50 protein-coding genes, 4 tRNA genes and 1 riboswitch (1 of these 55 running past the window's edge) are annotated in these 57671 nt (G+C 39.8%); of the genes, 24 read left to right on the forward strand and 30 right to left on the reverse strand.

The features are described from left to right. Positions 1–241: 241 nt before the first annotated feature. Genes mmsB through Q4575_RS16675 form a run of 5 tightly spaced genes read right to left on the reverse strand, consistent with a single transcriptional unit; the run spans position 242 to position 5751 of the window. Positions 242–1129, reverse strand: coding sequence for a 3-hydroxyisobutyrate dehydrogenase (mmsB, locus tag Q4575_RS16655; RefSeq protein ID WP_215961993.1), 888 nt, complete (start codon positions 1127–1129; stop codon positions 242–244). An 11-nt stretch (positions 1130–1140) separates the two neighbouring features. Further along, the gene (locus tag Q4575_RS16660) at positions 1141–2268 is read right to left on the reverse strand and encodes an enoyl-CoA hydratase/isomerase family protein (RefSeq protein WP_303523566.1); all 1128 of its coding nucleotides are present in this window, start codon (positions 2266–2268) and stop codon (positions 1141–1143) included. Positions 2269–2285: 17 nt separating this feature from the next. After that, the gene (locus Q4575_RS16665) at positions 2286–3062 is read right to left on the reverse strand and encodes an enoyl-CoA hydratase (protein ID WP_215961995.1); all 777 of its coding nucleotides are present in this window, start codon (positions 3060–3062) and stop codon (positions 2286–2288) included. 9 nt (positions 3063–3071) lie between these two features. Continuing rightward, positions 3072–4229: an acyl-CoA dehydrogenase family protein gene (locus Q4575_RS16670; RefSeq protein WP_215961996.1), complete on the reverse strand. Its 1158-nt coding sequence runs from the start codon at positions 4227–4229 to the stop codon at positions 3072–3074. A gap of 28 nt (positions 4230–4257) precedes the next feature. Then, the gene (locus Q4575_RS16675; protein WP_215961997.1) at positions 4258–5751 is read right to left on the reverse strand and encodes a CoA-acylating methylmalonate-semialdehyde dehydrogenase; all 1494 of its coding nucleotides are present in this window, start codon (positions 5749–5751) and stop codon (positions 4258–4260) included. Positions 5752–5880: 129 nt separating this feature from the next. Between Q4575_RS16675 and Q4575_RS16680 the strand changes: the two genes are divergently transcribed. The 3 genes from Q4575_RS16680 to phoR all read left to right on the forward strand — a co-directional run bounded on the left by Q4575_RS16680 (position 5881) and on the right by phoR (position 8896). Further along, positions 5881–6792 carry an AraC family transcriptional regulator gene (locus Q4575_RS16680; RefSeq protein ID WP_215961998.1) on the forward strand — a complete coding sequence of 304 codons (912 nt, stop codon included), beginning with the start codon at positions 5881–5883 and terminating at the stop codon, positions 6790–6792. Between the two features lie 89 nt (positions 6793–6881). Next, on the forward strand, positions 6882–7568 hold the full coding sequence (gene phoB, locus Q4575_RS16685) for a phosphate regulon transcriptional regulator PhoB (protein ID WP_215961999.1): 687 nt from the start codon (positions 6882–6884) through the stop codon (positions 7566–7568). A gap of 5 nt (positions 7569–7573) precedes the next feature. Further along, the gene (gene phoR, locus Q4575_RS16690) at positions 7574–8896 is read left to right on the forward strand and encodes a phosphate regulon sensor histidine kinase PhoR (RefSeq protein ID WP_303523567.1); all 1323 of its coding nucleotides are present in this window, start codon (positions 7574–7576) and stop codon (positions 8894–8896) included. Positions 8897–9014: 118 nt separating this feature from the next. On the opposite strand, the gene Q4575_RS16695 is transcribed toward phoR, so the two are convergent. Continuing rightward, a complete protein-coding gene (locus Q4575_RS16695) occupies positions 9015–9614 on the reverse strand; it encodes a GNAT family N-acetyltransferase (RefSeq protein WP_303523568.1) in 600 nt (199 codons plus the stop codon). Positions 9615–9842: 228 nt separating this feature from the next. Here Q4575_RS16695 and Q4575_RS16700 point away from each other — a divergent pair, with 228 nt between their 5' ends. Further along, positions 9843–10691 (forward strand): tryptophan 2,3-dioxygenase, encoded by an 849-nt coding sequence (locus Q4575_RS16700; protein ID WP_215962002.1) that lies wholly within the window; start codon positions 9843–9845, stop codon positions 10689–10691. A 55-nt stretch (positions 10692–10746) separates the two neighbouring features. On the opposite strand, the gene Q4575_RS16705 is transcribed toward Q4575_RS16700, so the two are convergent. The 8 genes from Q4575_RS16705 to xylB form a co-directional block, all read right to left on the reverse strand. Then, a complete protein-coding gene (locus Q4575_RS16705; protein ID WP_303523569.1) occupies positions 10747–13341 on the reverse strand; it encodes a hybrid sensor histidine kinase/response regulator in 2595 nt (864 codons plus the stop codon). A 243-nt stretch (positions 13342–13584) separates the two neighbouring features. Beyond that, positions 13585–14394 carry a crotonase/enoyl-CoA hydratase family protein gene (locus tag Q4575_RS16710; RefSeq protein ID WP_215962004.1) on the reverse strand — a complete coding sequence of 270 codons (810 nt, stop codon included), beginning with the start codon at positions 14392–14394 and terminating at the stop codon, positions 13585–13587. A 135-nt stretch (positions 14395–14529) separates the two neighbouring features. Beyond that, positions 14530–14895 carry a hypothetical protein gene (locus Q4575_RS16715; protein WP_303523570.1) on the reverse strand — a complete coding sequence of 122 codons (366 nt, stop codon included), beginning with the start codon at positions 14893–14895 and terminating at the stop codon, positions 14530–14532. A gap of 120 nt (positions 14896–15015) precedes the next feature. Continuing rightward, positions 15016–15207 carry a helix-turn-helix transcriptional regulator gene (locus Q4575_RS16720; RefSeq protein WP_272179855.1) on the reverse strand — a complete coding sequence of 64 codons (192 nt, stop codon included), beginning with the start codon at positions 15205–15207 and terminating at the stop codon, positions 15016–15018. After that, complete coding sequence (locus Q4575_RS16725; RefSeq protein WP_215962007.1) at positions 15204–15617, reverse strand: hypothetical protein; 414 nt, start codon at positions 15615–15617, stop codon at positions 15204–15206. Before Q4575_RS16725 ends, Q4575_RS16720 begins: the two co-directional genes overlap by 4 nt. Positions 15618–15994: 377 nt before the next feature. After that, entirely contained in the window at positions 15995–17575 is a 1581-nt protein-coding gene (locus Q4575_RS16730; RefSeq protein ID WP_303523571.1) for a sugar porter family MFS transporter, read from the reverse strand. Between the two features lie 209 nt (positions 17576–17784). After that, complete coding sequence (gene xylA, locus Q4575_RS16735; protein ID WP_215962009.1) at positions 17785–19104, reverse strand: xylose isomerase; 1320 nt, start codon at positions 19102–19104, stop codon at positions 17785–17787. A gap of 241 nt (positions 19105–19345) precedes the next feature. After that, on the reverse strand, positions 19346–20800 hold the full coding sequence (xylB, locus tag Q4575_RS16740) for a xylulokinase (RefSeq protein ID WP_303523572.1): 1455 nt from the start codon (positions 20798–20800) through the stop codon (positions 19346–19348). Between the two features lie 238 nt (positions 20801–21038). Here xylB and Q4575_RS16745 point away from each other — a divergent pair, with 238 nt between their 5' ends. Beyond that, positions 21039–22244, forward strand: coding sequence for a DNA-binding transcriptional regulator (locus tag Q4575_RS16745; protein ID WP_272179860.1), 1206 nt, complete (start codon positions 21039–21041; stop codon positions 22242–22244). A 61-nt stretch (positions 22245–22305) separates the two neighbouring features. Here the strand turns inward: Q4575_RS16745 and Q4575_RS16750 are convergent, their stop codons facing one another. Beyond that, positions 22306–23196 (reverse strand): alpha/beta hydrolase, encoded by an 891-nt coding sequence (locus Q4575_RS16750; RefSeq protein ID WP_303523573.1) that lies wholly within the window; start codon positions 23194–23196, stop codon positions 22306–22308. A gap of 333 nt (positions 23197–23529) precedes the next feature. Between Q4575_RS16750 and Q4575_RS16755 the strand changes: the two genes are divergently transcribed. Then, entirely contained in the window at positions 23530–24255 is a 726-nt protein-coding gene (locus Q4575_RS16755; protein WP_303523574.1) for an RNA methyltransferase, read from the forward strand. A 180-nt stretch (positions 24256–24435) separates the two neighbouring features. On the opposite strand, the gene Q4575_RS16760 is transcribed toward Q4575_RS16755, so the two are convergent. Then, positions 24436–25308 carry an NAD(P)-dependent oxidoreductase gene (locus Q4575_RS16760; RefSeq protein ID WP_303523575.1) on the reverse strand — a complete coding sequence of 291 codons (873 nt, stop codon included), beginning with the start codon at positions 25306–25308 and terminating at the stop codon, positions 24436–24438. A 118-nt stretch (positions 25309–25426) separates the two neighbouring features. On the opposite strand from Q4575_RS16760, the gene Q4575_RS16765 reads away from it, so the two are divergent. Both Q4575_RS16765 and Q4575_RS16770 read left to right on the forward strand, forming a co-directional pair. Beyond that, a complete protein-coding gene (locus Q4575_RS16765; RefSeq protein WP_215962015.1) occupies positions 25427–26419 on the forward strand; it encodes a 2-hydroxyacid dehydrogenase in 993 nt (330 codons plus the stop codon). A gap of 157 nt (positions 26420–26576) precedes the next feature. Continuing rightward, on the forward strand, positions 26577–27263 hold the full coding sequence (locus tag Q4575_RS16770) for an SDR family oxidoreductase (protein WP_303523576.1): 687 nt from the start codon (positions 26577–26579) through the stop codon (positions 27261–27263). Between the two features lie 76 nt (positions 27264–27339). Here the strand turns inward: Q4575_RS16770 and Q4575_RS16775 are convergent, their stop codons facing one another. The 12 genes from Q4575_RS16775 to hemA form a co-directional block, all read right to left on the reverse strand. Continuing rightward, positions 27340–28131 (reverse strand): PhzF family phenazine biosynthesis protein, encoded by a 792-nt coding sequence (locus Q4575_RS16775; protein ID WP_303523577.1) that lies wholly within the window; start codon positions 28129–28131, stop codon positions 27340–27342. A gap of 107 nt (positions 28132–28238) precedes the next feature. Next, positions 28239–29381: a succinylglutamate desuccinylase/aspartoacylase family protein gene (locus Q4575_RS16780; protein ID WP_303523578.1), complete on the reverse strand. Its 1143-nt coding sequence runs from the start codon at positions 29379–29381 to the stop codon at positions 28239–28241. A gap of 26 nt (positions 29382–29407) precedes the next feature. After that, positions 29408–30784, reverse strand: coding sequence for a lysine-sensitive aspartokinase 3 (gene lysC, locus Q4575_RS16785; protein WP_272179867.1), 1377 nt, complete (start codon positions 30782–30784; stop codon positions 29408–29410). An 89-nt stretch (positions 30785–30873) separates the two neighbouring features. Beyond that, positions 30874–31068: riboswitch (Lysine riboswitch) on the reverse strand. Positions 31069–31213: 145 nt separating this feature from the next. Continuing rightward, the gene (locus Q4575_RS16790; RefSeq protein ID WP_215962020.1) at positions 31214–32332 is read right to left on the reverse strand and encodes a beta-ketoacyl-ACP synthase III; all 1119 of its coding nucleotides are present in this window, start codon (positions 32330–32332) and stop codon (positions 31214–31216) included. A gap of 347 nt (positions 32333–32679) precedes the next feature. Next, positions 32680–33531 (reverse strand): 3-deoxy-8-phosphooctulonate synthase, encoded by an 852-nt coding sequence (gene kdsA / locus Q4575_RS16795; RefSeq protein ID WP_215962284.1) that lies wholly within the window; start codon positions 33529–33531, stop codon positions 32680–32682. 38 nt (positions 33532–33569) lie between these two features. After that, positions 33570–34826, reverse strand: coding sequence for a DUF819 domain-containing protein (locus tag Q4575_RS16800; RefSeq protein WP_215962021.1), 1257 nt, complete (start codon positions 34824–34826; stop codon positions 33570–33572). A 287-nt stretch (positions 34827–35113) separates the two neighbouring features. Continuing rightward, on the reverse strand, positions 35114–35917 hold the full coding sequence (locus Q4575_RS16805; RefSeq protein ID WP_215962022.1) for a tetratricopeptide repeat protein: 804 nt from the start codon (positions 35915–35917) through the stop codon (positions 35114–35116). Positions 35918–36066: 149 nt separating this feature from the next. Beyond that, positions 36067–36429 (reverse strand): SirB2 family protein, encoded by a 363-nt coding sequence (locus Q4575_RS16810; RefSeq protein ID WP_215962023.1) that lies wholly within the window; start codon positions 36427–36429, stop codon positions 36067–36069. 51 nt (positions 36430–36480) lie between these two features. Beyond that, entirely contained in the window at positions 36481–38031 is a 1551-nt protein-coding gene (locus tag Q4575_RS16815) for a DUF3369 domain-containing protein (protein WP_215962024.1), read from the reverse strand. A 66-nt stretch (positions 38032–38097) separates the two neighbouring features. Beyond that, a complete protein-coding gene (gene prmC / locus Q4575_RS16820) occupies positions 38098–38958 on the reverse strand; it encodes a peptide chain release factor N(5)-glutamine methyltransferase (protein WP_303523579.1) in 861 nt (286 codons plus the stop codon). Next, entirely contained in the window at positions 38951–40036 is a 1086-nt protein-coding gene (gene prfA, locus Q4575_RS16825) for a peptide chain release factor 1 (RefSeq protein WP_215962026.1), read from the reverse strand. Before prfA ends, prmC begins: the two co-directional genes overlap by 8 nt. Then, positions 40033–41283 (reverse strand): glutamyl-tRNA reductase, encoded by a 1251-nt coding sequence (hemA, locus tag Q4575_RS16830; protein WP_303523580.1) that lies wholly within the window; start codon positions 41281–41283, stop codon positions 40033–40035. Before hemA ends, prfA begins: the two co-directional genes overlap by 4 nt. A gap of 130 nt (positions 41284–41413) precedes the next feature. On the opposite strand from hemA, the gene lolB reads away from it, so the two are divergent. From lolB to Q4575_RS16845, 3 genes are all read left to right on the forward strand, one after another. Then, a complete protein-coding gene (lolB, locus tag Q4575_RS16835; protein WP_215962028.1) occupies positions 41414–42070 on the forward strand; it encodes a lipoprotein insertase outer membrane protein LolB in 657 nt (218 codons plus the stop codon). A gap of 3 nt (positions 42071–42073) precedes the next feature. Beyond that, positions 42074–42937 carry a 4-(cytidine 5'-diphospho)-2-C-methyl-D-erythritol kinase gene (gene ispE, locus Q4575_RS16840; RefSeq protein WP_303523582.1) on the forward strand — a complete coding sequence of 288 codons (864 nt, stop codon included), beginning with the start codon at positions 42074–42076 and terminating at the stop codon, positions 42935–42937. A gap of 71 nt (positions 42938–43008) precedes the next feature. Next, positions 43009–43965, forward strand: a complete 957-nt coding sequence (locus tag Q4575_RS16845; RefSeq protein ID WP_215962030.1) for a ribose-phosphate pyrophosphokinase — start codon at positions 43009–43011, stop codon at positions 43963–43965. A gap of 147 nt (positions 43966–44112) precedes the next feature. Here the strand turns inward: Q4575_RS16845 and Q4575_RS16850 are convergent, their stop codons facing one another. Then, a complete protein-coding gene (locus tag Q4575_RS16850) occupies positions 44113–46014 on the reverse strand; it encodes a choice-of-anchor I family protein (RefSeq protein ID WP_215962031.1) in 1902 nt (633 codons plus the stop codon). Between the two features lie 287 nt (positions 46015–46301). On the opposite strand from Q4575_RS16850, the gene Q4575_RS16855 reads away from it, so the two are divergent. The 8 genes from Q4575_RS16855 (at position 46302) to Q4575_RS16890 (ending at position 51008) form a co-directional block, all read left to right on the forward strand. Then, positions 46302–46925: a 50S ribosomal protein L25/general stress protein Ctc gene (locus Q4575_RS16855; RefSeq protein WP_303523583.1), complete on the forward strand. Its 624-nt coding sequence runs from the start codon at positions 46302–46304 to the stop codon at positions 46923–46925. 27 nt (positions 46926–46952) lie between these two features. After that, positions 46953–47543, forward strand: a complete 591-nt coding sequence (gene pth, locus Q4575_RS16860) for an aminoacyl-tRNA hydrolase (protein WP_215962033.1) — start codon at positions 46953–46955, stop codon at positions 47541–47543. Positions 47544–47586: 43 nt separating this feature from the next. Further along, entirely contained in the window at positions 47587–48678 is a 1092-nt protein-coding gene (gene ychF / locus Q4575_RS16865) for a redox-regulated ATPase YchF (RefSeq protein WP_215962034.1), read from the forward strand. 471 nt (positions 48679–49149) lie between these two features. Beyond that, positions 49150–49226, forward strand: a tRNA-Met gene (locus Q4575_RS16870). Between the two features lie 39 nt (positions 49227–49265). Continuing rightward, positions 49266–49350: transfer RNA gene (locus Q4575_RS16875), tRNA-Leu, on the forward strand. Between the two features lie 38 nt (positions 49351–49388). Then, positions 49389–49463: transfer RNA gene (locus Q4575_RS16880), tRNA-Gln, on the forward strand. Between the two features lie 9 nt (positions 49464–49472). Beyond that, positions 49473–49547: transfer RNA gene (locus Q4575_RS16885), tRNA-Gln, on the forward strand. 120 nt (positions 49548–49667) lie between these two features. Further along, positions 49668–51008, forward strand: a complete 1341-nt coding sequence (locus Q4575_RS16890) for an OmpP1/FadL family transporter (protein ID WP_215962035.1) — start codon at positions 49668–49670, stop codon at positions 51006–51008. Positions 51009–51040: 32 nt separating this feature from the next. Here the strand turns inward: Q4575_RS16890 and Q4575_RS16895 are convergent, their stop codons facing one another. Then, positions 51041–52249, reverse strand: a complete 1209-nt coding sequence (locus Q4575_RS16895; protein WP_303523586.1) for an FAD-dependent monooxygenase — start codon at positions 52247–52249, stop codon at positions 51041–51043. A gap of 221 nt (positions 52250–52470) precedes the next feature. Here Q4575_RS16895 and miaB point away from each other — a divergent pair, with 221 nt between their 5' ends. The 5 genes from miaB to lnt form a co-directional block, all read left to right on the forward strand. Further along, positions 52471–53901: a tRNA (N6-isopentenyl adenosine(37)-C2)-methylthiotransferase MiaB gene (gene miaB / locus Q4575_RS16900; RefSeq protein WP_215962037.1), complete on the forward strand. Its 1431-nt coding sequence runs from the start codon at positions 52471–52473 to the stop codon at positions 53899–53901. A gap of 35 nt (positions 53902–53936) precedes the next feature. After that, on the forward strand, positions 53937–55013 hold the full coding sequence (locus Q4575_RS16905; protein WP_215962038.1) for a PhoH family protein: 1077 nt from the start codon (positions 53937–53939) through the stop codon (positions 55011–55013). Next, positions 55006–55470 (forward strand): rRNA maturation RNase YbeY, encoded by a 465-nt coding sequence (ybeY, locus tag Q4575_RS16910; RefSeq protein ID WP_215962285.1) that lies wholly within the window; start codon positions 55006–55008, stop codon positions 55468–55470. Before Q4575_RS16905 ends, ybeY begins: the two co-directional genes overlap by 8 nt. Before the next feature lie 71 nt (positions 55471–55541). Beyond that, positions 55542–56417: an HlyC/CorC family transporter gene (locus Q4575_RS16915; RefSeq protein ID WP_215962039.1), complete on the forward strand. Its 876-nt coding sequence runs from the start codon at positions 55542–55544 to the stop codon at positions 56415–56417. Between the two features lie 3 nt (positions 56418–56420). Then, positions 56421–57671, forward strand: partial view of an apolipoprotein N-acyltransferase gene (gene lnt / locus Q4575_RS16920; RefSeq protein ID WP_303523590.1) — the 5' portion only. The gene runs 381 nt beyond the window's last position; 1251 of the gene's 1632 nt are visible here — the first part of the coding sequence; it begins with the start codon at positions 56421–56423; the stop codon falls past the right edge of the window.

Here is a 57671-nt window from a genome sequence, read left to right on the forward strand (position 1 = left end):
GAAACCAAAAAATTGTGCAACCCCTAATTTCAATTAAATTCACTTTTTTTGTTTGTTCGGTTAAATATCAATCAAAACGATTGTAATACGTACTAAATAGGTACAAAAAGCTTGGGTCACACCTTTAGAGAGTCGTAATTCAATAATGGATAGGAGTCCAAAAGTCCGGAAATTAACTATAGTAAACTTCCGGTTTAGTGCAAATTAGAATGTAAAATTTTCCAAATTAGGCGATTAATACCTATTTAGAAGAAAATTGCTCAAATATACTTGAGAAGTCTTTTTTGCCATTACCTGATTTTTGATGAATTGAGTACAAGTTTCGAGTTAAAGCTCCTAATGGCGTTGTACTTTGTGAACCAACAGCAGTATCCATGGCTAGCCCCAAGTCTTTCAACATCAAGTCTGTCATAAAACCACCTTGGTATTCATTACTTGCAGGTGAAGTTGGCATAACACCCGGACATGGGTTATATACGTCTAATGTCCAATTACTACCAGAACTCTTGGACATGATTTCAGATAAGACTGTTGGGTCTAGTCCATTGTCTACACCAAGTTGTAATGCTTCAGATGTGCCAACCATTAAAATACTCAGCAGCATATTGTTGCAAACCTTCGCAACTTGACCAGCGCCAACCTCGCCAGCGTGAAAGATGTTTTTACCCATTACTTCTAACAAAGGTTTTGCTTGATTAAAGGAAGATAAAGAACCACCAGTCATAAAACTTAATGTTCCAGCTGTCGCGCCCGCTACCCCACCCGAAACAGGTGCATCAATAAAATTGATTTGTTTATTGGCTAAAATAGCCGCGACAGATTGCGCTGTTGCAGAGTCAATAGTAGAGGAGTCGATGACAAGTGTGCCAACATTAAGATAATTAATGAGTCCGTCTTCACCAATATATAACTCTCGGACATGTTTTCCCGCAGGCAACATACTAATGACGACGTCACAATCTTGAACGATATCCTTTGGCGTATCTGCAGTAGTAGCACCTAATGCGACAAGTTGCTCCACCGCTTTCGGAAATAGGTCAAATACATTCACTTCAAAACCAGCTTTAAGTAAATTAGCAGCCATAGGGCCGCCCATATTGCCTAAACCAAAAAATGCTATTTTCATCATAATATTCTTCCTTATTTGCCCAAATCTTTTAACGGATGTAAATCTGTTGTCCAAGGAGAGGTAAACATTTTATTTAACATCTGAGGATCTACATCGTGCACCGTTTCGTAAAACCAACTAGGGCAGTAATCTTTATCTATTAATAGTGCACGCACACCTTCAGCAAATTCGCCAATGGCTGAACAATTACATGACAATCCAAGTTCCAGTCGAAAACAATCGGCTAATGACAATGATTTACCCAAAGCCAACTGTTTCATTATTATATGTGCTGTAAGCGGGCTCCCTTTTGCTAGGCTGTCCTGCGCTTTTAACATCCATTTATCATCACTAGCATGGTCGATAATTAATGTCACAGCCGAGCTAACATCTTCTGTTAATGCTAAATCGCTCAACAAAGTGTTAAATCGACTTATATTGCCAACAGGCATATGTACCTGATCTTTTTGTTCAAATTTAACGAGAACATCGGAAAGCTTTTGGTGGTTTAGAGCTTCAGTATCGCCCCACTTCACTAAAAGTACTTCTTCAATTAGATCACCTTGATGCTCACTCAATACAAAATGATCTGCAAGTTGTACAAATTTGGCGTCACTGCCATTAATTGATGCCCCTGTTAGCGCTAAAAAAAGCCCCGCACCTTTTGGCATTTTGTTTAAGAAGTAAGTACCACCAACATCCGGATATAGGCCAATCGTAATCTCAGGCATGGCAATTCGGGATTTTTGGGTAACAACCCGATGACTTGCTCCTGCAAATAGTCCTAAACCGCCTCCCATAACAATACCGTGACCCCAACATAAAATGGGCTTTCCGAATGTATGAATTAAGTAATCTAGTTCGTATTCTTGTGTGAAAAACGTTTCTATATAAGGTGCAATAGCCGATTTACCAGCTTCGACAGTTGCTTTATATAGTTGAACAACATCACCTCCAGCACAAAATGCTTTTCCGCCGCTGCCCTCTAACATTACCAAAGCAATATCTGAACGTTGTTGCCATTCTAATAACTGCTTGGTGAGTAACTTCACCATTTCTAGGTTTAGTGCATTTAACGACGTCTCTACATTTAGTGTCGCAATGCCAATCTTTTTACCAGAAACACTTTCTAACTCACGAAATAAAACAGGTTCATTCATTTGAATCTCCTTGTTATTCATTCATTCATCCATATTGCAGGGCGTTTTTCTAAAAAGGCAGTGACGCCTTCTTTCTGATCTTTGGTATCGAATAAAGCGACAAATTGTTCACGTTCATTGGCCAATGCAGCATTAATTGAGCCGTTGCGTCCTGCTTGAATTAGCGATTTACAAGCTGTTATAGAACTCGGGCTTTGTTCAGCTGTTTTCTCTGCTAACGCCAAAGCTGTATTGTATGCCCCACCTTTCGCGACAACTTCTTCAACTAAACCAATTTGCAGTGCTTTTTCTGCTGTTAAGCGCTCACCACATAGGATCATGCGTTTTGCCCAGCCTTCACCGACAAGCCATGACAAATGTTGCGTTCCACCAGCACAAGGCAATAGTCCAACTTTAGCTTCAGGTAATGCGAGTTGCGCCTGCTCTTCACAAACACGAATATCACACGCTAGCGCAACCTCTAATCCGCCCCCCATGGCATAACCATTAATTGCAGCTATAGATACTCCTTGGAAATCTCGTAATGCCTCAAAAGCAGCACCAAAAACACGAGCCATGTCTGACGCAACACCTTTGTCCCCGTCGGCAAACAATTTTAGATCCGCCCCCGCAGAAAAGAATTTTTCACCTTCGCCTGTAATGACTAATGCATAAACGGCTTTGTTAATATTAAGCGCCTCGACCAACGTTTTAAGTTCCGATAGCGACTCAAACGTCCACGTATTCGCTGGAGGGTTCGCGATCATAATTGTGGCAACGTGCCCAGAGATAGATAGTTTTAATAAATCAGACATTTGTATTCCTTATTTTATTTCTGCTGCGGCTTCATCTAAAAGACGACGAGCGATGATCAACCGCATTATTTCATTTGTGCCTTCAAGAATTTGATGCACGCGAACGTCCCTAAAGTGACGCTCTAATGGGTATTCTTTGATATAGCCGTAACCTCCATGAATTTGCAGTGCTTCATTACACACTTGAAATCCAACATCCGTCGCAAATCGTTTTGCCATTGCGCAATACGCCGATGCTTCAGGGTCATTTGAGTCAAGCTTAAACGCAGCTAGACGGATCATTTGCCTGGCTGCAACTAATTCTGTTGCCATATCTGCTAATTTAAACTGCAGTGCCTGAAACGCGGCTAATGGTTTGCCAAATTGCGAACGTTCTTTCATGTAATGAATAGCAGTATCCATTGCCTGTTGTGCTGTCCCAACAGAACAAGCACCTATGTTAATTCGGCCACCGTCAAGCCCTTTCATAGCAAATGAGAATCCTTGACCGAGTTCACCTAATAGATGATCCGTTGGAATACGGACATTATCAAACGTAATAAGACGTGTTGGTTGGGCGTTCCATCCGAGCTTTTCTTCTGCTTTACCATAAATCACGCCTTCCGCATCTGCCGGTACAACAACGGCAGAAATGCCTTTGGCCCCTTCGCCGCCCGTGCGCACCATTACAACAAGAACGTCAGTTTCTCCAGCGCCAGAGATAAACATTTTAGAACCGTTAATCACAAAGTACTCGCCATCGAGTTTAGCGCTAGTTCTTAATGACGCCGCATCAGAACCCGCACCGGGTTCTGTGAGACAATACGACGCAAGTTGTTCACCCATTACAAGCTTCTCACACCATGTTGATTTAACCGACTCAGTTCCCCAAGTTGATATCATCCAAGTCGCCATATTATGAATAGTCAACATGGCTGTAGTTGCCGTACAGCCCATAGAAAGCTGTTCAAATATGAGCGCAGAGTCTAATCGACTTAACCCCATGCCACCGGCGTCTTCTGGCGAATACAAACCACAAAAGCCAAGTTCACCGGCTTTTTGCATCACATCTTTTGGAAAAATATGCTCTGCATCCCACTTGGCCGCATTAGGTGCAAGCTCAGAATCAGAAAACTGTTTTGCCAAGTCGACAAATGCTTTTTGATCTTCATTTAAATTAAAATCCATCGTTTAACCCCTGTCTGCTTTGGCGCTCTTATTTTAACGTAATCGACATGTTAGGACCTGACGCTGCTGTTTCTTCGTCAAACCAGCGAGATGTAATCGTTTTAGTTTCTGTATAAAACTTAACTGCTTGTTTACCATACGCATGCTGGTCTCCGGCAAACGAACCTTTCCAACCTGTAAACGAAAAGAATGGCAATGGCACCGGAATAGGAATGTTGATACCAACTTGCCCCACTTCAATATTGTGTTGGTATTTACGAGCTGAACCACCAGATGAGGTAAAAATAGACGTTCCATTACCGTATGGATTACGGTTTATTAGGTCTATGGCGTCGTCAAGCGTATCTACGTTCATGGTTAAAAATACAGGACCGAAGATCTCTTGTTTATAAATTTCCATTTCTTCGGTTACATCAGTAAACATAGTTGGGCCAACCCAGTTACCATTTGGAAATCCAGGGACTTCGCAGCCACTGCCATCTAATACACAAGTCGCCCCTTCTTTTTTACCTTGAGCAATTAGCGATTCAATTCGAACTTTTGCTTGAGGTGTAATTTGTGGACCATAGGCGGCTTCAGGATCGGTATAATGACCCGGGCGTACGGAGGCAAGTTTTTGTTGAATTTCTGGGATCCATTTTTGTGCTTCACCAACAAATACAGCGACCGAAATTGCCATACAGCGCTGACCTGCAGCCCCAACGGAGGCTCCAACGATGTTATTAACAACGGCGTCTTTATTTGCATCTGGCATAACAACCATGTGATTTTTCGCACCTAAAAACGCTTGAACGCGTTTCATGTTGTCTGTACCTGTCTTATATATATATTGACCAACACCTACTGAACCAACAAATGAAATGGCCTTCACTTCAGGTTCGTTTAACAAAATATCCACTTGTTCTTTGTCACCGTGAACAACTTGTAACACACCTTTTGGTGCGCCGGCTTCTTCAAATAATTCAACTAAGCGTGTTGGTGTTAATGGATCTTGTTCAGAAGGTTTTAAAATAAATGTATTACCGCAGGCCACAGCTAATGGGAACATCCATAATGGGATCATTGCAGGGAAGTTAAACGGGGTGATACCCACACAGACGCCTAAAGGTTGGGTATAACTATATGTGTCAATATTGCGCGCTACGTTTTCAACGGTTTCGCCCATCATCATTGAAGGAATATTTGCTGCATGTTCTACAACTTCAATACCACGCCAAACATCGCCCATCGCGTCTTCTTTCGTTTTACCTAATTCTTCGCAAATAATACCGGCGATCTCTTCTTGGTGTTTTTTCAACAAATACGCGTAATTCATCATAACCCGAGCTCGTTGAGGAACCGGGACTTCTTTCCACGTTTTAAATGTTTGCTTTGCACTCTCTATTGCCGCGGTCATTTCCGCTTTGGTTGCACACGGAACTTTGGCTATAACCTCTTGAGTCGCTGGGTTTGTTACGTCTATCGTTCTAGTAGATTTAGAATCTACCCATTCGCCGTTGATAAATAGTGGAACCTGTTTCATGCCGTAGCCTCTTTGATGCAAGTGGTCGTTATTATTAATTTAGTTCTATATGACTAAATAAGATACTTGCATTAAAGCAAACTATTTTTCTAATTAGAATTGAATAAATTGCTTTTATGATGGACTATATTGGCACAAACCATTCAATTACGTAACGATATGAGTACACCTTCTAACTGGCCTCTTTCCGCAGGTAGCGTGCGTTATCTTGTGCCCCGTGGAATAGTTGAAAAACTCGACGTGAACCCAATTAGCCATTTACTGTACCCTACAGCATTTGGTTATTACGAACATGCGCGTGAACATAAGGTTATACGCAATTCCCATGACGACCACTTGTTGATGTTTTGTGTCGATGGAAACGGTCATATTGAAACAGCACAAACCACCACCGAACTTGCTGCCCAGCAAGTGGTTATATTACCCAAAGGCATGGCGCATTCTTATTGGGCAAATGCAAAGTCACCATGGACTATTTATTGGGTTCATATTCAAGGTGCGTTATTTGAAAATATATTGGATATTGTTGGGTTTACGCCAACCAACTTAGTTTTTAACGTTCATAACAAAATACAATATGAAGAAAACTTTCGGGCATTGCTCGAAATACGTAAATTGAGTTACCAAACTAATGCATTTTATTTAGCCGGTGCCATAATCCAACGATTACTCATCGAACTGAGTGTGCAATATCCAAATAGCAGCCGTAACAAAAAACAATTACAGTTCCAACAGATAGACATTTATCTACAACAAAACATTGCTAAAACATTAACATTAGATGACATGGCTGTGGCGTTTGGGTTATCAAAATTTTACTTTGCAAAAAAGTTTCAGCTTATTGTCGGCGTTAGTCCTGTTCGCTATTTTATTGAAAAGAAAGTCCATTACGCCTGTCAATTACTGGATAGCAATGACAACTCGATTAAAACTATCGCAAAACAACTTGGCTACGATGACGCCTACTATTTTTCAAGATTGTTTAAAAATATCATGGGGTTATCCCCACAACAGTATCGTAACTCAGATCATGGACGTTAAAAATAGCCATTGATGCTCAAACTGTCATAAACCTGTCATAAAAAATCGCAATAATGCACCGCGTCATTACAAGGTGTAGAGCGGAAAATATGTCACATAAAATACTCATTATCGAAGACGAATTTGCGATCAGGGAAATGTTAACCTTTGTCATAGAACAAGCCGGTTACAAAGCGGTTGCTGCAGAAAGTTACAACGAAGCACAACAATATCTTTTAGAAGAAACGCCAGCGTTGATTTTATTAGATTGGATGCTTCCTGAAATGAGCGGTATTCAAATTGCCAAAAAATTGAAGCAGTCTGATAACTTTAAGAACATACCAATCATAATGTTAACCGCACGTAGCGAAGAAGACGATAAGATCCAAGGATTAGACGTTGGCGCTGACGATTACATAACTAAACCATTTTCACCAAAAGAACTTGTTGCCCGTTTAAAAGCCGTCTTAAGACGAACACAACCTACGGCAACAGATGATCCAATTGAAATTATTGGATTGCGTTTAGACCCATCAAGCCATAGGGTCACACTTGAAGGCGGTGATCTGCATTTAGGTCCCATGGAATTTAAACTACTTCACTTTTTTATGACACACCAAGAGCGTGTTTATAGTCGTGATCAGCTACTGGATAACGTTTGGGGAACCAATACTTACGTTGAAGACAGAACTGTTGATGTTCACATTCGTCGCCTAAGAAAAGCACTGCAAACACACGATAAACTAATACAAACCGTTCGCGGTTCAGGTTACCGTTTTTCAACTCGTATAGATTAATTTATATGAATCACTCCCCATCCATCTGGCAGATAACGTCGCGATTATTTTGGTATTATCTGCCTATTGCAGTTGTTGGATTTCTAATTAATATTTGGTATTCAGTAACAATTGCGTTTTGCTTGATTGTAATTATTTCCAATTATCGCCAGATGTTAAAACTCACGCACTGGTTATGGCATCAAAGAGGTATTTATCCACCGAAAGCTCATGGATTATGGTCGAGTGTTTTTGATGGGATCTATGGCCAACAAAGACGAAACGCCAAAAAACGAACTGAATTAAGCACGATAGTTAGGCGTTTTAGACTCGGTGCCGAGTCATTACCAGACGCAGTATTATTGTTTGACGAACATCGACATATATTATGGTGTAATCAACTCGCCCAGGATATGTTGGGGTTAAAGTGGCCAACGGACAAAGGCAATCGACTCGATAACCTCGTTAGGCATCCCGCCTTTATTGATTACTTAGATGAAGAAAACTTTAGTGCTCCCTACGACATTCCTTCACCGACTAAAGAACACATTCGACTTGAAGTTCGTGTTGTACCTTATGAAACAAATAAATGGACCCTGTTGATTAGAGATATTACCCACCTACATCAATTAGAACAAATGCGAAAAGATTTTATCGCTAATGTGTCACACGAGCTTAAAACCCCCTTAACGGTCATGCGGGGTTATTTAGAGATGACACCAAACAAAAATGATCTATCGGAAGAAATGTGGCAAAAAGCGCAAATGATGATGATGCAACAAGCAACGAGAATGAATGACTTAGTTGAACAGTTATTATCACTTTCAAAGCTAGAAGGTCAAAATCCAGATTTCGCCCCTGCATTTGTCGACGTGCCAAGTTTATTGGAAATTTTAACTAATGAAGCAAAATCTATATCAAATGGCCGACATATTATAGAAACTAATATTGACGATGAACTTTGCTTGTTAGGACTTTCAACAGAACTCAGAAGCGCATTTTCCAATTTGGTTTTCAACGCAATAAGATATACGCCCGATAATGGAAAAATCACTATAAAGTGGCATAAAACACGTACGGGAAACGCTAAATTTTCGGTTATAGATACCGGCTCTGGTATTCAAGCAAGTCATATCCCACGGCTAACCGAAAGATTTTATCGCGTTGATGAAGCCAGAGCTCGACATACTGGTGGTGCGGGATTGGGACTATCAATCGTCAAACATGCACTTAATCATCATCAGTCAAAACTAGAAATTTCCAGCGAAATAGGAAAAGGCAGTGAATTTTCATTTCAATTCCCGCCAACGTTAGTAGCATTAAGGCCTGTTAACCAAGCGGTAGGTTAGCCCATTTAAACAGCTACTCCTTTAATTGATGGAAAGACGACATTGTATCGTCTGATGTTTTGTCAATCCGCCTAACCTACAAATGAAGCACATCTGCTAGCAATAACATTAGCCTAACTTAAAGCTGTTTCATTTGCTGGAGTTTAAAATCTATTGACTTTTTAACTGAAGGCCATTCTGAATTTATAATTGAAAATACCACAGTGTCTCGCAAGACACCGTCCGCTTCTATCGTGTGATTACGGAGTATGCCGTCTTGCTTTGCCCCAAGTCGTCTTATTGCTGCTTGTGACTTGACATTATGCCAGTGGGTTCGAAACTCAACAGCAATGGCCAGTTGCTTTTCAAATGCATGTTTAAGCAGCAACTGTTTACATTCGGTGTTTACCGACGTTTTTTGAAACGACTTTGCATACCAGGTAAAGCCTATTTCCAACCGCTTATTTTTTGCCACAACGTTACAAAAACGAGTGCAGCCAATAATTTTGTTGGTCGGTTTATGCCATACCGAAAACGGTAAAGCCAAACCTAATTCCTGATCAGCGAGAGCACGCTTAATGTAATCCTCAATTGTCGATTCAGACGGTACGCCAGTGAACCATAACTCCCAAAGCTTACCATCTTGCGCTGCAGCTAGCAGCGCCTCTAAATGAGCTATTTTTAATGGCAGCAACTTTACTGTTTCATGTTCTAGTTCAATAGGTTCTAACCAATTCACGTGCTTTACTCGCTTTGTTTTTTTTGGGACAGTTCCAATATTGCCTTGAGTTTTCAGGAGTAACAACCATCGAGATGCAAAAAATAAAATTAGGCAATGCAAACTTATGTAAACGTTTTGCAAAATCCAAATGTTGGTTCAAATAAAGTCATAAGACAAAAACATGTTAAAATTATTTGAACATCACACACCAATTTCAACGATTAATGTCAAAATGGAGCTGTATTAATGACTTGCCCCCACGCCGGAAACTACCGAGAAGTTGAAGCATCTATTATCACTGATTTTAAACAGGATATGAGTTACGGCGATTATCTGCAATTAGACAAAATATTGTCTGCTCAGCAACCTCTGTCGACTGAACATGATGAAATGTTATTTATTGTTATTCATCAATCAGGCGAATTATGGCTCAAATTAGCTGGGCACGAGTTGTCTGCAGCAATGGACATGATTAAGTCACAGCAATTTGGACAGGCTTTTAAGGTCATATCGCGGGTTAAGCAAATTTTTCTACAACTGACTCAAGCTTGGAATATCTTATCAACTTTAACCCCTGTCGATTACTTAAAGTTTAGAGATGTTTTAGGGCATAGCAGTGGGTTTCAGTCATATGGATATAGAAAACTGGAATTTATGTTAGGTAACAAAAATTTAGAATTACTAAAGGTTCATGAAGCAACCCCTGAGATACATGCTGAATTAACTGCATTATGCCATGCACCAAGTATTTATGAGCTCACTCTGCAGGTCATGAGCGCCCAAGGACTAAAAATTGATGACATTGCTATCGACCGTAATTTTGCTGAACCTTATGTCCGAAATGATTCAGTATTAGAGGCTTGGAAAGAAGTTTATCACCACTCTGACAAATACTTTGAATTATACGAACTGGCTGAAAAATTAATGGATATTGAAGACGTATTTCAAAACTGGCGATTTAAACATATGTATACCGTTCAACGTGTCATAGGCAACAAAATGGGCACAGGTGGTAGTTCTGGTGTTTCATTTTTGAAAAAAGCCCTAGATATAAATTTTTTCCCTGAACTTTTGGAAGTTAGAACTTTATTATAAAAACGGCATATTAACTAAGGCCCCTATTAAATTGGCCTTAGTTAATCTTGATTATCTAGCCTAAGACTTGTTTGATCATGTCAGCAAGTACTTTAAAGTCAAAAGGTTTAGACATATAGTCGTCCATACCGGCGTGCAAACAACGTTGTTTGTTTTCTTTTGACACATCTGCTGTGAGTGCAATGATATAAGATGGCTTTAATTTTTTTAACAACTCAACATCTCTGATACACCTAGTTGCATCATAACCATCCATTCCTGGTAACATACAATCCATCAAAATGAGTTCAAAAGGATGCTGTTCAAACATTGCCACAGCCTCTTCACCACGCTCAGCTCGCACTGCGCATAGGTCCAATGACTTCAAAAAGCGCTCTGCAACAAGATAATTGATATCATTGTCCTCTACGACCAATATCTTTTTTTGTTCAAACGAATCTGTTTCATGGAATTTCAACTCGTCTGCTTTCAGTTGTATTTCATCATGTAAAGCAATCGAACCAATTGGCTCCATTTCAAACGCAGCAACAAGCTGGCTAATACACAAAGGCTTTAAAATAACCCGCGTAATATGGTGGGTGGTAAAAAGTAATCCATCTTCTGGATATTGATCACAAATCAAAATACGGGCGCAAGACTCTGGGATCACATTATTAACCGACATAATAAAATTTAGACCTGAGCCGCGTTCTTGTTTTTCATCTACGATCAGATAGTCAATTTGAAAATCAGCTGGTCGATTGGCACCAATAAAGTGTTTCGCATCCAGTTCCGACAAGAAAAATGATACATTCGCACCTTGTTGGCGAAAATAATGATTCGCCACTTTCAAACTCGTTTCATTTTGAATAACAATAACGACATTTTTATTCTCAAGTTCGGGGATTACCGGGACCGTATTTCGACTTTCGGCTAGTTCGACCTTAAGGACAAATTTAAATTTACTTCCCTTCCCAACTTTCGATTTTATGATCAGGCGCGAATCCATTAATTCCAATAAAGATTTACATAACGACAACCCGAGTCCTGTCCCACCATATTCCCTCGTTGTAGAACTATCAGCTTGCTCAAAAGAATTAAAAATATGCTTTTGTTTACTCGATTCAATACCAATTCCAGTGTCCGATATGCAAACTTCTAAATTAGCCGCATTATCACCAACAAATTCGACAGCACAGGATAACTTTACTTCCCCTGCGTCGGTGAATTTAATGGCGTTAGACAATAAGTTTCCAATAATTTGAGTTAGTCGAATATCGTCAATAATAGCGGTCAAATTATCTAGTTCTGTGGTATCTACGACAAGCTCAAGTCCTTTACGACAAGCGTTACCATAGTGAGACAGCGCGACATTGGAAAACAAAGTCGCTAAATTGGTTTCAACCGGATGAAGCAGCAACTTCTCAGCTTCAATTTTTGAAAAGTCCAAAATGTCGCTGATGATCTCCATCAACAAGTTGCCGCTGTTATAAATTGTTGCGACCTTTTGTTTCTGCAAAGGGTTTAATTCTGTCTGTGACAGCAATTGGCCCATGCCGATGATGCCATTAAGCGGGGTTCTTATTTCATGGCTCATATTCGCCAAAAATTCACTTTTTGCCAAATTTGCTTGTTCTGCTTGATTTTTAGCCAGTTCTAACAAGCGCTGTTTTCGTTCAATCGTATTTGAAATAAACCTCGAAAAAACCACTGCGACTAAGCCAAATATAATGATGCTGATCATCATGACTAGATTCATTTTACTTGTAAGATTAGCGACATTTTCTTCAATCGACGCTCTTGGGATAAGACCTATAAAGCTCCAATCTAAATAATCAGAATAATATTGGGTAACTAAATATTCTTTGTTGTTGATATCGACATATTGATTTGGTGCTTGAGCCAATGGCGATGACATAGCGCTAAGAAGTGATCCACCGGAGATATCTTCAATAAAACCAAATACATTATTCTCCTCCAGTGTGTCTGCAAGGATACGCCCTTTCTGCTCTACAACTATGATTCGAGCATCTTGTCCAAAATCCAAGTCGCGTAACATTTTGGTGAAACCTTTTAAGGTGATATCCATACCGAATACCCCTATATTATTATCCTCATCATCTTTAATTAATCGAACAGTTGAAATGAGCGCAGTATTGTCGGGTTTCCAATAGTAAGTTGGGGTGCGAACAACCTCCCCTCCTGCGGCTAATCCCGTCTTATACCAAGGACGTGTTCTTGGGTCGTAATTTTTTTCGGTAGAGCCTAGGGGCCACTGCGTATAACCGCCTTCCTCGGTCCCCATATAAGCGTAAGCGAGCTTTGGATAATTGGTAGATAACGTTTGAAACAAGTTAAATAGTCTAACTTCTTCTTCGCTACCGAGTAACGGCTGCATTTGTACTGCGTTACTCTCTAAGTATTTAGTTAAGTTACCCTTTACACTTTGAAACCTATAGTCACCACTGACATAACCCACATTGTTTTTGTACTGTGAGAATATCAAACTAACACGGTCTTCTATTTGCTTTACATCTTTTTGAAATCCATTTTCAAATGACTTTGAGGCGTAGGCCTTGGCTTCTTGACTCTCCAAGTAATTTGTCACTAGCAATGGTAAAACGACGGCAATTAGAAAAGCCGCAATAAGTTTAATTCTAAAATTTAGCATAAGTAGGCCAAATAACCTCCGATAATTCTCAAGCATTCAAACAAGCACAAATAAACCGGATGACTAATTTTAGAAAGTTCTGGAGGAAGCCACATTAAGTAATTCAACAGGCGACTTAACACAAAACAATGTCAATCTTATAAAGTCATCCAGAACTTTAAGTAAACTATAGCCTGCTATTAGGTAATTAGGAAACTCAAACAAAAAATGTCTTTAATTATGCATTATTTGAGCTTTATATTTTTAACGTATTTTACTATTTTGAAATGGAATTGCTTTGCCTTTTGCTCTGGCAACTGCGATTTTTTGATTTCGTTTCGTTAGCACGCGAACTTGCAACAATGATTCGGCCGCCAACATAGCACGCTCTGAACGATGCCACTTGGTTGTATAAAGTCGCTTAATTGCACTTATCGCATCAGGCGAACGATTCATTAACCTATTTGCAAAGTCTCGACAGCTTTTATTTAAGTCATTTGTCACGTCCGTTATAATTCCTAATTCTTTCGCTTTTGAGGCGTCAAACTCTTCTGCCGTCATCGCAAGTTTCATTGCTTGATCCATAGGTAACAAGTAACTTAACGCTTTATTTCCTCCCATATCAGGAATTAATCCCCAATGATTTTCCATGATGCTGAAACTGGCAGTATGTTCGGCAATTCTAAAGTCGCCACCCAATGCGATCTGTAATCCTCCGCCCCAGCATCGTCCACTTATCGCCATAATCACAGGAACGGCGAGACCTCGCCATTTGGTCGACACACGCTGAGCCAAGTTTGAATTACCGGGTAACCATTTAAATAGTAAACGAATGCCACTCATCGGTTTTTTAATAATTGAACCGACGTCTAAACCAGTACAAAAATCAGGTCCTTCGCCTTTTACAACAACACAACGAACATCATGATTAGATTTAATTAATTTAATCGTTTTATCAAGAGCTTTGAACATCTCCATATCGAGTGCATTTAACTTTTCTGGCCGGTTAAGAGTCACCCAGGCGATGCCATCGTCATCGATGTTAAGTAAAATTCTGTTTTGGATATTTTTCATATAGTTTAATCAGCTTTTCATCTGGTCTGACAAGATGCCATAGATTCATTGAAATTGCACTGTTCTTTGATGGCAATCAGTTACATAGCAATCAGTTCTATTTTTATTTTATAAGTGAGCAAATAGCCAAATAAACTAGCCAGAAATAACAAAAAGCCAAATAGCAAATGGCCAGCAAGTTAGGCCGATGACTCTAAAGTAAGGTCTGAATTTATCGGCAGACCAATTCGCAAACGCTCTGTGTCGTTTTTCGCCAATCATAAAAAGACCAATACCTACCCCGATAAAACCAAAGGCAATTAGATTGATAATTAGTGGCGAAGTGGTTTTAACAGAGTCACTCAAAAAGAGTAATCCAGCAATGAGTCGCGCCACAATTTCAAAAGGATGGAAGTAACGCCATTGGGAAAATGAAATTATTTTTATTGAAAATGCGTGCGGCGCATACGCCATATAAACACAAAATATCAAAAAAAGACCGGCAAATAAGTCGACAAACATTGAACAGTACTCTTAGTAATTTAATATCAAGTTACGCTATTTATTTCGACTTTAAAAATAAAAAAGTCGGACAATATTACTTAAAATATCTTGCCCGACTTAATTCAACATTTATTCGATTTAGTCTGACTCAAAAATATCTTCTATTTTTAATGAGAACAATTTAGCCGCTTTGAAGGCAAGTGGTAAACTTGGATCAAATTTACCTTTTTCAATTGCGTTAATGGTTTGCCTTGATACTTCTAATCGTTCAGCCAAGTCGGCCTGCGTCCAATCTCGTTCTGCTCTCAATACTTTTAGTTTATTTTTCATTGGTACTTCCTTAAACCAATTATTGTGCTGACCAAATACGTTATACCGATGAGCATAACCAAATGCGATATCTCAGCGTCTGACTCGATGACATTAGCGATATCCAAATTTGAATAGGCTAAACCAAATACAAGACCCACTCCAAGCGCAATTGCCATGGCGTTAAGTTGTACCTTTTGCTGCATCTCATCCAGACCAGCCAGATGTTTTTTATTAGCCCAAATCATGCCAATACCAACAAGTAAGTTAATTGCCACAGATATTGAACTCATTGTTGTATTGCCATCCCAGATAAACACCGGACCAAAACTAGCAATCGCCATTGTGATTAACCAGGCAAACGTCCAAGCTGCTAGTCGCTTTGTATTGTTAATATTTTGCTGTTTCCAATTATTGTTTTGTTCACTCATTTGTAACCTCCGCTTGTCATAAAGTAAAACACACTTTACATAAAGTAACAGCAAAACAACTAAAGTCAAGTATACTTAACAAAAAGATTGGTATTGATTACTTATTGTTGAATAAAATTAAAGGTCAAACAACGCAACCAGACATTATTTTCTCATAGTAATTTAGCCATTTGACACCCAAATGGATAAATTAAACTCCGCTGTAGCGGTGAAAAGCAGTAGGTGAAGTAGAATGTAATTTAAACATAATGTCGTAAATTAAATGGCCTGAGGACGCCAGCACATAGTTTACGAAATGAAATATAAAAATATGGCCCATAGAACCAGAAGACCGGCCACTGGCAGGCAGTGACCAACCATTTTTAAATGATGCGAAGTTAACCTTGGTTAAATTCCACTTCCAGTTGTTCTAATGTTTTTCCTTTGGTCTCTGGGAAGAGTTTAACAACAAAGATTAAGCTGAGTAACGCAAATAATCCGTAGAGTAAAAAGGTCATTGAAGCACCTAAAGACTCAAGCTCTATCGGGAATACTAAAGTAACGACAAAGCTAACAACACTATTTATCACACTGACAAACGAAATCGCCACGCCACGTAAGTGATTTGGAAATATCTCAGAAAACAACACCCACATCACTGGCCCTAAAGAGAATGCAAAAGAAGCGACAAACGCTAATATACCAAATAAGACCAATCCAGCATTCATGTCTGTTGAGACAGCAAGTAACTCACTTTGTAATTTGTTATACGTATTGTCATCCAAGTATTGCTTAATTTGTTGTTTAAAAACCACATCAGATTCAAATGTGATATCAACAACATTTCTCAAATCGACTAGTTGCGCCTGTGGTAACTCATTATGAGTGGTAACAACCTGTTGGTAGTCGATTGCAGATAGTTTATAGGTCGCTTGATTAAAACCATACGAACACAACGTCATCGACACGAATACGCCTGCAAGGCCAATAATTAACAAAGGTTTACGGCCCAGCTTGTCGATAAAATACATTGCCAATACGGTAAAGACGACATTTATTAACCCAACAAATATTGCCTGAGCAAACGCAGCATCTGTGCCGACACCGCTCTGTTCAAATATGCTCGGGGCGTAAAAGAATATCGCATTAATCCCTGTTATTTGCTGTGCGATACCAACAATAAGTCCGATGCTCAGAGCTAATCTCAATTTAGAGCTAAACAAGGATTGTAAACTTGTTAGCAGACCGGTGGACTTTTCCTTTGCTGAATCTTCAATCTGGCCAATCTCTAACTCTATTTCAGCGACCGAGTTTTTATCTCGTAATGTCGTCAGTACGTGTTTTGCGTCATCTTTATTATTTTTTAACAACAACCATCGTGGGCTTTTTGGGATCAAATACAATAGTCCTAGCCAAATTATCGCAGGTATAATTTCTAGCCCTAACATCCAGCGCCAGATATTGTCCTGCAGTCCAATCATCTCAGTAAATGAAGAAGTAGTTTGACTCGCTTGAAACAAGTAGTAATTGGCAAAATAAGCTGCAGAGAAACCAATAACGATATTGAGTTGGTTCACAGAAACCATCTTACCTCGCTTAGCGGCAGGTGAAATCTCGGCGATATACATAGGAGCAACCATTAGGGAACAGAAAGCTAACCCCCCAACAAATCGGGCAATGACCAACATCCAATAACTAGTCGCCAATGCAGAAAAAACAGCGGATACTAAATAGAGCAAGGCAATAACTCGAAGCAAATTTCGTCGGCCAAACTTATCGGCCAGGGGACCCGCGACTAATATTGCCGCTGTAGCGCCTAATGTTGGAGCACTAACAACAAACCCGAGTTCAATTGGAGAGAGATTAAACTCTTCAACAATATATTGGATTGCGCCTGATATTACAGAGGCGTCAAAACCAAAAATAAACCCACCTAATGACACACAGATTGTGTAAAACATGACTCGTGATATTGGCATTTTTTATTATTCTCTGTTGTTTATATTAGCCACGCCAACAAGAATGTAAGCGCTATCATTTATTCATTATGAACTAAATAGAATTGAATAAAAACCGCTATTATTAAAGTTGAGAAAAATAATTAAAAGTTAAATTTTGCAGAAGGTAGAAGAAGTCTGAAAATTGAATGCCAACAAGTGCTGCTGGCATTCGAAGACAAATCATTTGATTAACCGAATAGTACTCGGTTCACTTGATTTTCTAATAGTTCTTGCTTGCCACTTTGATGGCGAGGAGAAAGATTATTAGTCACTGTATGGTTTGCCAACGATTCTAACGTGAAGTCACCAGACGTAATGCCTTTACCTAAATCACCGCTCCACCCTTTATAGCGATTCGCAACCGCTTCAGACAGGAAGTTCTTTTCTAACATTTGAGCACCTTTTTTCAGGGCTAATGCAAGGTGATCCATGCCACCAATATGACCAATAAACAAGTCACTTGGGTCGCTAGATTGACGACGTAGTTTAGTATCAAACAAGAAACCACCCGTTTTAAAGCCACCCGCTTTCAAAATGTCACACATAACCATAGTTAATTCTGGTACGTCTATAGGGAACTGATCAGTATCCCAACCATTTTGAGCATCTCCGCGGTTAGCATCGATAGAACCAAATAAACCTAATGAAATTGCCGTTGCGATTTCATGCTGGAATGAGTGCCCTGCTAACGTCGCATGATTTACTTCAATGTTAACTTTAATTTCATCTTCCAAACCAAACTGTTTTAAGAAACCATAAACGGTTGCAGTATCATAATCATACTGATGTTTAGTAGGTTCTTGTGGTTTTGGTTCAATAAGTAATGTGCCTTTAAAGCCAATCTTATGCTTGTGCTCAACAACCATTTGCATGAAACGACCCATTTGTTCACGCTCTTGACGCAAATCAGTATTAAGTAACGTTTCGTAACCTTCACGACCGCCCCACAATACGTAGTTTGAACCGCCAAGACGTTTAGTCGCGTTCATCGCATTGCAAACTTGCGTTGCTGCATAAGCAAAAACTTCTGGGTTTGGATTAGTTGATGCACCAGCGGCATAACGTGCGTTACTAAACGCATTTGCCGTGCCCCACAATAACTTCATGCCAGTTTCTTCTTGTTTTTGTTCAAGAACGTCTGTCATTTCTGCAAAGTTATTAACATATTCTTTAATGCTATTTCCTTCTGGAGCAACATCAATGTCGTGGAAACTATAATACGGCACACCTAATTTTGAGAAAAACTCAAATGCGACATCCGCTTTTTCTTTTGCTCGGGTCATTGCGTCACCAGCTTGTAACCAAGGACGATTAAACGTGCCTTGACCAAAAACGTCCGCGCCGTCCCAACAAAAGTTATGCCAATAACATGCACCAAATCTTAGATGTTCTGCCATTGTTTTACCCAAGATAACTTCTTCGGCATTGTAATGATGGAACGCTAGTGGATTATCACTGTCAGTACCTTCAAACTTTATTTTTTCGATATCTTTGAAATATTGAGTCATCTAAGACTTCTCCTGCTCATGTGCAAAAAGCACCTTAACTTATGATGTCGCCATCATCGCCAAGAAAGTGTGCTTCAACAATTATGTTTTTTAAAAGCGGACTTTCGCTTTTTAGTGGTTTGGTTTTATTTCGTTCTTTTTCTAGTTTTAATGAATTGAAACCAGATATTTAGGCTAGATTGATTCAGCTAAGACATAACCTCAGTTACTAACCAAGGTTATGATTTAGCTTATTCGAGGTTTAAAAAAGTGGGACTAGCGCGTTATATAATTTTCTAAACTTAACTTGTCGTTGTTTAAAATGTTCATGTTGCGCTAAGTTTGGCTTGTGCAACTCAACCATTGGCGGCACAGGGCAGATATCACTGAGTGCTTTATCTGTTTCAACTCCAAGTTGTGCCAAACGTGCAGCACCAAGTGCAGGACCAACTTCGCCACCCGTTCTAAAGCTCACTGGACGACCTAATACATCAGCTACCATTTGACGCCAATACGGGCTCTTAGCTCCGCCACCAATTAATGTAATATCGTCAGGAATTAATCCGGTTGAATGTAACGCGTCTGCACCATCAGCGATTGCAAGCGCGACCCCTTCCAATACGGCATAGGTCATTTCTTCTTGGCTTGTTTCACCTGTTATGCCAAAAAAGCTTCCCTGTGCATGTGGGTTGTTGTGGGGCGTTCGCTCACCAGCGAGGTAAGGTAAAAATACACATGACGTTGTTTTATCAAACTCAGTTTTTTGCATGTTATCCAACAACTCAACAACTGATTTACGGGCAATATTGTCTGCAAACCACTGCAAACAACTCGCCGCACTTAACGTAACGGACATCAAATGCCAAGAATTGGGTAATGCGTGACAAAAGCTATGTACCGCAGAATCTGCGTTCATGTGGAATCCGTCTGCAGCAGCAAAATAAACGCCAGATGTTCCTAGCGAAATCATCGCCTGACCAGGATTGACGATACCAAGTCCAATAGCACCTGCCGCATTGTCACCAGCCCCAGCAACGACAGGGACAGAATTTAATCCCCAACGTTTCGCTAATTCAGGATTTAAATGGCCTGTAATTTCACTTCCTTCAAACAATTCCGGCATTTGCGTTTGTGTCAAACCGCAAGCGGCTAACATAGCGTCATCCCAGCATCGCTTGCCGACATCTAGCCAACAAGTGCCTGCCGAATCTGACATATCACTGGCAAATACGCCGGTTAATAAAAAACGTAAATAGTCTTTAGGCAAAAGGACTTTTTCGACTTTGGCAAAATTTTCAGGCTCGTGATTTTTAACCCATAATAGTTTTGGCGCGGTGAACCCAGGCATAACGATATTGCCGGTTATTTCTCTCGCGTTTGGAACAGTTGCTTCAATATCAAGACACTCCTGTTCACAACGCCCATCATTCCAAAGAATTGCAGGTCTAATTATGTCATTGTTCTTATCTAACAATGTCGCTCCATGCATTTGTCCAGAAAGTCCAATAGACAAAATATTGCTCAACGATTGCTTTGCCGAAAGTTGATCAAAACAATGTTCAAGTCCTGTCCACCAATCTGACGGAGCTTGCTCAGACCAAAGGGGTTTTGGTCTTGATACTGAAAATTCACTAGAAGCCGAGTCTACTATTTCGCCTGCCGTGTTCATTATGACTAATTTGATACTTGACGTACCAAGATCGATTCCCAAAAACATACGTTCGCCTTTTTGATTTTGATGTTTACACTTCTTTGTATATCGCAAACACCAATTTAAGTTGCGCCTATGGTTTTAAAATTCGTCTCTTCGCACAATTACGAAATTTCATAAGCACGTTTACATTTTCGCCAAATCGCTTTATTAACGTTACGAATACCCTTATTGTAAGTTTGACAATAATAAAAAACATAAATCAAACAGGTACGGATTATGATAATTCGTGAGGAGAGCAATCATGTTTCAATCAAGGCACAGTATTACCTTGTTGTTTAACGCAAATAAAGTGTACGACCGTCAAGTTATTGAAGGTATTGGCCACTATTTACAAACCTCTAAAGTTGACTGGGATATCTACTTAGAAGAAGACTTTCTAACCCGCCTAGAAAATATCAATGACTGGGCTGGTGACGGAATTATTGCAGATTTTGACGACGCCGAAATTCGTACTGCATTAGCTGATTTAACAGTCCCTGTTATCGGTATTGGAGGTTCTTATCAAGATAAAAATGACTATCCTTCTGGCCCCTATGTAGCCACTGACAACTTAGCTGTCGTTGACGCAGCGTACAATCACCTCAAACAAAAAGGACTAGAGCAATTTGCATATTATGGATTGCCACATGATAAAGATCACCGTTGGTCTGAGGAACGAGAAAAAGCAATTTCCGAGTTAACAAAACAAGATGGATATAACTGCCAGGTTTATCTTGGTCACAACACTAGCCCAGATACATGGCAGTATTCTATGAATCGACTTGCTGATTGGATCCAAAGTTTGCCTAAACCCATTGGTATCGTTGCGGTTACTGATAGCCGTGCTCGTCACTTGTTGCAGGCCTGTGATCATTTAGGTATCGCAGTACCAGATCAAATATCAATAGTAGGTATCGATAACGACGATATTGCCCGGTACTTAAGTAGGATCAGTTTGAGTTCAGTAACTCAAGGTTGCTTTGAAATGGGTTATAAAGCCGCTAAGTTTTTACACCGAAAATTAGATGGTATCGAAATTAAAAACAACATTATAAAGGTACCTCCAACAGGGGTTGCCGAGCGTCAATCATCAGATTTTAAAGCATTAAATGACCCGCATGTTATTCAAGCGATGCAGTTTATTCGCCAAAACGCTTGTCGCGGTATTAAAGTTGATCAGGTCACTGATTACGTTGGGATTTCGAGAAGTAATTTAGAAAATCGATTTGTTGCGGAGCGTGGACACAGCATCCACACTGAGTTACACAATGAAAAACTCGCCAGAGCATGTAAAATGTTAAAAGAAACAAGTGTACCAACGAAGGAAGTCGCGTGTATTTGTGGTTACCCATCATTGCAGTATATGTATGCAATATTTAAAAAGCATTTTGATGTTACCCCAACTCAATTTAGGGATAATCATAATAAAAACAAAGTTGCTTCATTAGCATATGAGCACGAGTTTTAACTTATTCCAAGCACCATTTGTAGGCGCCATATTTAGACGCTATTTATTGCATAAATAGCGTCTAAAACTCAAAACCTCGGCTCAATTTAAACAGCTGGCTGTCAACATTAGCCAAATCTAAAACCACGTCAAAATGATTACGAGACTCGATCTCTAGAACGCTATTTACAATACATTGTTGTTCTAGGTGAGCAGCAAACTCCTTCGACTGTCGTTTAAACTCAGACGTTTCATTGTTGCCAAAGGCGATAACAAAAGGGCAATTATTTTTAAACTTAAGTCTAATCGGGCTATAGACAGCAATTTGATCCTCAGGAAGACGTAGAACGTCATTAATATCGGTATTTGTAATTGGCTCTATGTCGTAAATACCGCTAATTGCAACAACCCCTTTAACCAAATTTTTAGGAAGCGAAATTTTGATGTCATTATCCGAACGCCATTTAGGCCAATGAGTCGCACACATCATCGCTGCAATATGTGCTCCACCTGAGCTACCTATGAGTACGATCCTTTTTGGATCAAAGCCAAAAGAGGAAGCATTTTCATAAAGATAAGCTATTGCTCGACGATTTTGCTCGATAATTTCAGCCAAATTAACATCGGGTAGCAGTGCATAGTTAATCACCGCAAAATAGTCGCCATGTTGCTGAAAATTCGTAGCCGCAAACCCAGAGACTGATTTATCTAACTCTTGCCAAACTCCCCCATGGAGGTAGATATAAAGTGTTTTACTGTTTGTAACATCACAATGCGGCACAAATAAGTCGAGTTTTTCAGCATCTGAAGAACCGTAAGGCAAGTTTTCTAACACACTTTGTGTTTCCCTCGCCCACCAAAGTGCCTGCGCACTTCTTTCCGCGTAGCGGGCTATATACACTTGAATATCTTCAATGCAACTACTAGGGGAATACTCTTTTTCTAATTCTAATTTTTCGAGTTTTCTATACATTTGGATACTATATTGACACACATAACATCAAGAAAATCACAACTGATAAACAGCTGCAATAATATGCACAAAATCATTCCCCATTTGACGTACGAATTTGTTTACAAACTAAAGCAGATCACATAGAACGGCCTACTTATTGGCATTGCGCCTTATGTCATGTATTGGAAAAAATACAGCTAATTTACAGATCGATTCTATTTGCCAAAATCGGCAGTTTTACGTTAAGCAAAACTTAATATTGAGGAAGGTTATTAAATTAATATAGGTTTCATCAGTTTATTTTTAATGGGTATAATGGCGCATTAGCTCCCTGTTACTCATAAGAGATTTATGCTTTCTAAAAATCAGATGAAATTAGCACGTTCGTTAGGTCAAAAAAAATTCAGAAAAAGTCTAGGACAGTTCCTTGTGCAGGGGGAAAAGAATGTCCTAGAATTATTGCAATCAACGCTCAAAGTTGATCAAATTTTTGCCACAGACTCATTCGTAAGTCCGCATGAAACACAAATTAGAGGTTTGCAGGTTACCGTTACTGACGAGGTGACGTTATCTAAAATAAGTACATTAGCTGCTAACAATACCGTTATCGCCATCGTTACGACGCCCCCCAATGTATCTTTTCAAGACCGTGGTTTAACCATTGCATTGGATGGTGTCTCAGATCCAGGTAATTTAGGGACGATTATTCGAGTTGCTGATTGGTATGGAATACAACAAGTCGTATTAGGGACAAATTGTGCTGACCCTTATAATCCAAAGGCTATAAGCGCAACCATGGGCAGCTTTACTCGCGTTGAAATTGTCTTCGCTAATTTAGCCGAGATATTACCTACAACAAATCGGCCTGTTTATGGTGCATTTTTAGAAGGTGAAAACTTACATCAAGCGACACTTTCAAATGAAGCAATTATCGTAATGGGCAGTGAGTCACACGGAATTAGTAGAGAGGTTGCCGCGTACATTAACAAACCAATAACTATTCCACGTTTTGGTTTTGCAGAATCACTCAATGTTGCAATGGCTACAGGGATTATTTTAGATAACTTTATTCGCTAGGACTAACAGTTGGCCTTATTGGTTACAGGCATGTAAATGAAAATTTTAACGACCAAACATTTAGTTGCGTTATTGTTAGCCACCAGATGTTCAACAAGCAAACAAAATGTGACCAAATAAAATTCTGAAGTCCGATTATCAGTATTTTAATTGATCACAATCGTTTTGTTGATTGTGTTGTTACTTGCGACTTTTTTCTAATTTAGCTAACAGACTCGACGTATCCCAACGTTCACCACCTATGGCTTGCACTTCGCTATAAAACTGATCAACAAGCGCTGTTAGTGGCAAATGACTGCCATTTTTACGGGCTTCACTTAGGGCAAAACCCAAATCCTTGCGCATCCAGTCAACGGCAAAACCATGTTCATATTCTCCTTGCCACATTGTTTTATGACGGTTGTCCATTTGCCAACTGCCAGCGGCACCTTGAGATATTGCTTCGATAACTTCAACGCCATCTAATCCAGCGCTCCGAGCAAAATGAAGCCCTTCAGCAAGTCCTTGCACAACACCTGCAATACAAATTTGATTAACCATCTTAGTCAATTGACCGGCGCCAACCTCACCTAGTCGTTTAGAGAATTTAGCAAAACTATCTATTACGGATGCTGCAAAATCGTAATCCGCCTGTGCCCCACCAATCATAACCGTAAGCACGCCGTTTTCAGCACCTGCTTGACCACCTGAAACAGGGGCATCTATAAACCTAATGCCGTGTTCGTTGGCTTTGGCATTAACTTCTCGAGCAACTTCAGCTGACGTTGTGGTGTGATCGACGATTAACGAGCCTTTGGCTAATCCGGCTAATACACCGTTGTCACCATATATGACCGATCTTAAGTCATCGTCGTTGCCAACACATACAAACGCTATTTCACAATCTTCTGCGGCAGTTGCCGGCGTTAAGGCCATATTGCCACCGTATTGCTCTACCCATAATTGGGCCTTGCTGGCGGTACGGTTATAGACAGTGACATCGTGACCTGCATTTAACAAATGTCCAGCCATTGGAAATCCCATGACGCCCAAACCGATAAAACATATTTTCATAAAACAATTCCTGTGAAAAAGTCATTATTCCTGACTTTATTGATTTAAATCTATTAACAACACTACTATTTACGTTACGGTGTTTATATTCACTCTATGTGCTCAGGATAAACCTATTATGTCAAAATTTACAGTCGCAGTATTCAGCAGTAAACCTTACGATAACCAAAGTTTATTGCAGTGCACAACAGATGACATTGAATTTCAATTTTTTGAAACTCGATTGACTGAAGCTTCTGTACTAATGGCACAAGGCGTTGATGCAGTCTGTGTTTTTGTAAATGATATTCTCAATCGTGAAGTTTTAACGCAATTGAAAAATATGGGGATCAATAAGATCGTATTGAGATGCGCCGGTTTTAATAACGTTGATTTGTCTGCAGCTAAAGAACTAGAAATGTCCGTCGCTCGTGTCCCAGCCTACAGCCCAGAAGCTGTCGCTGAACATACAATTGCATTGTTGTTAACCTTAAATAGAAAGCTGCATAAGGCCTATAATCGAATAAAAGATAATAACTTTAGCCTAACTGGATTGATGGGTTTTAACCTTAGTGGTAAAACAGTGGGAATTATTGGCACAGGTAAAATTGGCGTCGCTACGACCCAAATCCTTAGAGGATTTAAAGCGAATGTAATTGCCTATGATCCAAATCAATCCGAGGAATTTAAAGCGCTTGGCGGTGAATATGTCTCAATTGATGTTCTCTATAATCAATCAGACATAATCAGCTTGCACTGCCCTTTATCGCCAACAACACATCACCTCATTAACGACCAAGCACTGGAAAAGATGAAACAAAATGTCATGTTAATTAATACCAGTCGCGGAGCATTAATCGATACTCAAAGTGTGATTAAACATCTTAAAAATAAAAAAATTGGGTATCTTGCACTAGATGTTTATGAACAAGAAAGCGAATTGTTTTTTGAAGATCACAGTTTTGATATCCTTCAAGACGACACTTTTCAACGCCTTTTAACCTTTCCAAATGTATTAATAACCGGACATCAAGGTTTCTTTACAGCAGAAGCTTTGGAGCAAATTGCATCAATCACCATTAGTAATATTAACGATTTAAAAGCGAATCGCCCCTGTATTAACAGTTTATAGTTTTGTTCTATATTGCAGTATGACGCTGAGTGAGATACCGTGCTACCGATGTAAACGTTTAACCAACTTATCGGGTGCAGATGTCATTACCCTATTGGTCCATGTTTAAGTTAACGAAAATGCCAAAATAAGGCACAACATTCAAAGTGAATTCTACATGCATATATTAATTACAGGCGCATCTTCTGGAATAGGCAAAGCCCTATCTATTTTATTATCAAAAGATGGTCATACCTTAAGTCTTTGTGGTCGCTCGAAGCAAAAACTTGCATCGACGCTAACCCAATTGGAATTACCAGCAGCAAATCACGCAAGCTTTTGTGTAAGTGATTTTGAGGCGGTAAATGATTTCTGTGTTAACTCAATTGAGCATTCAGGCGCCATTGATGTCCTAATTAATTGTGCAGGGCTAAACTCGGCTCGAGGTGCGGGTCACGAATTACCCATTAACGAATTAGATTGGATGATGAAAATAAATTGTTATGCACCAATCCAATTTATGCAGTCCGTATTGTCAGATATGATTGCGCGACAACAAGGTTTTGTCATTAACGTAATGTCAACGACATGTCTATTCTCAAACCCCGGAATTGCGGGCTATTCTGCGAGTAAAGCGGCATTTGATTCTTATACCAAAATAATGCGCAAAGAACTCAGGGAAAATAATATTAAAGTGAGTTCAATTTACCCAGGCGGTGTCGATACCGATTTTAGAGAAACTAGCCGACCTCAATACCTATCCCCTTACGATGTAGCCGTCGCGATAAAACATGTCATTGATATGCCTGAAAATGTGCAACCTCACGAACTTGTTATCCGTCCGCAATGTGAAGAAAACTTCTAGCCAATGTCATCTCGCCTAATCTGGTGAAATTGAAGATTCGATTATAGACCTCTCATACGAGCGTTCTATAATCGTCTTAGATGTCGATTGTCCCTGTCAGATATACAACGGCCTGTCCTGAAACTAAAACTTGCTCACCAACAATAGAACAAAACAGTTCACCCCCTCTAAAAGAGGCTTGGTAAGCTTTTAACTCAGTTTTGTTTAATTTTTTAGACCAATATGGTGTTAAACCAGAATGAATGGATCCGGTTACAGGGTCTTCATCACCACCATTCGCAGGCCAAAAATAGCGTGAGACAAAGTCATATTTGTCGCCTGTTGCGGTTACAACAACATCCAATGGTGCCAAGGATTTTAACGCTTCTGACTCATACTGCAACGAAGTCACATCTTCTTCTGTTTCAAAAATAGCAAAATAAGCCTGCCTATTTTTTAATACTTCAATTGGTTTCTTGCTTAAACCTGCAAGTAATTCTGATGGAATATCTAATACTGGTTCTGGCTCTTGATTAGGAAATTTCATTTCGATAAAACCAGTAGGTTGTCTAGATATAAACAAGTCTCCAACTTTATCTGTACTAAATTGTATTTCACCTGTTACTTGGTAATACTCAAATAATACAAATGACGCGGCTAATGTTGCATGACCACAAAAGTCGATTTCAGTAATAGGAGAAAACCACCGAATATCGTAAGCATTATGCCCCTTTATCGAAATAAAAGCGGTTTCAGACAGATTATTCTCGATTGCGATTGACTGCATTACACCGTCATCGAGCCAAGTATCTAACAATACGACGGCTGCAGAATTACCTTTAAACTGTGTGTTGGTAAATGCGTCTACAATATAAATTGGCAACTTCATTTTTATCCTTAAACCTTTGTGGATAGTTACTTAGGTAAAGCAAATATGATCATTCTAATTAATGAACTATAAAGCAAAAACATGGTTTTGGGATATAAAACAAAAACTTATTGTGCGGCAATTTTAAATAATTGAGTGCCAATTTGCACCGCAGCTGAGGGGTAATGCAAGATAACAATACCGCTAACGGGAGAAACGATTTCTTTAATTGCTTCCTGCGTATCAAACTCGAGTGAATTTAACACTCTTGCCAATACTTGTCCTTTTTGCACAATTTGCCCGGGTTTGGCCAAATATTCAACCATGCCAGCGTATTTTGAAAACAATGTACGGTATTGGCTTAAGTCAGTAATCGTAACATCTTTTGCCGGTAACGGTTTAAAGCCATCGATAAACTGATGAGTCTGCAAATAGTTTAATATACCGTCTGCGTCCATTTTAGCCTGTTCAAGACAGATGTTTTCCTGTGAACCAAGTTCAACGGTATAAGCTTGTACCCTATACTCAAATGTTAAGCCCTGTTTCGCAAAGAGTTCTGCCAATTTTACTAATGGAGTAAAACTGGCTTCGTCGAGTGCACCGGCAAACTTTTCTGGAATTGAAATAACGGTTTCAATTTGAAATTGAGTTGCCTGCTCTGCGAGAAAATTAGGGCTATAGATATGTCGAGTAGAAGATGGACCCGTATGTAAATCTAATACAAGATCCGCTTCAATCGCCATATTTTGCAACGTTGAATTTAAGTATTGGGCGGTGTTTACGCCCCATTGGGACTCAAGTTTATTTTCGAGTTGTTGTTTTAAGAACAATCGTAATTTAAACACAATGTCGTCTTCCATTGCATTTTTAGAGCCTTGCTGTGCAAACGCTTCAGTAATCTTAGGTAAATCTAATGTGGAAAAAAACGCTTCTATTTGCTGCTCATCGTAATGATAAAAACGATTCCAATTATTACCATTCGTTGCGTCAAACCGGCCTTGCAAATATTCGCCTGCTCGTTGTGTGCGTCCAAACGGATTGCAATTTGGAACGAGGACAAAATTAGCATTGAGATGACACTCCTGCAGTTTTTGAATTAACTTTAGAATGACCGCACTGCCCTGCATTTCAGCCGCGTGCACTGCACTTTGAATATACACAGTACGTTGTGCTTCAGCAGTTTCTGGGCTTAACCGATAAACAGGAATGCCAATCTCTTGACCGGCGATATCCTGATTTAAGGTAAGCAATTGCTTTTCAATTTTTATCATTAGGTGATTACAACATCTAGCCTTTATTACGCAGCAAAAAGATCGTCGTGTATTCTACGAACAATGTTTTCTGCGGATGCTTGTTCTACTAAGAAGCACACATTATGTTGCGAGGCACCATGACAAATCAAACGCAATTGATCGTTTTCAACTGTTCTAAATATACTGCTAATACGGCCTGTGCCATCTTGGCCACTGTGGATGTGATTACCAATAACCGCAACAAGTGCCAAGTCAGACTCGACCTTCACTGAACAGAAATCTTTAAGGTCACGAATACAAGCGTCTGTTAAATCAGCCATCGGTGTATTAGGTGGGTTATCAATTGTTAATGCGACAGAAATTTCAGACGTTGTGATCAAATCAATTGATAGCTTGTGTTTTGCTAAAATCGCAAATACGCGCGCCAAGAACCCCGTTGCATGTAACATTTCAGGACTTGTTACCGTAATCAATGTTTGATCTTTTCTAAGTGCTACAGCACGAAATGCCGGTTTATGACTGACTTCTTTCGAAATCCAAGTGCCACCGGCATTTGGCTCTAAGCTAGAACCAACAAACACTTTCACGCCACTTCGAATTGCTGGTATTAACGTCGCTGGATGTAAAATCTTAGCACCAAACGTGGCCATCTCAGCCGCTTCATTAAAGCTAATCTCACCGATTGGTCGAGCTTTGTCAGTGATACGTGGGTCAGTAGTATAAATCCCCGTTACGTCTGTCCAAATTTGCAATGCAAAGGCGTCAACCGCTTCTGCAAATAATGCAGCGCTGTAATCCGAACCACCACGTCCTAGCGTAGTTGTATTGCCAAAACTGTCTTGACCAATAAACCCTTGAGTTATAACAACTTTTTCTTTCAATAGTGGTACCAAAACATCCGTAGCATGTTGTTTAGTAACGGCAAGATTTGGTTCTGCTTTGCCAAATGTACTGTCAGTTTTAAGAACCTGGCGACCGTCAAATGACGTTGCTACATCGGCGTTTGCAACCTTGTTCATTACCGCTGCAAATAACTGACTCGACATTCTTTCACCAAAAGACAAAATTTCATCTTTCAATTTAGTAGAGGTTAATACGTCGTCCTGCGCTGCAACTTCAGCAAGTTGCCCCAACAGTTGTTCGATAACTTGTTCTAAATCTTGCGGGCGACCCAAGTCATTTAGAATTGAATTTTGTATATTTCTGATCTGTTGCAAAACGCTTTCGCGCTCATTTGCGCTTAGACTCTCATTGCCAAGTTTAACCAAAAGGTTAGTTACGCCAGCGGATGCTGAAACGGCAACAAGACGGATATCGTTATTATCCAAAATAATTTGAGCGCAACGGCTCATCGCTTCAAAATTTGCGACACTTGTGCCACCAAATTTGGCAACAGTTAAAGATTGTAATGAGTTAGACATTCAGTCTTCCTTAATAAAATTTATAGAAATCAATTTATTAAGAAGAACAAGGCATATTTAGGTAGGACTTACAAAGTAAGACGTCTTTACATGCCAGAAGCTCTCCACCTTAATAAACATTGTTTATTAAATATCCAGGTGACAACTGCAAGGATTCAACCTTGCGAGCCGAAATCACTTATTCTCAACTAAGTGCTTTCTCGGCGTTGTGCCCCATCATTAACTTGCCTCGAGATTGAGATCTCTTCAGTTAACTGCCTGACCAACGCGCCTCTTCTGGTGTTGTCGGTTAATAACTTAACCAACAACCTGTTCCAAACCTGCTGGAACGCGTGTATTAAACAAAAAATTAGAGTAAAAAGTCAAGAAATCATTCAAACTTTTTAAACTAATACATAACTAATTAAAAACAATATAAAAACAATTTGATTAGATTTTCTCTAAACTAATGCAACCCACACTGTATCCGGCACCAAAACTGCACAAAATCCCTTTATCTCCAGAGGTAAAATCATCTTTGTATTTATGAAACGCAACAATAGAGCCCGCTGACGCTGTATTCGCAAATTCATCTAAAATTAACGGCGCATCTAAAAACTCAGGTTCACGGCCTAATAACTTTTTAGCCGCAAACAAATTCATATTTATATTAGCTTGATGCAGCCACATACGCTTTACATCTGTAACTGGCCAATTGTTTTTTCCTAAATGCTCAGTAATCACTGTGGTCACCATTGGCAATAACTCCTTGAATACCTTTCGGCCTTCTTGAAAAAAGAAACTATTGTCGGCAGGCAAAGATTCGTAACAATGGTCCACATAACTATGGTTACAGCGGATGTTATTTGAGAACTTAGTAACTTGACTGGTGTTAATGATCTTAAATTGATTGTCTGACGTTGCAGTCTCTGTCGATTCGATGATTAATGCAGTTGCAACATCACCAAATATAAAATGGCTATCACGGTTAGAATAGTCTAATTGTGGCGTAGTGAACTCCGGATTTACGATCAGAACCGTTTTTGCAGAACCACTTTTAATCGCATTTACCGCATTAATAAGCGCAAACGTTGCCGTAGAACAAGCAACGTTCATATCAAAACCAAATCCTTGAGCCCCTAGAATACTTTGCACTTCGACTGCCATAGATGGGTATGAGCGCTGCATATTTGACGAACCTAAAATGACTAAGTCGATATCTTCGGCATTTTTGTTTGCGTCTTTTAATGCTTCTTTGGCAGCTTCAACCGCCATCAAAACCATTTCAGGCGGTGTATCGACATCATTCTTCACAAGCTTTGGGTGCATAACATTAATGTCAGTAACACCGTCTTTACACATCATATAACGTGATTTAATGCCTGAAGCTTTTTCTATAAATTCTACACTGGATGTTTTTTTGGCTTCAACAGTTCCAGCTGCAATTTCAACGGCATTTTCGCTATTAAACTTCTCTGAAAATGCATTTAATACATCTACTAACTCTTGATTAGACACTTTATAAGGAGGCACAAATAGGCCAGAACCTGAAATTACAACACTCGTCATATACAACTCGAATTCTTAATTATATCTTATGGTTATTATTCGCCTGGCGAACCCAAAGTGCAACCTTTTCGAAAAATAAAGACAATTAAACTCAAAATAACTTTAGATACCGGAAGTTAATTAGTCATCTGACGTGTTGAAGCGAAATGTTAAACACCCTAAAACTTATATTTATTGTGGCGAGCATTTGCACTCATTAGATTATTACAGTGATTTTAATTACATAGTAATTAAAGGGAAAAACAAGCATTGAATTTATCGTGGTTAAGTATTTATTTTTAAATGAAAAGTATATTTAAAAAGCGTCAGTAAACTTAAAATTGGGGAGCTTACTGACGCTATTGATATTAGTTAGCTGCTGTATCCAATGGGGCAAATGACTTTACAAGATCGTCTATTTGCTTCATTTGAGACAAGTACCCTTCCAGTTTATTTAGCGGTAATGCACAAGGTCCGTCGCATTTTGCTTCATTTGGATTTGGATGCGCTTCAATAAATAACCCTGCAATACCTAACGCCATACCAGAACGAGCTAGCTCTGCTGCTTGTGCTCGTCTGCCATCCGCTGAATCGGCACGTCCACCAGGGCGTTGAAGCGCGTGTGTCGCATCAAAAATAACAGGCGCTAAACGTTTCATGTCGTCCATTCCCAACATGTCTACAACAAGGTTGTTGTAACCAAATTGACTACCACGTTCACATAAAATAACTTGGTCGTTACCAGCTTCATTAAATTTGTTGATGATATGACGCATTTCGTGTGGTGCTAAAAATTGCGGCTTTTTAACATTAATGACCGCATTGGTTTTAGCCATCGCCACAACTAAGTCCGTTTGACGGGCTAAAAATGCTGGTAATTGAATTATATCCACAACTTCAGCAACAGGCGCTGCTTGATGTGGTTCATGAACATCGGTGATAATTGGTAAATCAAATTGTGCTTTTACTTCTTCGAAGATCTTCAGCCCTTCTTCAAGACCCGGACCACGATAGGACGAAACAGACGAACGGTTCGCTTTATCAAATGACGCTTTAAAAACATATGGGATCCCAAGTTTAGTGGTAACTTCTTTATAATGTTCAGCAATTTTCATCGCCAAATCTCTAGATTCCAATACATTCATGCCACCGAACAATACAAACGGTTTGTCGTTTGCGACTTCAATGCCGTTTTTTAAATTGATAGATTGCGTATTTATTTCAGTCATTACTGTTTCCAATTAGTTTAATACAATGTCTAGATGGCAACTGATTGTAAAATCATGCCACAAAACCAAGCTGCAAATGTGCCAATTGCATACCCCAAAACAGCCAATAAAACACCTACTGGTGCCAAAGACGGATGGAACGCAGACGCAACTACTGGGGCAGACGCAGCGCCACCAACATTTGCTTGGCTACCAACCGCCATATAAAACAATGGCGCTTTGATCAGCTTTGCTACACTCAACATTAACGTTGCGTGGATCAACATCCAAACGATGCCAATGACAAAGTATACTGGAGTATCGGCAATTGCCGTTATATCCATATGTAAGCCGATAGAGGCGATTAAAATATACAAAAATGCACTGGCGATTTTTGAGGCCCCAACGGTTTCAATTTTTTTCAGTTTAGTAAAGGACAACGAAACGCCAATTGCGCTGGCCGAAACAATCATCCAAAAGAATTTGCTGTGAAAACTGAGTTTTTTACCTTCCGGAAAGTTTTCAATCATCCAAGGCGTTATCAAGTCTGCAAATAAATGAGCAAAACCTGTGACACCAAAGCCAATCGCACAGATCATCATTATATCCGGCAGCATAGGCATCCGGGCATTCTTTTTCTCAAAGTCTTCTACTTTTTTCCGTAATGCATTAATTGCAGTGGTATCAGCACCGGTTTTTTCGTCAAACCGTTTGGCATTACCAGCAAGAATTAATAAAACGGCCATCCACATGTTAGCGACAAAAATATCCACCGTAACCATCGCAGAGAAAATTTCACCACCGACATCATATGATGAGAGTTCAAATACTTCTTTCATCGCACTTTGGTTAGCACCGCCGCCAATCCAACTTCCGGCAATTGTTGTCATACCTCGCCAAATCCCCTCAGGGTTTACGCCAAGTAAATCTGGAACAAGTGCGGAGACAACTAGCAGCGCGATTGGTCCCCCAACCACGATGCCGAGAGTGCCGGTAAGAAACATGATCAGTGCTTTTGGTCCTAATTTTATTATCCCTTTTAAATCTACACTTATCGTTAATAACACTAAGCAGGCAGGTAACAAAAATCTTGACGCTACATAATAAACACTCGAATTTGCACCATCGACTATGCCAGCTGTGTTTAAAATAGAGGGAAGGAAATAACACAAAAATAATGCGGGAACGTATTTGTAAAACTTTTTCCACGAGGCGTTTTCACTTTGATTTGTATAAAATACAAACCCCAGAATAATTGCTAACAAACCTAAGACCGTGGCGTCATTTGTGATCAATGGCGTCGCCATATAAACCTCATTATTATTTTTATTTTGTAGGGAAACGACAACCTTTTAATTGCTCTAAGTGGCATTATTTTGAGTTGTCGAACAGAGGAGAATTTATACCACTTTTTTACATATTTTCCAAAACGTTATATGTAATACCATTTCACTATTTTCAAACAGGAATGCTTAATCAACGAGTGACTCTAAAAACATTTTATTTCAAGGATTAAGTGGTGTAAGCAATTAAAAACAACAAAAACAGAAAATAGCACCAAAACCAAGATGCTTTATCGTCTATTGACGCAACTTTAGTGGATGGTTTCTAGTTGACCGTGGAGATCATCCATCTGCATTTTCAAGAACATTGTCATGGGATCGTTTGGACACGCCTTAATGAAGTAATCAAAGTCGTCTTTGGCCCATTTGTCACATTCGAGTTGCTGTAATACAAGGCCTCGGTCGCGACGTTCATAAGGATCTTCAGGAAGTAATTCCATTAAGGTTTCGACGCAGTTTAATGCCTCTTCTAAAAACCCTTCTTCAAGCATAAAGATTTTTTGTTCGGTTAATAAAATTTTGACAATTTCATCAGTCGGGATAGGTTTTGCAAACGTCGCAATTTCGTTTGTCATACTGTCGCGCACATCATCAGAGGAGATGAGATACTCACAACCGCCAGATAAAGCGTCTACTACAATTAACTCAGAATTAGACAATTTGATAACCAGTCCAATTTGTTCTTCAACTTCGGCAATTGACGCATCAAAACCGAGCTGTTTCAATAGGTACGCTAAAACGACACTCATGCTCAGGTAATTGCCTGTGCGGTGCATTATGCAATACGATATATTGGCCAATGAACTTTCAGGTATGGTTTGCATGCCGGGTCCTGAAAACGCTAACTCGTCAAAAATCACGTCCAACAATGCATAAAACCTGTCGGTTGGATTGAGTTCAGAATGATCAATATTTTTCAGATAGGCAACATGCGCTGCTAACTGCTCTTCAATTTCTTTGATTGAAAAAACATATTGCCAATTTTGTTCTAATAACAGGACTTCTTGTAACAATTCATCAGACGATTCCGCCTGATACAACCAATTTGCTGACATAACTTCTCTATAATGACGGTACTACTAAGGGTATATGTAGTCGGCACAGAGGGAATTCAACCCAATGTAGATATCACATTAACGATTCTTTCATTCGCTAATCGAATCTGTGCCGCTTATAAGACGAGTAAAAAATAAATGTAATGAGGCTAGAATACGCTTTTGGTTGCCGCTATTTTGCCGGCAAATAATAAACACACGGTCGCCGCGGCCAAAAAGCTATAACTCTTTGCTGGTTTTGCCGACTTAATCGCTACAATGGCAAACCCTATATAACCGATAACAAACAAAACCTTAGCCGTTAACCAGGCTGTTTGGATTGGATATTGTTCAATGACAAAGCACATAGCCACTGCTGATATTAGCAAAAATGTATCTATAATGTGTGGGGCGATTGCCAAGAATCGAGTTTTTGGTCGATTCTGAATTTTAAATCGATAAAAACGATAATAAAAAAATACTACGCTTAACAGCACAAAAGCCAGGTGACTATGTTTAACAGCAAAATACATTTTTTTCCCTATTTAATACTTATGTAATTGTAATTACCTAATGGCAGTAAATTAGTCTGGATAGAGGTTCATTAACTGCTCTAACTCAGCCGCTGAGTCCATCAATATGCTGACAAGTTTTGGATCAAACTTTTTACCACTTTGCTCCATTATAAACTTATGCGTTTCTTCTGGTTCCCACTGTTCTTTGTAACAACGTTTGTGGCGTAATGCATCATATACATCAGCTAATGCAACAATTCTTGCAAACACATGGATATCCTCGCCGGATTTACCGTCTGGATAACCAGTTCCATCCCAATTTTCGTGATGCTCTTTTGCAATAATGGCGCCCGCTTTGATAATGTTTCGATTAGAGCCTTCAAGTATTTTGTAGCCGACTTGAGCATGCGTTTGCATCATTTGCCATTCATCTGGATCTAACTTCCCTGCTTTGTGCAGTATGTGTTCTGGTATCCCTACTTTGCCAATATCGTGAAGCGGTGCTGCATTTTTTACAAGTTCAGCGTCACTGACACTTAAGCCAGACTTAGAAGCTAACATATGACTAATATTTGCGACTCTACGCACATGATTTCCAGTTTCCGTCGAACATTGTTCAACCGCTTCACCTAAACGATAAACGAGTTCACGTTGAGTATCTTCTAATTCGATTTGCAATTGAACATTTTCGTAGGCAATTTGAACATTTTGCGCAAACATTTCGATTAATACTTTTTCATCAACGCCAACGTTCGTTGGTAAACCCGAAATGTAGAGTATTGAATTGCTTGAAAAACGACTCGAACAATAGGCAACTAAATAGTCACCATGATAAACAATCGATTTATTTGTAATGGCTTCTTCAAATGCGAGGCGAAGTTCATCTTCTAAAACATCATTGACGCTTTTGCCTACAGTGTTTTCAAAATCGCCTTGAGCCGCGATAACGCGCAAGTTTTGTTGGTGTTCTGACTCTGTACAATTAACCATTAATGAATTCGTTACATACATGGCTTTTTCTTCGCCACAACCTAAAACTGAAGTTAATTGTTGTAACACGCCGTCAATAAACTGATCCATCGAATGGATAGAGAAAATGTTAGCTGACGCTTCAATAATTTTTTTCAATCCCTGTCTACTATGTTCAAGCGCAATAATATCTCTATAAGCGCGTAAGCTAGACATAACGACAGTAAACAGTTTTTGTGCGGTTAATTCTGTTTTTGATTTGTAGTCATTTATATCGAAGTTGACAATGACTTGGCGTTCGGGAGCTTGACCGGGTTGGCCAGTCCTAAGAATAATTCTAATTTTTTGGTTTTTGGCTTCTTCACGAATAAATTTAGCGACTTGCAACCCTGCATCGTCGGTTTCCATTACCACATCTAATAAAATAATCGCGGCGTCAGGATGTTTGATGATGAGTTCTTTACCCTCTTCACCGCTGTATGCGCTGATAAATTCAAGGGTTCGGTCTTGAAAGGTAAAGTCGCTTAACGCCAATTTGGTTACGGCATGAACTTCAGGCTCATCATCGACAATTAAAACCTTCCAACTTCCTACTGTCGCGACTTCTTCGTCGTCAAACTGATCATCCGCAAATAAAAAATCATCGTTCATATTGCTGCCTTCTAGTTCTATGTTCTTCAACTTCGCTATGCGAACAATATGAGCCTAACCCAATTATCAGAAATAGCCAATTGAAACTCGGTCATTACCACTTAAATCTTTAAATGTATCAACATATTGAAAATTAAAGTCGCGTAATATGTGGCGTACTTCCACACCTTGCTCAAAGCCATGCTCTAGAATTAGTTTGCCGTTTCTTTTTAAATGACGTCGAGCGTTTTCGACAATATAACGAATGTCAGCCAATCCATGTCCTTTTGCAACCAAAGCCGTTTTAGGTTCAAACCTAACATCGCCCAGATTAAGATGTGGGTCATTTTCGTCGATATAGGGTGGGTTAGAAACGATAAAGTCGAATTTTTGATCAGCCAATGCGGTAAACCAACTGCTTTCAACAAATTGACAATTAGGGATCTGATTCAGTTTGGTATTATGTCGCGCTAGCAATACGGCCTCGGGTATAATGTCGACACCAGTCCATTGCCATTTAGGTAAACTACTCGCTAATGATAATGCGATAGCGCCAGTACCAGTTCCTAAGTCGAGACCTTCTCCCTGCTCTGGTCCCTTAGATTCGATGATTTCCAGAACTTTTTCGACCAAAATTTCAGTATCCGGTCTTGGAATTAACGTCGAGTCGTTTACCGCCAACTCTAAATCCCAAAATGCGCGTTTACCGACAATATGCGCGATAGGACGCCCAGTTTTTCGTTCTTCGACAAGCGAAAAAAATTGGTCGCACTGCGGTGTTTCTAACAACTTTTCGGGCCAAGTGAACAAGTATATTCGTTGGCAATCTAACACATGACACATCAGCAGTTCTGCGTCTAACTTGGCAGAGTCAGACAATGCAGAAAATTCGTTTGCTGCATTGTCTAACAGCTGTTTAATACTGTTTGGTAAATAGGAGTTATTCATCAGCCATAGACGCTAGTAAGTCCGCCTGGTATTCGTTCATTAACGGCTGAAGTACACAGTCTAAATCACCTTCCATAATTTCATTTAATTTATATAAGGTTAAATTGATACGATGTTCTGACATACGCCCCTGTGGGAAATTATAGGTACGAACACGTTCAGAACGGTCTCCACTGGCGACCAAATTACGGCGCATGCTGGTTTCCTCAGCGTTACGTTTTTCATCTTCCGCAGCTTGCATCCTAGCACTCAATACAGACATCGCTTTGGCTTTGTTTTTGTGCTGTGAACGTTCATCCTGACACTCAACGACAATCCCCGTTGGGATATGGGTAATACGTACCGCCGAGTCTGTTTTATTAACGTGCTGACCACCGGCACCAGAAGCACGGTAAGTATCAATTTTTAAGTCCGCTGTATTTATTTCGATGGCTTCTGCCTCTGGAACTTCAGGCATAACAACTACAGTACATGCAGAGGTATGCACCCGACCTTGAGATTCTGTTTCTGGCACACGTTGTACTCGGTGACCGCCAGACTCAAATTTCATCGTTCCGTAAACATTATCACCTGTGATGTGGGCAACAACTTCTTTAAATCCGCCATGTTCGCCTTCGTTGGTACTCATAAGTACCACACGCCATTTTTTAGATTCAGCGTAACGGCTGTACATTCTAAATAAATCACCGGCAAAAATAGCCGCTTCATCACCACCTGCACCTGCTCTAATTTCTAAAAAGCAGTTGTTCGAGTCGTTTGGATCACGAGGCAACATTAAAATTTGTAATTCATCTTCGTATTTTTCAATGCTGACTTTTGCTGACTTTAATTCTTCCTGCGCCATTTCACGCATTTCCGCATCGTCTTCTTCTAACATTGCTTTCGCTTCGTCTAAATCTTCACGGGCAGCTTGGTACAATTTAAATGTTTTTGTAATGTCTTCAAGATCAGAATATTCTTTCGATAACGCTCGAAATTTTTCTTGATTACCAATGACTTCTGGGTCACTCAACAAGGCTTCTACTTCTTCGTAGCGCTCAGAGAGGCCTTCTAATTTACTCACTATCGAATCTTTCATTGGATCCCCAATACGGTTTTAATAATAGCCAATTCTTCATTGTTTTGTTTCTCTGCCGCATCTTTTAATGCTGACGTCGGCGCATGAATGAGTCTATTGGTTAATTTGTTAGCTAACTCTTTAAGTACCTGCTCAGCATCATTGCCAGATTGCAGTTGATTAAGGGCTCGCTCTAATAATTCGTCTTTGACAGAAATACTTTGATCTCTGTAATCTTTGATTAGATCAACTGAGTCTAAACTGCTCAACCAATCGTCAAAGATAAATGCTTTGTCATTAATGATAATTTCAGCGTCTTCAGCGGCTGCACTTCTCGCCTGCATGTTGTTCGCTACAATATCTTGCAAATCGTCTACGGTATACAAATAAGCATCGTCTAAATCAGCAACTTGTGACTCAATATCTCTCGGTACCGCTAAATCAACGAGAAACATTGGTCTGTGTTTTCGTTTTTTCAGTACATTTTCTATCATGCCTTTACCGATAATAGGCAACGTACTAGCAGTCGAACTGATAACAACGTCCGCTTCCATTATTTTTTCAGAAATCTGACTTAAGGTACACGTTTTGGCAGAGAATTGCTCAGCTACGGCTTCTGCACGGCTTAACGTCCGGTTCGCTACCGTGATGTCTTTTGCGCCTTGCTCATAAACATGTTTTGCTACAAGTTCGATAGTTTCACCGGCACCGACTAACAAAACGCGTTTGTCTGTAAATTGGCCAAAGACTTGTTTTGCTAATGTGACCGCAGCAAAAGCTACTGATACGGCGTTCACTGAAATATCGGTTTCCGTTCGAACTTTTTTGGCAACGGAAAACGACTGTTGAAACATCCGCTCAAAATACGTTTTAATCGTACCTACAGATTTGGCTTGTTGGTAAGCTTGTTTCACTTGCCCCAATATTTGGGGTTCTCCAATCACCATTGAATCTAACCCACTAGCGACGCGCATTAAATGGCGAGTAGCGTCTACATCACGATGGATATATAAATGCTGTTGAAGATCAGCAGGGTTGAGCTGATGAAAATCAGCTAACCATTTGATTACTTTTTCAGGTTCAGCCACGTCGCCAAAGCAATAAATTTCGGTTCGGTTACATGTCGATAAAATGACAGCCTCGTCACACCCCGCTTCTTTTTGCACAGTTTTTAGCGCGTCCGGTAAGTTATCCGGCGTAAACGCTAAGCGCTCGCGTAACTCAACCGAAGCCGATTTGTGATTTAAACCTAGTGCAATAACCGTCATATATTGGCTTTTAAGCGCCCTGAAAATTGAAAAGCGTGCAATTCTACGAAAAACCCAAGGTTTTTAAAAGACTGAAATAGCATGTTAGAATCGATTTTGTCGATTAAGTCACTTTTAAGCTGGAAGTTGTGTGAAAAATAACCATTCATTGTTCAAAATGTCCCGATATACATTAATCCTAAAGTTTTTAACCTCAGTTTTGTTGGTAAATATCTTGGTTGCCTGCTCATTAATGCCAAAAACCAATATAAAAAACATCGCAGACATGCAAACTGCAGCAGAATTATCACATTGGACGGCCCGTGGAAAAATGATGATTGCCACGAACAATGAAAAAGTATCGGGCTATTTTTATTGGCAACAAAAAGGCGACAATTTTGAATTTTCACTGAATACCTTAATTGGTATTAATATGTTCGAATTATCTGTTAACGATGATGAAGCCGAACTGACTATTGACGGTAAAACGTATTATGGACATACCGCTGAAATATTAGTTGCGCAGCTAACGGGTTATCAGTTACCTATTTCACAATTACGTTTCTGGGTCCTTGGTGTTCAGCAATCCACTGAGCAATCGACTAAAAACAATCTTAAAACCAAGACAAAGTTAGATGAGAAAGGCAGATTAAAACATATTGAAGTTTTTCATGGCGATGCTATTTGGCAAATTGATTACCAAAGTTGGCGTTCTGTGATGCAATTTGATTTACCGAAAAGCTTACAGCTAAAATCGCCGAATAATCGTATTAAACTCTCTATTACAGACTGGGCATTACAAGGTTAATCCATGACACATCAAAAACTAACCTTACCTTCACCGGCAAAGTTGAACCTATTTTTACACATTAATGGTCGGCTAGAAAACGGCTATCATGAATTGCAATCTTTGTTTCATTTTATCGATTATGGCGACACGATGACCTTTGAAACAAACGCCAGTGGGAAGATTACGCTGACTTGTAATATCAAAGCATTAGAAACTGACGATAACTTGGTCCTCAAAGCAGCAAATCTACTGGTTAACTTAACATTAAATAAGGTTGAAAAAGGCGTTCATATTACATTAAATAAACGGTTGCCAATGGGTGGTGGCGTTGGTGGAGGCTCGTCAAACGCGGCAACCACAATGTTAGCCCTCAATTCACTATGGGACTTAGGGCATTCCACCGCCGATTTAGAGGCCCTAGGGAATACACTAGGTGCCGATGTCCCTATTTTTATTCGTGGCAAAAGTTCAATTGCTGAAGGTACCGGAGACAAAATGTGTACCTATAATGTACATAATGCTTGGTATTTAGTATTAACTCCTAATGCCCATGTAAATACTAAAGAATTATTTAGTCATCCTGAACTCCCGAGAAACACGCCAAAACTCGACAATAACACGTTAAATTACAGTGGGATCACGACAGATCTAAAAAATGACTTCCAAAGTTTAGTCGTTAAAAAGTATCCAATCATTGCCAAAGCACTGCAGTGGTTGTTAGAATACGCGCCGTCTCGTATGACTGGGACAGGTGCTTGTGTTTTTGCAGAATTTGCAACTGAACAACAAGCCCAAAAAGTATTTCAACAATTGCCTGAAGAGTTATCTGGATTCGTCGCGAAAGGTTGTAATATTTCGCCGACACATCAAGTTCTTTTTGGATAATATCGTGGAGGTTACGGCAACTTTTGTCTATCCTCTGAAAATGTATCGCAACAAAGCCTTAGGAAATATCCGTGCCTGATATTAAGATTTTCGCTGGAAACGCTACCCCAGAACTTGCAGAAGTCATCAGTAAACGTCTCGACATAAACCTTGGAAACGCAACAGTTGGTCGCTTTAGCGACGGCGAAATTAGTGTCCAAATCCATGATAACGTACGTGGTTCAGATGTATTTATCGTGCAATCTACTTGTGCACCATGTAATGACAACCTAATGGAACTCATTGTTATGGTCGACGCCTTGCGTCGTGCATCTGCCGGTAGAATTACCGCAGTCATTCCATACTTTGGTTATGCCCGTCAAGACCGTCGTGTTCGTTCTGCTCGTGTTCCAATTACAGCGAAAGTTGTCGCAGACTTTTTGTCTAGCGTTGGTGTAGACCGCGTTTTAACGGTTGATTTACATGCCGAACAAATCCAAGGGTTTTTCGACGTACCAGTTGATAACGTATTTGGTAGCCCTATTCTAGTTGAAGACATGCGCAAACATGGCTTTAACATTGCCGACGATACCGTCATTGTATCACCAGATATTGGTGGTGTTGTGCGTGCTAGAGCCATCGCGAAATTATTAGATGACAAAGATTTAGCGATTATCGACAAACGTCGTCCGCAGGCGAATGTTGCACAAGTAATGCACATCATCGGTGATGTAGCAGGTCGTGACTGTATTATGGTTGATGACATGATTGATACCGGTGGTACATTATGTAAAGCGGCAGAGGCATTAAAGCAACACGGCGCAAAACGAGTATTTGCCTATGCAACTCATCCAGTATTTTCAGGCAACGCGATCGAAAACTTAAAAAATTCAGTTATTGATGAAGTTATCGTGACAGACTCTATTCCTTTGTCACCAGAAATTGCAGCATTACCAAATGTGCGTAAATTGACACTAGGTAACATGCTAGCTGAAGCAATTCGTCGTTTAAGCAACGAAGAATCTATCTCTGCGATGTTCGAACACTAATCTCGTACACATCTACCAGAGATCAAAAAAGCGACAATAAGTCGCTTTTTTTGTGCTTGTTGGTCAACGTTAAACTGAACAACGAGTCAAAGATATCAAATAAGCATCAAGAGACAATGGCTATCCCTTGATGCTGTTATTGCTAAATTACTTTTCAGTTACTTGATAAATAGTAACTGTACCACTTACTTCATTACCAATGATCAACAACGGATTTCCTGATGGGCTATCTTCAGCTGATACAAACTTGATGCTTTCAGGTCCTAAATCTCCTGCAGAATCGACGTTTTCGCAATCCATCCCTTCAGCTTCATCACATGGATTATCTAGGTCATCATCCATTTCGTAATCTACGTCAAAATCACGATTGTTGTAATGGGCAACAAAGCTAGCATTAAATGGGTTTGTTACGTCATAGACAAATAAGTCCCCGGCACGTTCTTGAGCAATAAATGCGTAGTTACGGTTTTCAATCATTCCCACATCAATAGCTTCTGGCTCACCACCTTTGTCATCTGAACGATTATCACCGGTATTCTCCGTATGTGCTGCATTAAAGTATTCACCTAGAATCGCAGATGAAATTTTACCAAACTCATCACCTGAATCGTAAACTTGATTGATGTTTTGATCCCAAATCGAAAATGAACGTGCTCCGTAGCTGTATAGCGATTCAAATTCGCCGTCGTTATCCGCATCACCCATCGACGTTGTAACTTTTAATCGACCTAAGCCATCTTTGCCACCAGAGTGATCATATATTGACTGTAACTCAGTAGATAACGTCTTATTTTCTTCATCCGGGTCAATAAGATCTTTAACTCTTACTTCTTCCGAATACGCATCGTAGTCTCGAGAGTCACCTTCATTCGCAGAAACTATAAAGGTCGCACCGTTCCAACTGTAAGTAGCAATAGAATCAGGTTGATACATACCTAATAACCCAGGTACAGATTGGAATGTCGCAAGTTCGTCCTTGTTGGTAAAGTCGAGCTCGTAGTTTGACCAATCTTTATATCCTAGCGGTTTAACTTCAACGGTCATCTTCGTTAAATCAACCACACCAATTGCATTGTTTTCTTGCAGTGATACGTAAGCCATCTTGCTATCAGCAGAAACAGCGATGTATTCAGGTTCAATATCTTTTGCTGCCGTGTTGCCCGTTGGTCCCGCAAACTTCACGCCCATTTCTTGTAAAAGGGTCATTTGTTCTTCTGGTGTATCGTAATCTTCTGGGTCTAATAAATCGCTTTTAAATACCAAATCAGAAGTGAAATTAACCGCTTCTGCTTTATCTGCAGGCACAGATGACGCCACTGCAATGACGCTAATCGTCCCTTCTGGATCTACACTATAATCAGTTGCAGGTTCACCTTCATTAGCAACCAATACCTTAGTGCCATCTGGTGTAAATGTTACCATATCTGGTAAGGCGCCAACTTCAACTGCTTTGACAAAAGTTCCTTTACCCATAACGTCTAATTCGTAAAACAGTACAGCGCCGTTATCTTGTTTTACTTTCGCTTCAACAGCGATGGCTAACAAGTTGCCCTTTATCGCTATCGAGTTTGCTCCGCCAAGCATAATTGTTTTATCTGAGTCATCAGCTTGTTTAACCAAAACTGAATCGGCATAGGTAAATGCTGTTGATGAAAGGCTATTATCGCTAGTCGGTGTACTAACAGGGACAGTAGATAATGTTGCTAAACTGATAACGTCTATTTGATTTGTAGCGCTGTTGACTGCAAACGCTGAGTTTGACGTTTTATGAAACTGAACAATTTCCGCCGCTGATTTTCCATAAACTCCTGTCGCGAAACGACCAACAATCTCGATGTTTAGTTCAACAGGATAATTTTTTCCCGCCGCACCATCAGCGCCCGCTGCGCCATCAGCACCTGCAGCACCATTTGCACCATCAGCACCGGCTTCACCAACCAGCCCTTGTTCACCTTGAATGCCCTGCTCTCCATCTTCAACTGAACATCCTGTTAAAATCCCGACAATAGTCGCACTCAATAATGTTAATTTTAAATTAGCGAAACTCATTTTATCCACTTACCTATTATTTTTATTAAATTAGGTCGAAGAGGTTAATGAACAAAGATGTAAATTTGACGGCAGTTTTGAAACAAATTTATGACCAATAAAAAGTAATATGACACTTTTTTTTAATCACAATAAAAATGACGTCTTTTTGTAATGTTCATAAAACGGTTGTGGTCTATTGACCTTTCAATTAGAATACTCCGCCTCTCATTTTTGAGGGGGTCGAGTTTTCTCTTGGTCGCGGGAGGAAACATACTTAACTTATTTAAAGTTTTTTGGAGAATTCCATGTCTGAAGCTATTTACACATTAGAAGCTACAGTTCGTTCTGATAAAGGTACGGGTGCGAGCCGCCGCCTACGTCACGACAAACAAGTTCCTGCAATTATATACGGTGCGGATAAAGAGCCGCAAAACCTAGCCCTTTCTCATAATAAAGTATGGTTAGCGCAGGAAAATGAAGGTTTCTATTCACATATCCTTACGTTAGTAATTGATGGTGCAAAAGAAGAAGTTATTCTTAAAGATATGCAACGTCACCCTTGGAAAAACCAAGTTTTACACTTAGATTTCCAACGTGTAGACGCGAAACATAAATTACACACTAAAGTTCCTGTTCACTTCGTTGGCGAAGAAGCAGCAATTAAGAAAGGTGGCGTAATTACTCACGTTGTAAATGAATTAGAAATCACTTGTCTTCCTAAGAACTTACCTGAGTTCATCGAAGTAAACGTTGCAGATATGGAAGTTGGTCAAACACTTCACATCAGTGAAATTACGTTACCAGCTGGCGTTGAATCTGTTGAGTTAACTAAAGGTGAATCTCACGACAACGCAGTTGTAACATTGCACGCTCCTAAAGGCGCTGCAGCAGCTGACGAAGACTCTGAAGAAGCAGCTGACGCTGAATAATTGAATGATTGAGCTTACGGACAATTCGTGAGTAGCACCATTCAACTTATCGTGGGCCTGGCAAATCCAGGCCCCGAATATCAACACACCCGCCATAATGCTGGAGCTTGGTTCATCGAAGAACTTTGCCGAGCCAATAATGTTTCTTTAAAAAACGATCCTAAATATTTTGGATATACCGCAAAGATCAATTTTGCTGGACAAGATATTCGTCTCTTAGTACCAACCACGTTCATGAATTTAAGCGGTAAATCAGTTGCTGCCCTTGCAAATTTCTTCAAGATAAAACCAGAAGAAATCTTAGTTGCACATGACGAACTTGATATGCAACCTGGTGTTGCCAAGTTTAAAAAAGGTGGTGGCCACGGCGGTCATAACGGATTAAAAGATATTATTGCAAAACTCGCAAACAATAGAGAATTTTATCGTCTGCGAATTGGAATTGGTCACCCCGGAAGTCGGGAAAAAGTGACAGGTTGGGTGTTGGGTAAAGCCCCCCGAAATGATCAAGAATTAATGGATGCAGCGATTGACGAAGCCGTTCGTTGCACCGAGATCTGGCTTAAACAAGATTTAAAGAAGGCGCAAAATCGCCTTCACTCGTTTAGTGCCAGTTAACAAACTAATTGCTTACATAGCAAATTAACAAAAAGGAACCATCATGGGTTTTAAATGTGGCATCGTTGGTCTACCCAATGTCGGAAAATCAACATTATTTAATGCTTTAACAAAAGCAGGTATTGAAGCAGCAAACTTCCCATTTTGTACAATTGAACCCAATACTGGTGTAGTTCCTGTTCCAGATCTTCGATTAGACAAGTTGGCTGCAATAGTTAATCCACAACGTATCCTGCCAACAACAATGGAATTTGTTGACATCGCTGGCCTTGTAAAAGGTGCGAGTAAAGGCGAAGGGCTTGGTAATCAATTTCTTGCTAACATTCGTGAAACCGATGCAATCGGTCACGTTGTTCGTTGTTTTGAAGACGAAAATATCGTCCACGTTGCCGGAAAAGTAAACCCACAGGAAGATATTGACGTAATCAATACTGAGTTGGCCTTGTCTGACATGGACTCAATTGATAAAGCAATTTTCCGTAACTCAAAAAAGGCCAAAGGCGGCGACAAAGACGCTAAATTTGAAAATGCGACACTTGAGAAATTAAAAGCGGTTGTTGACGAAGGTGGCATGGCTCGTTCTGTTGAGTTAACAAAAGAAGAATTAGCTGCCGTAAGCTATTTAAATCTGCTTACGATGAAACCAACCATGTATATTGCCAACGTTGCTGAAGATGGATTTGAGAACAATCCATTTTTAGATTTAGTGCGTGAAATCGCAGAAAATGAAAATGCAGTTGTCGTAGCGGTATGTGCGTCGATTGAATCTGAATTGTCTGAATTAGAGCCTGAAGACCTAGCCGAATTTATGGAAGACTTAGGTTGGGAAGAACCAGGTTTAAATCGAGTGATCCGTTCAGGTTATGAATTATTAAATCTAAATACCTATTTCACTGCAGGTGTTAAAGAAGTTAGAGCCTGGACATATACTGAAGGTTCTACTGCGCCACAAGCGGCTGGTAAAATTCATACGGACTTTGAAAAAGGCTTTATCCGAGCTGAAATCGTCAGTTATAACGACTTTGTTGAATTTGGTGGTGAAGCGGGTGCCAAAGACAACGGTAAATGGCGATTAGAAGGTAAAGATTACATTGTTAAAGATGGTGACGTAATCCATTTCCGATTTAACGTGTAAACCTATATTTATCGATAAAAGGGGCTTAAGCCCCTTTTTTAATGCCTAACGTTTATTATGAAACAAATCGCTCTTCAGAGTTACTAGGCAAAGGATTGTTATCACGCTCGAAAATATTGTTAATCAACATTATCAAATTTACATTTTTTGTTCCGTTTACCAAAAAATTCATATTATTTTAAAAAAATAGCAATTTTATGTCCGACAAATGACGACATAAAGTCAAAGTTAGGTCTATTTAGTCAAATTTATCCCTATTACAAAATCTATTTTTTACCGAGCAGCCAAAATAAGTTTAAACAGACAAACTTAAACTGAGTATTTTTTAACTATAAATCATGCTCTTTTTCGCCAATATGAACAAATTAAAAGCAAACGCACTATTTTTTACAATTTTCTTCAAAAATGGGTTGACGTTAAAAGGCGTCATCAGCATAATACGCGCCATCGCTTGAGGCGGTATTCAAGAGTGGCTACGTAGCTCAGCTGGTTAGAGCACATCACTCATAATGATGGGGTCCCCTGTTCAAATCAGGGCGTAGCCACCAATTCTTGAATTCCCTACCATGCTCAAGAGAAAAAAATTTGCGGGAGTGGCGGAATTGGTAGACGCGCTGGATTTAGGTTCCAGTATCTTAGGATGTGAGAGTTCAAGTCTCTCCTTCCGCACCATTATAAATATGTGGAACACATATTCAAAAAGTTTCAGTTGGGATATCGCCAAGCGGTAAGGCAGCGGGTTTTGATCTCGCCATTCCCAGGTTCAAATCCTGGTATCCCAGCCATCTCTTAATTGGGATATCGCCAAGCGGTAAGGCAGCGGGTTTTGATCTCGCCATTCCCAGGTTCAAATCCTGGTATCCCAGCCAAATTAAGGCCTTGCTTATGCGAGGCCTTTTTTTTATCTATCCCTTCCGGCTATTTAATTTGCTTGTTGTAGCAAAATTAAACTACACTGACTTTAATCTAAAATTATTATTTTAAAATCAATGCGTTTAGCTACTAAGATCATTTTACTTTGCATTTTGTATTCGTCAGTTGCTGCAAGCGATGAGTATCATTACAAAAACCTATTGGTTGGTACAAAAGCCATTGGACTTGGAGGCGCCTTTACCGCCATTTCTGATGACTTATCCGCGGTATTTTTTAATCCAGCGGGATTAACCAATACGGTGAATTCTAATTCAGCCTCTATATCGACCTTTGCATGGGAAAAAACCACTTTTTATGATGCTTTCTCAGATGGCTCTGATTTTGCTCGATCTTCGTTTTCAATTGTCCCAAGCTTTTTAGGGGTAGGTAATAAAAAAGGTGACTGGCATTGGAGTATCGGTTTTGGTGTATCTGATCTGTCTACCGAACGTAATTATAGTGAAGTTGTGCATCCAATTATTGGTGACGAAAATAATACAATTGGAGAACAAACTGAGTTTGGTAATGTTGACTTGGACAATAGTTCACTGAATTTAGGTTTTGGAGCCGCTCACAGGATTAATTCAAATCTCTCATTTGGTGGCTCATTTATTGTAAAATACAAAAAATTTGAAACAATCCAAGGCTCTGGGGTCAGTCAAATATATTTTACTCCTACGGACGATATCTATTCGGGCTTTAGTGCATTGCGCAGAATAAAAGATGAAACAATACTAATTACACCAACTTTAGGGATCTTGTATCAAACACCCGCTTTGAATATCGGTTTAAAAATAGCTAAAGATTTCACGATAGACCGTTCATTTACCGCCGTTCATAATATTTTTGTTAGCTCGCCTACCCCATTACCGCCAACATCTAAGCCTGCTACGGTCGGTACTGTTGAGGGCACTGAAGCACAGGAGTCGAGCGCAAATATTACCCTAGGTTTAGCAAAACGAAGAAATAACTTTGAATGGAGTTTTGACGTTGACTATTTTAGTGAAGTCACTGTTGAAGAACACGTTATTAACGAATTCCACCCGCCTATTACCAGAGATTTAGAACGTGTCGTTAATTACTCACTTGGTTTAACCTTTTATAAAACCGATCGTAAATACTTCAGATTTGGTATTTTCACTGACAATAGTAACGGCAAAATTGACACAACACAGCCTTTCCAGCGCGTTGAGGATATCGATATGTTGGGACTTAGTGTTGATTATACGAGTGACAGCTTTGGTTTCCCAATGTCTGTCGGAGCCTATATAAAATATGGTAAAGGTGATGTCCGCCTAGGTGATCTGCGTGTCGTAGAAAAAATAGTTGGTTTACCTTTGTATCCACCTAGGAGTGAATTTGATTTATCAGAAGCGTCTAAGTCTTTATTTGTGGTATTCCTAAGCGCCAACTTTTAACCGTAAACGATTAGAAATCTAATTAAAAATCACTATAGTCCTACGGCTTTTTTAAGAGCCTGAGCTTTTAGCCACGCCTGATTGTGTACGACTCCTAAAACTATATTTCTGACAGATTTTAAGACCGCTTTGTCGTTACTAAAAGAATGATAAAATAGGTCCATCGCCCCAGACATAATTTGCGCATCTGCTTTACGTTTAAATTGATACCGACGCAACGATGACGCCAGTAAACCGTGTTGACTTAAGTCCGTATTATTTAATAACTCCATCAAGGTCTCTACGTCTTTAAAGCCTAAATTTACGCCTTGCCCTGCTAATGGGTTAATAACGTGCGCTGCATCACCCACTAAAACGACTCTGCCATTAAAATATTGATTAGCCTGCCTTCGAACGAGTGGAAAACTAGCGCTGGTCACAACATTAAAATCCCCAACCAAAGGTGGAAAACAATTTATGATTTCCTGTTTTAGTGCCTCTGGTGAAAGTTGTTTTAACTGTGCAATTGTTTGTGGTGCGTCGTACCAAATTAGACATGAATAGCCATCTTCTAGCGGTAAAAACGCTTTGGGACCAGTCTGTTGAAATTCTTGCCACGTAATATGTTGAGTTGGAAACTCAGTTTTAATGGTAATGCTGAAACAGTGCTGAGCGTATTCCCAACCGGTCGTTCCTATATGGGCAAGTTGCCGTGTTTTACTCAATGCGCCATCCGCACCAATAACCAACTTTGCAAATACATCAACTTGATTTTTTGACGAACCAGGTTCTGATAAGCGCAAAGTGACTTTGTCATCATCTTGTTTTAAAGACGACAAGTGGGCATTACTTAACGTAATTTTATTTTCCGAAGTATTTAGAATCCTATCAAATGCAGCCAACTGAATTGCTTCATTTCGAACTAAATAACCAAGATGAGGTCGTTCAATTTCTGTAGCGTCAAAAATCAATTTATTGTCGCGTTGCTCCCAGGTAGCTAATTGATCAAATCGACATTTATCGCTCTCGCCGATCGCCGACCAAATGCCCAGTGACTGCAATAAAGTCTCACTCGCCAAATTAACAGCAGATACACGCAATGGCGGTCGGGCCAATTCATCTTGTTGCGGAACGCGTTGTTCGAGCAATAAAATTGAAAGCCCCGCATTTTGCAATGCAATTGCTTGGGTTGCTCCAACCATGCCACCGCCAACAACGACAACATCAAACTGACATAGATTTAATGAATTTAAGTCGACCACTGTTCTTATTCCTAACGATAATTCTCCGCATTATGCCTGAATTATCTATGATTTGAAGATAGTTAGAAGATCAAGTCAGTTAATTAACCATATTCCCTTTAATCCATACTCTTTTAACTGTAAAATACGCGGCCATTTAAAGAATTAACTTTTCACGGTGAAGTGAGTAACTCATTTACCCAAAAATGATTATTCCCACAGATATTGATGACGAGAGAAGAATGACGAAAAAACTACATATTAAAACTTGGGGCTGCCAAATGAACGAGTATGACTCGCAAAAAATGGCGGACTTACTCGATGACAGTCATGGATATGAGTTTACGGACGAAGCAGAAGATGCCGACGTAATTCTTTTGAACACCTGTTCTATTCGCGAAAAAGCACAGGAAAAAGTATTTCATCAATTAGGCCGTTGGAAAAACCTAAAGGCAAAAAAACCAAGTTTGATCATTGGTGTAGGCGGTTGTGTTGCTTCTCAAGAAGGCCAACATATTCGTGACCGTGCCCCATATGTTGATATGGTCTTTGGCCCTCAGACTTTGCACCGCTTACCTGAAATGATTGAACAAATTAAAGCAGGCGACGGCGCATCAGTAATTGATATTTCATTCCCTGAGATTGAAAAATTCGACCGATTACCAGAACCGACGACTAATGGCCCAAGCGCGTTTGTGTCGATAATGGAAGGTTGCAGCAAATACTGTACGTTCTGTGTTGTTCCATATACCCGCGGCGAAGAAGTATCACGTCCTGTGGACGATGTATTATATGAAATCGCTCAACTCGCTGAACAAGGTGTTCGTGAAGTCAATTTGTTAGGTCAAAACGTAAATGCGTTCCGTGGGGCAACTCATGACGGCGAAATTTGTCATTTTAGCGAATTACTGCGTTTAGTGGCCGCCATTGATGGTATCGACCGAATTCGTTATACGACGTCTCACCCAGTAGAATTTACAGACGATATCATTGAAGCTTATCAAGACGTTCCAGAGCTTGTCGACCACTTACATTTACCCGTGCAATCTGGTGCGGACCGTATTCTGAATTTAATGAAACGTGGCCATACTGCCATTGAATATAAATCGCAGATCAGGAAATTACGTAAAGTTCGTCCAAATATCAGTATGTCTAGCGACTTTATTATTGGTTTCCCTGGCGAAACAGCGGAAGACCATGGCAAGACCATGAAGCTGATTGAAGATATCGGTTTTGACCACAGCTTTAGTTTTATCTACAGTGCTCGTCCTGGTACGCCAGCGGCTGATTTACCAGACGACATTTCTGAGAAAGAGAAAAAAGAGCGTTTGCACGAATTACAAAAAGTCATCACCCATCAAGCGATGTTGATTTCTCGTCAAATGATAAACACTGAGCAACGTATTTTGGTTGAAGGTCCTTCAATTAAAAATCCAATGGAACTGCGTGGTCGTACTGAAAATAATCGTGTAGTTAATTTTGAAGGCCCGCATTCTCTAATTGGTGGATTTGCTGATGTTAAAGTTGTCGACGTTTACACCAACTCATTACGTGGTGAATTTATTCGCGGCGAAGATGAAATGGGCTTACGTCAAGATACAACACCTGCGGAAATATTGGCAAAAAGACAAAACTTACAAGATGATTTAGGCGTTTCTACTTACGCTCCATAAGTTTATTGCACAAGCAAATATAAAGGAATTTTAGATTGTCTAAAAAAATTAATACAGTGGAAATATTTTTAGAACCAGCCGACAAAGATCGGTTGGCTTCATTAATAGGTCCTTATGATGACAATATCAAACATATTGAACGTCGCATGGGTGTTGAAGTCACTTATCAAGGCAACAAATTTAAAATTGTTGGTAACCCGTTAAATATCGCCGCTGTAACTGACGTTCTAAAAAACCTTTATATTGAAACTCAGCCCAATAGTAAGCATAAAAATAAAGTCAAAGCTCAGGAATTAACCCCTGACCAAGTTCATCTTGCAGTGCAAGGTTCTAAGTTATTAGATCAATCCAGTGACAGCACTGATGACGACATCGTGGTTCGTACCCGTAAAGGCAATATCAAACCACGTAATCAGAATCAAGTTGCGTATGTTAGAAACGTATTAAATCATGACATCACTTTTGGTATTGGTCCTGCAGGTACGGGTAAAACTTACCTAGCCGTTGCCTGCGCTGTAGATGCGTTAGAACGTCAAGAGGTACGCCGCATATTGTTGACTCGCCCTGCTGTTGAGGCAGGTGAAAAACTTGGTTTCTTACCTGGTGACTTAAGCCAAAAGATAGACCCTTATTTACGTCCTCTATACGATGCTCTATTTGAAATGCTTGGCTTCGAGAAGGTTGAACGCCTCATCGAACGTAACGTTATTGAAGTAGCACCGCTTGCTTATATGCGTGGCCGAACATTAAATGACGCCTTTATAATTCTTGACGAAAGTCAAAATACCACCGTCGAACAAATGAAAATGTTTTTAACTCGCATTGGTTTTAACTCCAAAGCGGTTATTACCGGCGACATTACTCAAATAGATTTACCTCGTGGTGCTAAATCAGGTTTACGCCAGTCAATTGAAGTATTGAGTGAAGTAGAAGATATCAGCTTCAACTTCTTTATCGCTGACGATGTTGTGCGCCACCCTGTGGTTGCAAAAGTTGTTATGGCGTATGAAAAGTTTGACGAAGTACAACGCCGTGAAAAAGCTGAACGTGATAAAGCTTGGGCAGAAAAAGCAAAAGAAAAAGCGGCTAGTGAAGACAAATCAAATGATTGAACTTGACCTACAAGTTGCCACTACAGATAAGCACATTCCTACCGAACAACAGTGTAACGATTGGGTGGCGGAACTATTACCTGCCTTTCAAGAACATTCTGAACTTACGATTCGAATTGTCGATTCAGCAGAAAGTCAGCAATTAAATTGCCAATATCGCGGCAAAGATAAACCAACAAACGTTTTATCTTTTCCCGCCGAGATCCCAGATTACGTCTCACCAGAAATGGATTTTCCATTATTGGGCGATCTGATTATTTGCGCTCAAGTGGTTAATCAAGAATTTGTTGAACAAAATAAAACTTTTGAAGCCCATTGGTGTCATATGATCATCCACGGTTGCTTGCATTTACTCGGTTACGACCATATAAATGATGCAGAAGCCGAGGAAATGGAAAGTATCGAAATAGAATTTTTACAAAAAATGGGTTTCACAAATCCATATATCGATCAATAATCGGATCAGATGAAACCGATTAATATTTCATCACCAATAATTTTAAGCAACATAGGAACATTCTGACCAGAATGAGCGACGACAACCCACATAGTAGCAACGGTTCTTCAAATAAGAGCTGGATTGACAAACTTGGTCAAATCTTTAATGACGAACCGAAAACCAAAGAAGACATTATCAATGTCATTAGTGTCGCTGCTGAAAACGACCTAATTGATATCGGCACTAAAACGATGATTGATGGTGTTATGGAAATCGCTGACCTGCGGATCCGTGACATAATGATCCCGAGATCGCAAATTATCACTTTAGACTTATCAGATTCTCCTGATGTGTTTTTACCGACAATGATTGATTCAGGTCACTCACGATTTCCTGTCGTATCAGAAGACAAAGATCATGTCGAAGGTATATTACTTGCCAAAGATCTTTTGCAACTGTTAATAGACAGAGAACAAGAGATAGACTTAAAAAAACTACTACGCCCTATCGTTATAGTTCCTGAAAGCAAACGCGTAGACACCTTATTAAAAGAGTTTCGACAAAATCGTTATCATATGGCCGTTGTCGTTGATGAATACGGCGGCGTGTCTGGACTCGTCACCATTGAAGATATTCTCGAGCTTATCGTTGGAGAAATTGAAGATGAATTCGATTCTGAAGAAAACCAAACTAAAGATATTCGTAAAGTTTCGAAACATGTTTATATGGTGCAAGCATTAACCGAAGTTGATCAATTTAACGATTATTTCAAAACCGAATTCGCGAAAGAAGACGCCGATACTATCGGTGGCATTATACTTCATGAGTTTGGTCATATGCCGGAAAAAGGCGAAGAAGTCTTTATTAAAGGCATTAACTTTAAAATCCAAAGTGCTGATACACGTCGTATTCAGCAAGTCACAGTGACATTACCAAAAATGGAAGAAGAGTCCGTCGAGACTTAATATATGGAAATAAAGCCGCTGTTAAAAAAAGATTGGGTGAACAACATCCAATCTTTTTTTGTAAATAAGTTATACGCACAATACATCGCCCTATTTTTGGCTGGTGCTTTCAACCTATTTAGCTATGCGCCATTTAGTGCATGGCCAATTGTTATTATTACTTTAAGTATCCTCATCTTTGCAGTTTCGAAAGCTCAAACTGCAAAAGTCGCATTTCGATTAGGCTTTTTTTATGGACTAGGTTGGTTTGCCACTGGCATAAGTTGGATCCATGTCGCAATCGCAGACTTCGGTGGTATGCCTACAGCAATTAGTATCCTACTGATGGCGCTGTTAGACGGCTACTTAGCTCTATTTCCGGCATTAGCTTGTTACCTTACAAAACGATTTTCTATTTCAAACATTGGTTTTGCTTTTATTCCGTTTTGGCTCATTTGCGAAGCAATCAGAGGATGGTTTTTAACAGGCTTTCCCTGGTTATCAATTGGTTATACGCAGACAGATGGGCCACTCGCTGGTTATGCACCAGTCATTGGGGAATTTGGGATCCAAGCGCTTTTGCTTATTATCGCGGTGTTAATTAAAACTCTTTTGTGTCATTTGTTTTATCGAATAACTAAGTCTCAGCCAAACCCCGATACACCTAAAACACTGTCAGTTACGGCAATAACTATCCTACTAATTATTGCTGTAGGCAATGGCCTCAAATCATTGAATTGGTTTGAACAAACTGATAAATCCACCAGCATTGCTCTGGTCCAAGGTAATATTGAACAAAGCATTAAGTGGCAGCCTGAAAATGAAATGCCAACGATGCAAACGTATCTAGCCATGAGCCAGCCGCATTTTGAATCCAGCGACATTGTCATTTGGCCAGAAGCAGCAGTGCCTCGATTAGAAGTAATTTCTAATGACTTCCTAAGGGAAATTGATTTAATCGCGGCAAATTCCAATACCGCGTTAATTACAGGTATCGTTGACTACCAACCTGAAACCAATAAAGCCTTTAACAATATTATTGCTTTAGGAAAAAAATACAGTAACGACTCATTTGGACACTACAAATACCTGCACAATAATCGATTTAGTAAACACCACTTGCTTCCCATCGGTGAGTTTGTGCCTTTTGAATCATTCCTACGAAAACTTGGGCCTCTATTTGACCTGCCTATGTCATCATTTAGTCGCGGGGCTTATGCGCAAGACAACTTAATTGCCAATGACGTTCATATCTCACCAGCTATTTGCTTTGAA

The sequence above is a fragment of the Psychrosphaera sp. 1_MG-2023 genome, from assembly GCF_030548245.1.
GTDB classification, from domain to species: Bacteria; Pseudomonadota; Gammaproteobacteria; order Enterobacterales; family Alteromonadaceae; genus Psychrosphaera; species Psychrosphaera algicola.

Coding starts and splice junctions, on each gene's coding strand:
- Q4575_RS16770 (WP_303523576.1), top strand. CDS start 26,577: ATGCATATATTAATTACAGGCGCATCTTCTGGAATAGGCAAAGCCCTA.
- Q4575_RS16705 (WP_303523569.1), bottom strand. CDS start 13,341: ATGCTAAATTTTAGAATTAAACTTATTGCGGCTTTTCTAATTGCCGTC.
- Q4575_RS16810 (WP_215962023.1), bottom strand. CDS start 36,429: ATGTATTTTGCTGTTAAACATAGTCACCTGGCTTTTGTGCTGTTAAGC.
- Q4575_RS16670 (WP_215961996.1), bottom strand. CDS start 4,229: ATGGATTTTAATTTAAATGAAGATCAAAAAGCATTTGTCGACTTGGCA.
- Q4575_RS16720 (WP_272179855.1), bottom strand. CDS start 15,207: ATGAAAAATAAACTAAAAGTATTGAGAGCAGAACGAGATTGGACGCAG.
- Q4575_RS16815 (WP_215962024.1), bottom strand. CDS start 38,031: ATGAACGATGATTTTTTATTTGCGGATGATCAGTTTGACGACGAAGAA.
- Q4575_RS16710 (WP_215962004.1), bottom strand. CDS start 14,394: ATGAAAAATATCCAAAACAGAATTTTACTTAACATCGATGACGATGGC.
- Q4575_RS16715 (WP_303523570.1), bottom strand. CDS start 14,895: ATGTTTGTCGACTTATTTGCCGGTCTTTTTTTGATATTTTGTGTTTAT.
- mmsB (WP_215961993.1), bottom strand. CDS start 1,129: ATGATGAAAATAGCATTTTTTGGTTTAGGCAATATGGGCGGCCCTATG.
- Q4575_RS16755 (WP_303523574.1), top strand. CDS start 23,530: ATGCTTTCTAAAAATCAGATGAAATTAGCACGTTCGTTAGGTCAAAAA.
- Q4575_RS16790 (WP_215962020.1), bottom strand. CDS start 32,332: ATGACGAGTGTTGTAATTTCAGGTTCTGGCCTATTTGTGCCTCCTTAT.
- miaB (WP_215962037.1), top strand. CDS start 52,471: ATGACGAAAAAACTACATATTAAAACTTGGGGCTGCCAAATGAACGAG.
- prmC (WP_303523579.1), bottom strand. CDS start 38,958: ATGAATAACTCCTATTTACCAAACAGTATTAAACAGCTGTTAGACAAT.
- lysC (WP_272179867.1), bottom strand. CDS start 30,784: ATGTCTAACTCATTACAATCTTTAACTGTTGCCAAATTTGGTGGCACA.
- Q4575_RS16665 (WP_215961995.1), bottom strand. CDS start 3,062: ATGTCTGATTTATTAAAACTATCTATCTCTGGGCACGTTGCCACAATT.
- Q4575_RS16745 (WP_272179860.1), top strand. CDS start 21,039: ATGTTTCAATCAAGGCACAGTATTACCTTGTTGTTTAACGCAAATAAA.
- Q4575_RS16805 (WP_215962022.1), bottom strand. CDS start 35,917: ATGTCAGCAAATTGGTTGTATCAGGCGGAATCGTCTGATGAATTGTTA.
- Q4575_RS16750 (WP_303523573.1), bottom strand. CDS start 23,196: ATGTATAGAAAACTCGAAAAATTAGAATTAGAAAAAGAGTATTCCCCT.
- Q4575_RS16675 (WP_215961997.1), bottom strand. CDS start 5,751: ATGAAACAGGTTCCACTATTTATCAACGGCGAATGGGTAGATTCTAAA.
- Q4575_RS16660 (WP_303523566.1), bottom strand. CDS start 2,268: ATGAATGAACCTGTTTTATTTCGTGAGTTAGAAAGTGTTTCTGGTAAA.
- Q4575_RS16915 (WP_215962039.1), top strand. CDS start 55,542: ATGAGCGACGACAACCCACATAGTAGCAACGGTTCTTCAAATAAGAGC.
- ybeY (WP_215962285.1), top strand. CDS start 55,006: ATGATTGAACTTGACCTACAAGTTGCCACTACAGATAAGCACATTCCT.
- Q4575_RS16725 (WP_215962007.1), bottom strand. CDS start 15,617: ATGAGTGAACAAAACAATAATTGGAAACAGCAAAATATTAACAATACA.
- Q4575_RS16800 (WP_215962021.1), bottom strand. CDS start 34,826: ATGGCGACGCCATTGATCACAAATGACGCCACGGTCTTAGGTTTGTTA.
- Q4575_RS16780 (WP_303523578.1), bottom strand. CDS start 29,381: ATGATAAAAATTGAAAAGCAATTGCTTACCTTAAATCAGGATATCGCC.
- xylA (WP_215962009.1), bottom strand. CDS start 19,104: ATGACTCAATATTTCAAAGATATCGAAAAAATAAAGTTTGAAGGTACT.
- ispE (WP_303523582.1), top strand. CDS start 42,074: ATGACACATCAAAAACTAACCTTACCTTCACCGGCAAAGTTGAACCTA.
- Q4575_RS16855 (WP_303523583.1), top strand. CDS start 46,302: ATGTCTGAAGCTATTTACACATTAGAAGCTACAGTTCGTTCTGATAAA.
- Q4575_RS16850 (WP_215962031.1), bottom strand. CDS start 46,014: ATGAGTTTCGCTAATTTAAAATTAACATTATTGAGTGCGACTATTGTC.
- Q4575_RS16730 (WP_303523571.1), bottom strand. CDS start 17,575: ATGCCAATATCACGAGTCATGTTTTACACAATCTGTGTGTCATTAGGT.
- Q4575_RS16765 (WP_215962015.1), top strand. CDS start 25,427: ATGTCAAAATTTACAGTCGCAGTATTCAGCAGTAAACCTTACGATAAC.
- phoB (WP_215961999.1), top strand. CDS start 6,882: ATGTCACATAAAATACTCATTATCGAAGACGAATTTGCGATCAGGGAA.
- xylB (WP_303523572.1), bottom strand. CDS start 20,800: ATGTTTTTGGGAATCGATCTTGGTACGTCAAGTATCAAATTAGTCATA.
- Q4575_RS16775 (WP_303523577.1), bottom strand. CDS start 28,131: ATGAAGTTGCCAATTTATATTGTAGACGCATTTACCAACACACAGTTT.
- prfA (WP_215962026.1), bottom strand. CDS start 40,036: ATGAAAGATTCGATAGTGAGTAAATTAGAAGGCCTCTCTGAGCGCTAC.
- ychF (WP_215962034.1), top strand. CDS start 47,587: ATGGGTTTTAAATGTGGCATCGTTGGTCTACCCAATGTCGGAAAATCA.
- phoR (WP_303523567.1), top strand. CDS start 7,574: ATGAATCACTCCCCATCCATCTGGCAGATAACGTCGCGATTATTTTGG.
- Q4575_RS16700 (WP_215962002.1), top strand. CDS start 9,843: ATGACTTGCCCCCACGCCGGAAACTACCGAGAAGTTGAAGCATCTATT.
- Q4575_RS16760 (WP_303523575.1), bottom strand. CDS start 25,308: ATGAAAATATGTTTTATCGGTTTGGGCGTCATGGGATTTCCAATGGCT.
- Q4575_RS16890 (WP_215962035.1), top strand. CDS start 49,668: ATGCGTTTAGCTACTAAGATCATTTTACTTTGCATTTTGTATTCGTCA.
- hemA (WP_303523580.1), bottom strand. CDS start 41,283: ATGACGGTTATTGCACTAGGTTTAAATCACAAATCGGCTTCGGTTGAG.